Annotated in this window: 44 protein-coding genes and 6 pseudogenes; 15 read left to right on the top strand and 35 right to left on the bottom strand. The window is 64.9% G+C overall.

What is annotated here, in order from left to right; translation table 11 throughout:
- Positions 1 to 488: 488 nt before the first annotated feature.
- Entirely contained in the window at positions 489 to 2,069 is a 1,581-nt protein-coding gene (locus tag AWB79_RS21520) for an isocitrate lyase (RefSeq protein WP_061169467.1), read from the top strand.
- Positions 2,070 to 2,195: 126 nt separating this feature from the next.
- Here the strand turns inward: AWB79_RS21520 and AWB79_RS21515 are convergent, their stop codons facing one another.
- The 6 genes from AWB79_RS21515 to AWB79_RS21490 form a co-directional block, all read right to left on the bottom strand.
- Positions 2,196 to 3,470 carry a hypothetical protein gene (locus tag AWB79_RS21515; protein WP_061169466.1) on the bottom strand — a complete coding sequence of 425 codons (1,275 nt, stop codon included), beginning with the start codon at positions 3,468 to 3,470 and terminating at the stop codon, positions 2,196 to 2,198.
- Between the two features lie 159 nt (positions 3,471 to 3,629).
- A complete protein-coding gene (locus tag AWB79_RS21510) occupies positions 3,630 to 4,148 on the bottom strand; it encodes a hypothetical protein (protein ID WP_061169465.1) in 519 nt (172 codons plus the stop codon).
- A gap of 39 nt (positions 4,149 to 4,187) precedes the next feature.
- Entirely contained in the window at positions 4,188 to 5,108 is a 921-nt protein-coding gene (locus tag AWB79_RS21505) for a CsgG/HfaB family protein (protein WP_061169464.1), read from the bottom strand.
- A gap of 18 nt (positions 5,109 to 5,126) precedes the next feature.
- Positions 5,127 to 5,564 carry a curli assembly protein CsgF gene (locus tag AWB79_RS21500; protein WP_061169463.1) on the bottom strand — a complete coding sequence of 146 codons (438 nt, stop codon included), beginning with the start codon at positions 5,562 to 5,564 and terminating at the stop codon, positions 5,127 to 5,129.
- Between the two features lie 55 nt (positions 5,565 to 5,619).
- The gene (locus AWB79_RS38935; protein ID WP_198399068.1) at positions 5,620 to 6,210 is read right to left on the bottom strand and encodes a CsgE family curli-type amyloid fiber assembly protein; all 591 of its coding nucleotides are present in this window, start codon (positions 6,208 to 6,210) and stop codon (positions 5,620 to 5,622) included.
- Positions 6,211 to 6,659: 449 nt separating this feature from the next.
- A complete protein-coding gene (locus AWB79_RS21490; RefSeq protein ID WP_374728558.1) occupies positions 6,660 to 6,935 on the bottom strand; it encodes a hypothetical protein in 276 nt (91 codons plus the stop codon).
- 197 nt (positions 6,936 to 7,132) lie between these two features.
- Between AWB79_RS21490 and AWB79_RS21485 the strand changes: the two genes are divergently transcribed.
- The 4 genes and pseudogenes from AWB79_RS21485 to AWB79_RS40515 all read left to right on the top strand — a co-directional run.
- The gene (locus AWB79_RS21485; RefSeq protein WP_061169461.1) at positions 7,133 to 7,588 is read left to right on the top strand and encodes a YaiI/YqxD family protein; all 456 of its coding nucleotides are present in this window, start codon (positions 7,133 to 7,135) and stop codon (positions 7,586 to 7,588) included.
- Between the two features lie 192 nt (positions 7,589 to 7,780).
- A pseudogene (locus tag AWB79_RS21480) lies at positions 7,781 to 8,128 on the top strand (amino acid synthesis family protein); the annotation flags it as partial.
- Positions 8,129 to 8,228: 100 nt separating this feature from the next.
- The gene (locus AWB79_RS21475; RefSeq protein ID WP_232470958.1) at positions 8,229 to 8,930 is read left to right on the top strand and encodes an alpha/beta fold hydrolase; all 702 of its coding nucleotides are present in this window, start codon (positions 8,229 to 8,231) and stop codon (positions 8,928 to 8,930) included.
- Positions 8,815 to 9,861, top strand: a pseudogene (locus AWB79_RS40515) (cytosine permease); the annotation flags it as partial. The gene AWB79_RS21475 and the pseudogene AWB79_RS40515, both read left to right, overlap by 116 nt.
- A 391-nt stretch (positions 9,862 to 10,252) precedes the next feature.
- Here AWB79_RS40515 and AWB79_RS21465 read toward each other — a convergent pair.
- The 13 genes from AWB79_RS21465 to AWB79_RS21410 all read right to left on the bottom strand — a co-directional run bounded on the left by AWB79_RS21465 (position 10,253) and on the right by AWB79_RS21410 (position 22,726).
- Positions 10,253 to 11,407, bottom strand: coding sequence for a methyltransferase (locus tag AWB79_RS21465; RefSeq protein ID WP_082862421.1), 1,155 nt, complete (start codon positions 11,405 to 11,407; stop codon positions 10,253 to 10,255).
- Entirely contained in the window at positions 11,368 to 11,619 is a 252-nt protein-coding gene (locus AWB79_RS38390) for a hypothetical protein (protein ID WP_157695819.1), read from the bottom strand. The genes AWB79_RS21465 and AWB79_RS38390 overlap by 40 nt, the downstream gene beginning before the upstream one ends.
- 14 nt (positions 11,620 to 11,633) lie before the next feature.
- Entirely contained in the window at positions 11,634 to 12,386 is a 753-nt protein-coding gene (locus AWB79_RS21460) for a hypothetical protein (protein ID WP_157695818.1), read from the bottom strand.
- A gap of 25 nt (positions 12,387 to 12,411) precedes the next feature.
- Positions 12,412 to 13,365 carry a type VI immunity family protein gene (locus AWB79_RS21455; RefSeq protein ID WP_061169458.1) on the bottom strand — a complete coding sequence of 318 codons (954 nt, stop codon included), beginning with the start codon at positions 13,363 to 13,365 and terminating at the stop codon, positions 12,412 to 12,414.
- Positions 13,365 to 14,336, bottom strand: a complete 972-nt coding sequence (locus tag AWB79_RS21450; RefSeq protein ID WP_082862420.1) for a PAAR-like domain-containing protein — start codon at positions 14,334 to 14,336, stop codon at positions 13,365 to 13,367. Before AWB79_RS21450 ends, AWB79_RS21455 begins: the two co-directional genes overlap by 1 nt.
- A complete protein-coding gene (locus AWB79_RS21445) occupies positions 14,333 to 15,409 on the bottom strand; it encodes a beta-ketoacyl synthase N-terminal-like domain-containing protein (RefSeq protein ID WP_061169456.1) in 1,077 nt (358 codons plus the stop codon). Before AWB79_RS21445 ends, AWB79_RS21450 begins: the two co-directional genes overlap by 4 nt.
- Entirely contained in the window at positions 15,402 to 16,415 is a 1,014-nt protein-coding gene (locus AWB79_RS21440; protein WP_061169455.1) for a DUF2169 family type VI secretion system accessory protein, read from the bottom strand. Before AWB79_RS21440 ends, AWB79_RS21445 begins: the two co-directional genes overlap by 8 nt.
- Positions 16,416 to 16,496: 81 nt before the next feature.
- Positions 16,497 to 17,810: a TIGR02270 family protein gene (locus AWB79_RS21435; RefSeq protein WP_061169454.1), complete on the bottom strand. Its 1,314-nt coding sequence runs from the start codon at positions 17,808 to 17,810 to the stop codon at positions 16,497 to 16,499.
- Positions 17,811 to 17,821: 11 nt separating this feature from the next.
- Entirely contained in the window at positions 17,822 to 18,289 is a 468-nt protein-coding gene (locus AWB79_RS21430) for a DUF6484 domain-containing protein (protein ID WP_061169453.1), read from the bottom strand.
- 197 nt (positions 18,290 to 18,486) lie between these two features.
- Positions 18,487 to 19,872 (bottom strand): tripartite tricarboxylate transporter permease, encoded by a 1,386-nt coding sequence (locus tag AWB79_RS21425; RefSeq protein ID WP_061169452.1) that lies wholly within the window; start codon positions 19,870 to 19,872, stop codon positions 18,487 to 18,489.
- A complete protein-coding gene (locus AWB79_RS21420; RefSeq protein WP_061169451.1) occupies positions 19,872 to 20,354 on the bottom strand; it encodes a hypothetical protein in 483 nt (160 codons plus the stop codon). The genes AWB79_RS21425 and AWB79_RS21420 overlap by 1 nt, the downstream gene beginning before the upstream one ends.
- 22 nt (positions 20,355 to 20,376) lie before the next feature.
- Entirely contained in the window at positions 20,377 to 21,315 is a 939-nt protein-coding gene (locus AWB79_RS21415) for a hydroxymethylglutaryl-CoA lyase (RefSeq protein WP_061169450.1), read from the bottom strand.
- A complete protein-coding gene (locus AWB79_RS21410; RefSeq protein ID WP_269767986.1) occupies positions 21,308 to 22,726 on the bottom strand; it encodes a hydroxymethylglutaryl-CoA reductase, degradative in 1,419 nt (472 codons plus the stop codon). Before AWB79_RS21410 ends, AWB79_RS21415 begins: the two co-directional genes overlap by 8 nt.
- Positions 22,727 to 22,769: 43 nt before the next feature.
- On the opposite strand from AWB79_RS21410, the gene AWB79_RS21405 reads away from it, so the two are divergent.
- Positions 22,770 to 24,158 carry an aminotransferase-like domain-containing protein gene (locus tag AWB79_RS21405; protein ID WP_061169448.1) on the top strand — a complete coding sequence of 463 codons (1,389 nt, stop codon included), beginning with the start codon at positions 22,770 to 22,772 and terminating at the stop codon, positions 24,156 to 24,158.
- Between the two features lie 70 nt (positions 24,159 to 24,228).
- Here the strand turns inward: AWB79_RS21405 and AWB79_RS21400 are convergent.
- From AWB79_RS21400 to AWB79_RS21365, 9 genes and pseudogenes are all read right to left on the bottom strand, one after another.
- A pseudogene (locus AWB79_RS21400) lies at positions 24,229 to 24,916 on the bottom strand (aldehyde dehydrogenase family protein).
- 80 nt (positions 24,917 to 24,996) lie between these two features.
- Positions 24,997 to 25,206: pseudogene (locus AWB79_RS39140) on the bottom strand (ABC transporter ATP-binding protein); the annotation flags it as partial.
- 2 nt (positions 25,207 to 25,208) lie between these two features.
- Positions 25,209 to 25,346 (bottom strand): annotated as a pseudogene (locus tag AWB79_RS40960) (alpha/beta fold hydrolase); the annotation flags it as partial.
- A 59-nt stretch (positions 25,347 to 25,405) separates the two neighbouring features.
- Positions 25,406 to 25,750, bottom strand: a pseudogene (locus AWB79_RS21390) (amino acid synthesis family protein); the annotation flags it as partial.
- A gap of 104 nt (positions 25,751 to 25,854) precedes the next feature.
- Positions 25,855 to 26,532, bottom strand: a complete 678-nt coding sequence (locus tag AWB79_RS21385; RefSeq protein WP_061169552.1) for a GntR family transcriptional regulator — start codon at positions 26,530 to 26,532, stop codon at positions 25,855 to 25,857.
- A gap of 108 nt (positions 26,533 to 26,640) precedes the next feature.
- Positions 26,641 to 27,351 (bottom strand): hypothetical protein, encoded by a 711-nt coding sequence (locus AWB79_RS21380; RefSeq protein WP_157695817.1) that lies wholly within the window; start codon positions 27,349 to 27,351, stop codon positions 26,641 to 26,643.
- A 68-nt stretch (positions 27,352 to 27,419) separates the two neighbouring features.
- Positions 27,420 to 28,229: a DeoR/GlpR family DNA-binding transcription regulator gene (locus AWB79_RS21375; RefSeq protein WP_061169444.1), complete on the bottom strand. Its 810-nt coding sequence runs from the start codon at positions 28,227 to 28,229 to the stop codon at positions 27,420 to 27,422.
- Positions 28,230 to 28,275: 46 nt separating this feature from the next.
- Entirely contained in the window at positions 28,276 to 29,625 is a 1,350-nt protein-coding gene (locus AWB79_RS21370) for a GntT/GntP/DsdX family permease (RefSeq protein WP_061169443.1), read from the bottom strand.
- Between the two features lie 65 nt (positions 29,626 to 29,690).
- Positions 29,691 to 31,067 carry a hypothetical protein gene (locus tag AWB79_RS21365; protein WP_061169442.1) on the bottom strand — a complete coding sequence of 459 codons (1,377 nt, stop codon included), beginning with the start codon at positions 31,065 to 31,067 and terminating at the stop codon, positions 29,691 to 29,693.
- Positions 31,068 to 31,258: 191 nt separating this feature from the next.
- On the opposite strand from AWB79_RS21365, the gene otnK reads away from it, so the two are divergent.
- Complete coding sequence (gene otnK / locus AWB79_RS21360; RefSeq protein ID WP_061169441.1) at positions 31,259 to 32,563, top strand: 3-oxo-tetronate kinase; 1,305 nt, start codon at positions 31,259 to 31,261, stop codon at positions 32,561 to 32,563.
- A gap of 8 nt (positions 32,564 to 32,571) precedes the next feature.
- Positions 32,572 to 33,219, top strand: coding sequence for a 3-oxo-tetronate 4-phosphate decarboxylase (gene otnC / locus AWB79_RS21355; protein WP_061169551.1), 648 nt, complete (start codon positions 32,572 to 32,574; stop codon positions 33,217 to 33,219).
- Between the two features lie 48 nt (positions 33,220 to 33,267).
- Here the strand turns inward: otnC and AWB79_RS21350 are convergent, their stop codons facing one another.
- Both AWB79_RS21350 and AWB79_RS21345 read right to left on the bottom strand, forming a co-directional pair.
- Complete coding sequence (locus tag AWB79_RS21350; protein ID WP_061169440.1) at positions 33,268 to 35,649, bottom strand: type VI secretion system Vgr family protein; 2,382 nt, start codon at positions 35,647 to 35,649, stop codon at positions 33,268 to 33,270.
- A gap of 20 nt (positions 35,650 to 35,669) precedes the next feature.
- A complete protein-coding gene (locus tag AWB79_RS21345) occupies positions 35,670 to 36,152 on the bottom strand; it encodes an Hcp family type VI secretion system effector (protein ID WP_061169439.1) in 483 nt (160 codons plus the stop codon).
- Positions 36,153 to 36,304: 152 nt separating this feature from the next.
- Between AWB79_RS21345 and AWB79_RS21340 the strand changes: the two genes are divergently transcribed.
- From AWB79_RS21340 to AWB79_RS21310, 7 genes are all read left to right on the top strand, one after another.
- Positions 36,305 to 36,883, top strand: coding sequence for a type VI secretion system tube protein Hcp (locus AWB79_RS21340; RefSeq protein WP_061169438.1), 579 nt, complete (start codon positions 36,305 to 36,307; stop codon positions 36,881 to 36,883).
- A 12-nt stretch (positions 36,884 to 36,895) separates the two neighbouring features.
- Entirely contained in the window at positions 36,896 to 37,402 is a 507-nt protein-coding gene (gene tssE / locus AWB79_RS21335; RefSeq protein ID WP_061169437.1) for a type VI secretion system baseplate subunit TssE, read from the top strand.
- A gap of 21 nt (positions 37,403 to 37,423) precedes the next feature.
- Entirely contained in the window at positions 37,424 to 39,310 is a 1,887-nt protein-coding gene (gene tssF / locus AWB79_RS21330; protein ID WP_061169436.1) for a type VI secretion system baseplate subunit TssF, read from the top strand.
- Positions 39,286 to 40,401 carry a type VI secretion system baseplate subunit TssG gene (gene tssG / locus AWB79_RS21325; protein ID WP_082862417.1) on the top strand — a complete coding sequence of 372 codons (1,116 nt, stop codon included), beginning with the start codon at positions 39,286 to 39,288 and terminating at the stop codon, positions 40,399 to 40,401. The genes tssF and tssG overlap by 25 nt, the downstream gene beginning before the upstream one ends.
- Before the next feature lie 84 nt (positions 40,402 to 40,485).
- Positions 40,486 to 43,152 (top strand): type VI secretion system ATPase TssH, encoded by a 2,667-nt coding sequence (tssH, locus tag AWB79_RS21320; protein ID WP_061169435.1) that lies wholly within the window; start codon positions 40,486 to 40,488, stop codon positions 43,150 to 43,152.
- Between the two features lie 32 nt (positions 43,153 to 43,184).
- On the top strand, positions 43,185 to 44,540 hold the full coding sequence (gene tagH / locus AWB79_RS21315) for a type VI secretion system-associated FHA domain protein TagH (RefSeq protein WP_061169434.1): 1,356 nt from the start codon (positions 43,185 to 43,187) through the stop codon (positions 44,538 to 44,540).
- A gap of 19 nt (positions 44,541 to 44,559) precedes the next feature.
- Positions 44,560 to 45,483, top strand: coding sequence for a PP2C family protein-serine/threonine phosphatase (locus AWB79_RS21310; protein ID WP_082862416.1), 924 nt, complete (start codon positions 44,560 to 44,562; stop codon positions 45,481 to 45,483).
- Positions 45,484 to 46,251: 768 nt separating this feature from the next.
- Here AWB79_RS21310 and tssC read toward each other — a convergent pair.
- The 5 genes from tssC to AWB79_RS21285 all read right to left on the bottom strand — a co-directional run.
- On the bottom strand, positions 46,252 to 47,757 hold the full coding sequence (gene tssC, locus AWB79_RS21305) for a type VI secretion system contractile sheath large subunit (protein WP_061169433.1): 1,506 nt from the start codon (positions 47,755 to 47,757) through the stop codon (positions 46,252 to 46,254).
- A gap of 33 nt (positions 47,758 to 47,790) precedes the next feature.
- The gene (gene tssB / locus AWB79_RS21300; RefSeq protein ID WP_061169432.1) at positions 47,791 to 48,333 is read right to left on the bottom strand and encodes a type VI secretion system contractile sheath small subunit; all 543 of its coding nucleotides are present in this window, start codon (positions 48,331 to 48,333) and stop codon (positions 47,791 to 47,793) included.
- Between the two features lie 67 nt (positions 48,334 to 48,400).
- Positions 48,401 to 49,420 carry a type VI secretion system protein TssA gene (gene tssA, locus AWB79_RS21295; RefSeq protein ID WP_061169431.1) on the bottom strand — a complete coding sequence of 340 codons (1,020 nt, stop codon included), beginning with the start codon at positions 49,418 to 49,420 and terminating at the stop codon, positions 48,401 to 48,403.
- Positions 49,421 to 49,433: 13 nt separating this feature from the next.
- On the bottom strand, positions 49,434 to 56,054 hold the full coding sequence (locus AWB79_RS21290; protein ID WP_074169414.1) for a two-partner secretion domain-containing protein: 6,621 nt from the start codon (positions 56,052 to 56,054) through the stop codon (positions 49,434 to 49,436).
- Between the two features lie 55 nt (positions 56,055 to 56,109).
- Positions 56,110 to 57,671: ShlB/FhaC/HecB family hemolysin secretion/activation protein (locus AWB79_RS21285; RefSeq protein WP_061169429.1), on the bottom strand; the 1,562-nt coding region annotated here is incomplete at its 5' end.

The following is a 57,671-nucleotide window of genomic DNA, read 5'->3' as shown; positions in this document are numbered from 1 at the left end:
TCACTCGAGCATCTGTGCGACCTGCCCCGCTTCGAGCAGCAGGCGGTATTGCGCCCACATGCGCAAATCCTCGGGCTTGTGGAAGACTTGTGCGTCGGGCATCGCGGGCCAGTCGGACACCGTGAGCCACAGCCGCAGCAGATGGCGTCGTTCGTCAAGCGGCTCCGCGTCGACATAATGGTTTCGCCGGGGAAAAGGTGCGGCAGCGCCGTGCCTGCCGAATGCTCAATCAGAATGCCGAAAGCACGTTTCACATGGTGGAAGTATTCGCCCGAACTCCCGCGTCATCTGTTTTCACTGCCTGAAAACGTGTTCTGCATTGCAAAAATGACGTTCTATGTCTCTGATAAATAAGCACAAACTATGTCTTGTGTCTTATATAAGACTGAGCGAGATTGCGTTACTATTAAGTCATGCAGTTCGCGTCGACATACGCAGCGGCACGCCGAATCATCTATTGAAATGCGCTTGTTCCCAGGAGATTGCAAATGACCCAATATCAAGACGACATCAAGGCAGTGGCTGGTTTGAAGGAGCAACAAGGCAGCGCGTGGAATGCCATCAATCCCGAATATGCGGCACGCATGCGCGCCCAGAACAAGTTCAAAACGGGACTGGACATCGCCAGATATACCGCGAAGATCATGCGCGCCGACATGGCCGCCTACGACGCCGATCCCTCGAAGTACACCCAGTCGCTCGGCTGCTGGCACGGCTTCATCGGTCAGCAGAAGATGATCTCCATCAAGAAGCACTTCAACAGCACCGAGCGTCGCTACCTCTATCTGTCCGGCTGGATGGTGGCGGCACTGCGTTCCGAGTTCGGCCCGCTGCCGGACCAGTCGATGCACGAAAAGACCTCGGTCAGCGCGCTGATCCGCGAGCTGTACACGTTCCTGCGCCAGGCCGACGCGCGTGAACTGGGCGGCCTGTTCCGTCAACTGGACGCTGCGCAAGGCCCGGCCAAGGCCGCCATCCAGGAAAAAATCGACAACCACGTGACGCACGTCGTGCCGATCATCGCCGACATCGACGCGGGTTTCGGCAACGCCGAAGCAACCTACCTGCTCGCCAAGCAGTTCATCGAAGCGGGCGCGTGCTGCATTCAGATCGAAAACCAGGTGTCCGACGAGAAGCAATGCGGCCACCAGGACGGCAAGGTCACCGTGCCGCACGAGGACTTCCTGGCCAAAGTGCGCGCTATTCGCTATGCCTTCCTGGAACTGGGCGTGGACGACGGCATCATCGTGTGCCGTACCGACTCGCTGGGCGCGGGCCTGACCAAGCAGATCGCGGTGACCCACACGCCGGGCGACCTGGGCGACCAATACAACTCGTTCCTCGATTGCGAGGAGTTGTCGCCCGACGAACTCGGCAACGGTGACGTCATCATCAAGCGCGACGGCAAGCTGCTGCGTCCCAAGCGCCTGCCGAGCAACCTGTTCCAGTTCCGCGCCGGCACGGGCGAAGCGCGCTGCGTACTGGATTGCGTCACCGCGCTGCAAAACGGCGCCGACCTGCTGTGGATCGAAACCGAAAAACCGCATATCGCCCAGATCGGCGGCATGGTCAGCGAGATTCGCAAGGTCATCCCGAACGCCAAGCTGGTGTACAACAACAGCCCGTCGTTCAACTGGACCCTGAATTTCCGTCAGCAGGCGTATGACGCGATGAAGGCCGCGGGCAAGGATGTCTCCGCGTACGACCGCGCGCAGCTGATGAGCGTGGAATACGACCAGACCGAACTGGCGACGCTCGCCGACGAAAAGATCCGGACCTTCCAGGCCGACTCCTCGCGCGAAGCGGGCATCTTCCACCACCTTATTACGCTGCCGACCTACCACACCGCCGCGCTGTCGACCGACAATCTGGCCAAGGAATACTTCGGTGACCAAGGCATGCTGGGTTACGTGGCTGGCGTGCAGCGCAAGGAAATCCGTCAGGGCATCGCGTGCGTCAAGCACCAGAACATGTCGGGCTCGGACATCGGCGACGATCACAAGGAGTATTTCAGCGGTGAAGCAGCCCTGAAAGCGGCGGGCAAGGACAACACCATGAATCAGTTTTGATATCAGTAATCCCCAGGCAAAACGCCAACCCTAGCGGGTTGGCGTTTTTTCTTGGCCAAGAAAAACGGGCGGAGAGCAGCCTCGAAAAGCCGCTTTCCGCCCGCGATACTTCAAACGGCCGCCGTCTTACTTCTGAACGATATTGGCCTTGTTGAACGCGCCGCCCTGGGTGACAACCGTCGCATTGCCCACGCCGCTCTGCGCCGTCGTGGCCGCGTTGCCGAAGCCGACTTGCGTGATCATTGCCGTGTTGTACGAACCGGTCTGCGAAGCGTTCGCGGTGTTGAGGTCGCCGACCTGCGCGATCGTCAGCTCTTCCTTCGTGCCCGACTGCGATGCCGTGATGTTGTTGTAGCCGCCGAGCTGGCCTGCCAGCAGCGTGGATTCGAACGCGGCCTGCTGCGTCAGATCCATCTTGTTGTGGCCGCCGACTTGCGCCGCGACGACGGTATTGCCGCTGCCGTAGTTCTGACGAGCCGCTGCCTTGTTGGTGTCGCCGTCCTGGATCATGAACGCCGTGTCGTTCGACGAACGAATCTGGTCGACATAGCCTTCGTTGTATTGCGGGCCGGTCTGGATGATCGTCGTCTTGTCGTTGTTCGCGTAGCTCTGGTTGATTTGAGCGTAGTGCGGTGCGTTGGCGCCGCTCTGCACGATCGTGTTCGTGTTGTAGCCGCCGTTCTCCGAGTGGATCTGCGAACGAGCTGCATCGCTCTGCTTGATCGACGCAGTGTCGCCGACTTCAGCCCATTGCTCGATCTTGCCGTCCGTGCCGCCGCCCGTCTGCTCGATACGCGCGTGGTTGTAGCCGCCGTTACGCTGGTCGACCGTCGCGATGCCCGACTTGCTGCCTTGCAGGATGTCGACGGTGTTGGCAACCGTGTTGGTCTGCGTGACCGTCGCCTTGGCGCCGTCGGTCGAGCCCGAAGTGATGCCCGTGCCCTGATCGATGTTGACCTTGTTGTAGCTCGAGCCGCTGCGGGTGATGGTCGCCGACGCGTTCTTGCCGGCTTGATTGACCGTGTCGGTGTCGTACATCGACGACGTTTGCGAAATCGTCGCGCCGAGGTTGTTGCCGGTCTGCTTGATGGTGGTGTTCTCGGCGACAGCCTGGCTTTGCGTCAACGTCGCGCTCAGCTTCGACGCGCCTTTGACGTTGCCGTTTTGCTGAATGTCGGTCACGTTGTAGCCGCCTGCGTCCGACTGGACCGTGACGTTCGCGCCGTCGGCGTTTTGCCGCACGTTGACCTTGTCGTTGGTCGAGTTCGTTTGCGTCACATTCGCGGTGTTGCCGACGCCGAACTGGCCGACCGTTGCGCCTTCGAAGCTCGAATCAGCGAAAGCCGACGTCGATGCCAGTGCTGCCAGACCCATTGCGATGATGATTGCCTTGACTTTCATTTTTATGCCTCGTCGATTTGATGTTTTAGTTACAGCAGTTAGTTACCCTAACGGCTGACAACCCCCGCTGTCAGCCGAATCCACACTACCCACCACACCCGCACTGAAACGAACTTCCTGGTCTCCTCGCCCCGGCGTCGCGCCGGGAAGGATCGCTGCCTACTTCATGAGAACTGCCGCCCTCGCGCCGCCGGTCTGCGTGACCGACAGTCCGGAGCCATTCCGGTTCTGCAGAATGGAGATCTCGTTGTTGGCGCCCAACTGCGTCACCTGCGACGACATCGAGTTCCCAATCTGCGTGACCGTTGCTTCGTTACCGCTGCCGTTCTGCACGGCGATGGAACGGTTGTACTGGCCCGCCTGATAGCCGGCATACTGGTTGGCATAGCCGCTTTGCTGCAACACCGTCCAGTTGTCGTTGCCCGCCTGCGCCGTCGCAGCCGCATTGGCGACGCCCATCTGATTCGCCATCAGGCCGTTCTGCCCGGCCTGAACGGCGCTCAGCCGGTTTGCGGCGCCTTGCTGCGAGACGCGCGCCACCTGCGTCGCGCCGCCGAACCCCGGTTCGGGCGGGCCGAAGTCCGACACCGACGACAGATCCGCGGCATACACCGCGAGCGACACGGCCGCGCCGAGCGCCGCACACAGCGCGGCTTTCGAAGCGCGCAGTGATTTCATGCTGGTCTCCTCCTGTTCAAGTTGCGTTTAGCCGCCGGTCTAGCTGCCGATGGTCTTCGGCGGATCGATCCTCTCCGGGCTATACGGCGGATTCACGCTTTCCATGGTCTGCGCGTAGCCCTGGTTCTCCTGCAGGTAGCGCTGCATCGTCGGGTCGTACCAGTCCTTCATGTCCTTGAGCGCCCACGTCTGGTTCGCCACGCCTTGCACGATCAGATGCACCAGCGCCGACTCGATCGCCTCGTTCACGCAAAGCTGCTGCGGCTCGTTGCGCGTCATGCCGGCTTCGGCCTGCAACAGATCCTTGAAGCCAATGAAGCGGTACACGCCCGTATCGATCTGAATCGAATAAATTGTCTTGGTCGTCGAGACGCTGTTCAATATCGTGCCGTTGCGGATATCCACCGCGCGCAGGTTGACCGTCACCTGATCGACGCGATATTGCTGCGAGGCCGAAATCCCCAGATACGCCACACCCGCGCCGCCCGTGCGGATGTTCGTGTCATACCCGACGATGCCGCCTTCCAGCACGATGCTCGCGGGCGCCAGCGCGCCGATCTGCGGAATCGCGTTCTTCTTGTCATCGGGCGTTTCCAGCGCGCGCATGATCTTGCGCTCGGTCAGCAGGTCCTGAAGGTTTTCGCGCTCGACCGGCGTGAACCAACCGGAATCGCGCATCGCCTTGACAAGGAACGACGCGCCGCCCTGCGTCACCTGCGATGAAAACGAGCTGTCCGGCGACGGCTTGTACTGGCCGGTCAGATCGCGAAAGCCATACACGGCCGCGACAATTCTTCCTTTCGGCGACGGCAAATGCGTGAGATCACGCGTCACACGCGTGGGCGGGGTGAGCGTGGCATTGCCGGCTGAAGGCATCGGCGCGGTGACGCAACCCGTAAGCAGCGCCGATGCAATGACGACGGCGCCCATCGCGGCAGCCCTGAAAGCGTTCTTGCTCATTTCGTGTCTGCTCTCGAATTACTTGCCGTTGCCGACGATGAAAGTGGTGGATGCGCCCGTGGTCTTGTCGGTCGTGGTCACCTGCAGATTGCCGCCGGTGACTTGCGTGATCGCGATCGAGAAGTTGCCGGTGTTGATCGTGCCGGGGTGCAGCGTGCCGTCGGTGCCGACGATCGAACTCGAAATCGACGACGCGACGCGCGACAGAATCGCCTGCTGCAATTGCGTGTTGAACTGATCGAGCGTCGACTGGCTGCCCGTGCCGAGATTCTCGGTCGACGGGTCCTTGTACTTGTTCTGGGCATTCGCCTCGTTGAGCAGATTCGGTCCGTTCAGCGGATTGCCGCCGAAATTCGGATTGACCGGCTCGTACACGAGCGCGGTGGCGTTCGCGGCGAGCGGTATCGTCAGCGCGCACGCGAGCAGCGCGCTCTTCAGAAGCGCATTCGTTTTCATCGTGATTCCCCGTGTGTTTTTGGCCTTGCTGCGTCTTTTTTTTGACTGCTTTTATTTAAAGCTCGTCCGTGGCCATGTCGGCGTCGCGGAACAGCAGACGGGTCAGATCCGCCTGCATGACATTCTGAAAAGCGATCTGCGCCGCGCCCTCCGCAACCGGCTTCACATTCGAGCGGGCAATCGGCAGGAATGCCTGAAACACGCGGCGCTGGTTGTACTCGACCCACACGAGACTGCCGTAGCGTGCGGAGGGCCGCTCGTGCACCGAGACGTTGTAGCGCTCGGAAAGCGGAATCGTGCCCCACGCCTGCGCGAACCACGTGTAGAAGTCCTGGCCCGCGAGCGTCACCGTATCGGTCGTCACGACGCCGCCCAGTTCGTCGCCGAGGGGCTGCTTGCTCTCGACGTCGGCAGTGCGGGCGCGCGGCGTGCCGGAAAGCGTGGCGCTCTTGTCGAGCGAGGAGGCCGCGTTCACCGTGCCGCGCGGCGTGAGCGGCGCGCCATTCGCGGCCGGCTGCGCGGTGACATTGCCGGCCGGGCCGGGCGTCGGCGTGCTGGGCAGCGAGATGAGCGGCTGAGCCCGAGGCGAAACGTTGACGCCCACCGGCGGCTGCGTTTCCGCATCCTGCGCGACAGCGTTCGTCAAGACGAATGAAATCCCCATGCACACCGCAAAGACGCACCCTTTGAAGGCTTTGCTGCTCAACTCTCGCTGCATGACTTCCCCGTATGCCGTGGCCGCTATGATGCGGCCTTCCGGCTTTTTATTAAGCGTTTGCTTTTTATTTGTACGACGGGATGGATTGTCGGTAATAAGTTGTAACCGATACGTGGTCAACGCCACATTCGCGCGAAGAAAATTGCAAGAATTGAAACGCTGAACGAAAGCCGACCGCCAAGCAATGCTGATGGAAGTCAAGAGAACGTTTGCTATCGAGATAGCCAAGCAAAATCCCAGTGGACTCGCGAGGCCCGTGCTCGATCAAAGGAGTGAACACGTAGCGTGAGAGTCCTCCCGGTCGCGGCAGTGAGCGCTCATCCGCGTATCGACAGAGCCCGATCCAGCCGCGATACGAAGCTTGTTTCGCGAAAAGCCTACTGGCTGGCTCCCGCACCTACCCCCGCTTTCTTCTGCGCGTTCTGCAGGTCTTGAGGATAGTTGGGATCATTGGCTCGTCCGGGGCTATAGCCCGCATCCTCGAGCTTCTTCAACTCCGCGTTCTTCTTCGCGCGCGCCTGCTTTTTCGCGGCCTTTTTCTCTGCCTTCGTCATGGATGCGGCCGGCGCCGCACCACCTGTGGTCGCACCGGTATCCTGAGCATAGGAAAGCGGGACCGTGAAAGCTCCCACAGCGCCCACGAGGAATGACACAGCAATGCTTGTCAGCTTCGTTCTCAAGGTGATTCTCCGTTCGGGTGGAGGGCTTCGCGTTGCAGAGGCAGTATAGAGCGTTCAAATCAAGGCCGCGTGGCCGGTGTACGAATGCATTGTGCGATACTCGTCGCGCGCCCCTGCCCGCATCTCCCCCGCGTCTCTACGACGGAAACAGCAAATCCCGGAACCAACCGATGCAAATCATCGTCGATGCCGACGCCTGTCCGGCTGTCGTGAAAGACATCCTTTTTCGCGCGGCTCAGCGCATGAAGGTTCAGCTCACGCTGGTCGCGAATCAGTTCCTGCGCACGCCGCCGTCACCCTGGATTCGCGCCATACAGGTGCCAGCCGGTTTCGACGTGGCCGATGCCCGCATCGTCGAGATCGCGGAGGCCGGCGATCTCATCGTCACGGCGGATATTCCGCTCGCGGCCTCGGTGATAGCGAAAGGTGCGTTCGCGCTCGATCCGCGCGGCGAATGGATGAGCGCGGAGAACATCGAGGAACGTCTGTCGATCCGCGCCATGATGGATCAGTTGCGCGGCTCCGGAGTCCAGACGGGCGGCCCGCCGCCGTATGCTCCGCGCGACGGCAAGAATTTCGCTGCGCAACTCGATCGCTTTCTCGCGAAAAACATCGCCTCCCGATGATGCGGCCCTGAGCCCGCTCGCTGCCCCCTTCCTGTGATCTCGCGCCGCATGCCGGCGCCATCCCTGTCTCCGTTCCGGCGCGATCGCGCCTGCGTTCCCCTGCTGAATAACCCGCGACGCGCCCACGCAAGAGGCCGTCTGCCCGTGCTCGTCCCGGCAAAAATCCGCTCAACGGGTATACGGGAATGGCATGAGGCGGTCGAGGCGTTCGGCAAAAGCGCGATCGTCGGCGTGGACGGCGAACTGGAGCATGCGTCCGCGCTGATCCACACGCTGCACTTCGGCAACACGTACCGCAGCGCAGTCGGCGCCAGGTCGTATCTGGTGGCCTTCAACAACACGCGCGGCCCGGCGAATGCTCCCCTGCTGATTCCGATGATGGACAAGAACGACGAAGGCCGCCGCTCGCATTACCTCACGCTCCAGTTCTCGATTTCCGACGCGCCCGCGGCGGACGAACTGGTCGTCGCCATCGGCGGCGCAACGGGAGGCCGTCCGCATCACCGCATCGGCGATCGCTATAAAGACCTTGCAGAGCTCGGAAATGACGTCAAGAACCCTGCAGCTGTCAAATACGCGGGTCGCTCATTATCTGGAGCGGGGAACCGGCGAGCCGCTGGTTCTGATTCATGGCGTGAGCATGCAGGCGCACGCGTGGTATCCGCAAATCGACGATCTCGCGCGTGATCTCCGTGTGATCGCCGTCGATATGCCGGGTCACGGTCAAAGCGATGCGCTCGACGCCAGCGCCGGATTGCAGCAGTTCGTGCAATGGGCGATCGACTTTATCGTTGCGCTGGACATCGGCCCCGTGAATCTGGCCGGCCACTCGATGGGCTTGCTGATCGCATCGGGCGTCGCCGTGACGCGGCCCGATCTGGTCAAGCGCGTCGCGGTGCTGAACGGCGTGTATCGACGCACGGCCGAAGCGCGGCAAGCGGTTCTTCAGCGCGCGGCGGAACTGCGCTCCGGCACCATCGACGTGGATACGCCGCTGCGGCGCTGGTTCAACGATGAGGAAGCGCAGCGTGTGGCGGCGCGCAAGGTCGGGTCATGGCTGAAATCGGTCGACCTGCAAGGCTATGCCACGGCCTACACCGCCTTCGCAAAGGGCGACGAGAGCTATGCCGATGGCTGGCACGAGATTGCCTGCCCTGCCCTCGGTCGAGACCTTCGCGTTCACGTATTTCGGCACCTCGCTGGGAACGATCGTCGCGTTTATCTTCGGCGCGGTGGCGGTGACCACCGGCGCGGCGGATGCGATGCACGCGATTCAGACGCAGACCGGCGTGTTCGGCTACGTACTGATTCTGCTCTTTCTGATCAACATCATTGGCCATAACGGGATGAATCTGTATGGCGCGGTGCTCTCGTTCATCACGGCCGCGCAGACGTTCCGGCCGAAGTGGGTTCCCAGGCGCAATGTTCGCGTCGTCGTATCGGCGGTGCTGCTGGCCGCATCGACGGTGACGGCGTTGTGGGCGTCCAACAACTTCCTCGCCATCTTCCTGAACGCCATCTTCGCGATGCGCATCGTGCTGGCGCCGTGGATCGCGATCAACCTCGTCGATTTCTATCTGGTCAACGACCGGCATTACCAGGTTTCGGAGATCATCGGCAGCGCCGGCGGCGCGTACGGATCGTTCAATTTCAAGGCGATCGGCGTGTATGTTTTCGGCATCGCGATTCAGGTGCCGTTCATGGAAGAGCGCTTCTTTCATGGGCCCTGGGCGAGTCTGCTCGGCGGCGCGGATATCTCGTGGAGGGTTGGACTCGTGGCGACGGCGATCGTGTACTACGTAGCTGCATCGAAGAACGATTCGCGCTCGCGCCGGAATGCGCCGGCAGGAGCGCATGCTTCGAAGCAACGCCTCTGCTTGATGCAAAAGGCCTCTGCCGATCCGTGCACGACCGGCAGGGGCTTTCGCATGTCAATTGCGTATGGTGAGAGGTTCCGGATGGATTTGCGTGAGCTGATACGTCGTGTCCAACGCAAACACCTGGCCCCGCTCCAGCGATGCGGAGTAAGTCTTGCACACGTTCATGACCGGATTCGTGCGATACGACCACGCCTGAACCGTTGTGCTGTCGGCTTCACCTGCCACGTAGAGCACGACGTCGGCGCCTTGTCTCACGGCCACGGACGGTCTGGGTCCCAAGGTATATGGCGTCGGCCGTCCATTGTTGTATTCCAGCACCGGCGGTCCACTGCAGTCGGTGGACGGATATTCGATGTAGCTCGAAGTGGTCCATTGAAACTGTGTCGCGGATAGCTGTGTTCCAACGCTCGCGCGTTCTACCCCTACGAAAGTCACTGCGCCGCTGATAGTCAGGAAAACTCCATCCACGCCGTTGTTCGTGCCGAGCTGACCGACGTATTCGCCGCGCGCGTCATAGACCTTGGGCGGCCCGCCTCGCCCGTCGCCCGGCCTTCCGTTACGCTCGTCATGCGAGTCGCCGGCTTGGGCCGACGCGGCACAGAGAAGCATTGCCACCAGCAATAGACAGCGCATCGTTTCCTCCCGTGTTGAGAATCGGACGGCGAAAGAACGCGCGACAACCCGCTTCCCGGCATCGAAAGCGCACCTTCAAGCGGCCCGGACATAAAGTCAGGGACGTCGTAAGGAAAACCTGGGTTGAGAATAGTTGTGCCGGCGGGCGAATTCAAGAAGCCGTTGCGCGACCGTACAGCGACGTCTCCGCCAACCCGGCCGGAACGGCCTCGCGAGTGTGATATGCGGTCGTTATGTAGTTGCCTTGCTGTGCTTCCAGTCTATTTAAACGTTCCGCCATCCCGTGAGTTTCGCCCGCGTCCAGACAACGCAGCTCGATGAGACCGTTTTGATGCAGCAACCTGAGATCATCCATGACGGACTCGACGTCGCGGAACAAGTCGCCTATCCGCATCCCGTTTGGCCACAGCGTCCGAAGTCGCGTGAGCGCGGCTTGCATTCCGCTGTCCCTGGTTTCGACCTCATAGCCCGAAGGATGGCGAAATATGTTCGAGCCTTCGCCTTCGGTCGCACAGGCGCTGAGCGCGGATGCGATCGTGAGCTCGGAGAACTCCGCAAGCGAGTGCGGACGGCGGGCCAACGGGGCGAGACACAGAATCGGCGAATGAAGCTGCCGATAACAGAGAAGGTCCATCGCGTCGTCGTCGACCTCAAGACCGGATGGGCTCTGTTCCAGGCATTGCGGGATCGCACCCGCTGTCACGCGGCCAGTCGGATAACTGAAGTCTGCGTCAGCCACGTATTCAAAGCCGTGTTCAGCGACCAATCGTAAGAACTCGCTGCGCCAGTACGCGTGATTGTCGGCAGCCAGATACTCATGAGCGATATAGGAGAAGTGATGCTCCGACACGAAGTCGAGCTCCCTCACAAGAAGCTGAGTGAAGGGATGATCGCCAGCGCGAATCGATTGGGCGAGCTGCGCCGCGATTTCCTGAGCGAGCAACGCCCGCTCGCGCAAGCTCGATCCCGTTCGAGTCCTCGATAAGAGGAGCCGCCGTATCAGCCCGCGCACGTGCCATCCGGGATAGGTGTTGTAGTTGAGATAGAACAGGCCGTCGTGCCGCAGATGCCGCGCGCAGAACTCGAGCATGGCATCTCGCGTTGCGTCGGGAATCCATGAAAAAACACCATGCGCGATGATGAAGTCGAACTTTCCGGAAACATGTTCGTGTGCGGCGCAAAGGTCCGCCGTCACGAACTCGACATTTTCGAGGCCAAGCGCCTCCTTTTTTCGATTGGCCAGCGCAATCTGACTTCGAGCTCCGTCTATCCCCACGAAAGTGGCATTCGGACGGAATGAGGCCATCGGCTGAGATTGGCTCCGTCAGCGCATCCGAGCTCCAGCACCCGATAGCCATTCAGCCGCGCACGCGGTCCGCCATGCAGAAGGGCGGCGAGCGCAAGGCGCTCCGGCGCGGTCCACTCGATGGGCATCGATTTGTACGGCAACTCGTCGTACTCGGTTTGCTCGTCGGTTTGCTCGTCGGTTTGCTCGTCGGTTTGCTCGTCGGTTCGCATGGTGCGGTCGGGATTCACTCTATCGTGACTTCGGCGATCGGGGTGAGCCGATGATGCAGGGTTTGCAGCATGTTGATGAGGCAAGCGAAGCCTGCGTCGTCGATCGCTACATCGTCAAGCGCAGCACCGATGCCGTCGCTGAGCACTTGCAAATCGTCTTCGATATGAATCGAATTATCTTCCGGTGGATAGCTCGCGCTGCAGAACCCGCCGTGCGCCGCAACTCCGTACCAGCCCTCCCAGCCCTCGCGAAACGGCTCCGCTGCGGTTGACGCCTGTCGAGCCGCGAAGTCAACGTCAACCGTCACGGTGCCGGTCTCTCTTCCGTCCTGGACCACGAATGGATAGGGCTCGTAGTCCCAGGGAAGGTCTTCCTGAACCGGCGCACCGTCGCGCACCAATGGGCTGCGAATCACCAACGATAAAACCGGCGCGACAAAGAGATGGAGATTGTGGACGATGTTCTGTATCACGAACGCCGTACCCCGATCTACATTCATCGTGTTGAAGTCCCAGCGAACAGCGAAAGGGCCCACCTTCATGCCATCGGTCATCAGGACCATTGTCGAGGTCTGAGGCGGGAACGTCTCGCCGGCCATGCCGCCCCATTGCCCCATGTCTGCCAGCGCCTGAAACGGACGCCGGAGACGGTCGAGGAGCTCCTCGGTCAGTTGCTTCACCGGTTCGAAACTCACAGTCACCTGGAGGTTGTCGCCGCCTGGATCCGGGGCTGAATGGCAGGTGGTGATAAATGGTCTTGATAACATGGTTCACCAGGCGTGGAAGTGGGCCTCAAGGCTCCTGACCGTTGTCGGAGTTGTCCCAGGGTCGTGTGTATAGGTCGTCCATACGTTCGATCCAATGGACGGCGTCGAAGTCCTCCTGCCCCAAAAACGTTGTCGAGATATCGACCCGCGTGGGCTTGAGAATTCGCGCGACCTCAGGAAGCCAGCCCAAATCCGGCGCTTTACGATTGATATCGCCTATGGGCGGCAATTTGGCCCCTCGGATCAGCACGCCTTTGGGCAGTTTGCGAACCTCACAGTCGGGCAGTGCGCGGACGATCGTCTCCTCCCCGCCAGCCATTGCGGCAAGTGCGTCATTCACATAGTTGAGCCAGTGCGCCGTCAGAGTATGTCCGCCCATGTGGTCGCGCAGACTGAAATCGCAAGGGCTGAAGCCGAAATAACGCGGGAGCATCTTGAGGATCTCCGGCTTCGCGGTGCTTTGAGAGCCCGGAGTGGTCTTGAAGCTCAGCCCCACCTGGCCCGACTGAACATGTGCGATCTGACATACATCCGAGACGAATTCGATTACGTCCTCGACCTCATGCTCATCGAGCCACTGAGGCGGCAAGTCGAAGCGCATGAGACCGGCCTGGTTCGGGAAAAGGTCGTTGTAGACGTCTGTCGAGATATGGACGCCGAATCCTCCTGGCTGCCCCCCTTCACCAGCATCGTATCGAATGTGATCCGCAATATGATCTTTGGGAAAGTCACGCAGATGCCTGAGATCCTTGTCCAACTGGCGTTTGCTCATGGGCTTCCAAACACCGCTCCTGGACGCGTAGCTCTTCAGCGAATCGAGCCCGACAAATTCGATGTAGCGTTCAACGCCACGCGCGAGCTCTCCGGCGATTTCATGGACATAACCATCCATATAAAAGAAACAGCAGAGGGCAGGCACTGCCGCGTGGTGCCCCCGCAGGGTGGTGATTTCGAACTTGTTCCAATTGAGTGTCTTCATTATGGACAATTCTCCGTAGTCATACACTCTGGCTCTTTCGTGACGCCGTTCATCGCCCCAACATCCTTGTACTTTTGTAATTGGCTCCCTCCCCCCTTATATATGGTCCAGGTGGGAAACAGACCAGGTGTGGGCCCCGTCATGAAATAGCTTACGCCGCCTTTCTTCTTCTTTCTCACCGGTGTATTAGGGGGGCACCGGAATTTGAAATCGACAAACCTCTTCTTGTTATCCGAGCCTGTGATCGTGGCATCGGGCCAACAGGTGCCCCGCAGGGCTTTTCCGCCTCCCTCATGAAACATTTGGCTCCGGGTCTTCGTCAAGGGTGGGTGGCCGTCTTTTTTCGTGCCGAAGCCTTGTTCACCTTCGATGCCTTCTTTTTTCGGTGGCGCCTTAATCGCGTCATCGCAGCACTTGTGCTTCTCCGTGCCGAGCTGACTGCACGTCTTTTGCGGCTGGCCAGCTGGTGCTTGCTTAACCTTCTTGTCGCAGTCGCAGACGATCTTCTTGAGAGCATCTCCCTGTGGGCTGTCAAACGTGTCGAACCCCGCCATCGTCGCGCCGGTGTTCGGCGGGCTCCCGCTCGGCCCGCAGTTGTTGAGCATCGGTTCCCCGAGCAACTGCACCCCCTTCCCCTCCATCTGCACGTCCATGGAACCGGGCGTGATGAACTTCGTCGGCCCCTGGGTGTTGGAGGAGATCAAGCCGCCGCCCGTCCCCTTGCTGGCGATATCGCCAATGCTCTCGAACGTGGCGCCCCGGATCGCCACCGTCTGCCCCTCTAGCTCGACCGTGGTGGTATATCCCTTCGGGGAGAGATTGGACTTGCCGATGTTGGGCAGTGGCGTGGGAACAAACGGCGCCGGTGGCCCAGGCATCTTGCAGACATTCGGAATCGTGCATTTGGCCATGCCACGGGCTTCGGTCGTGCAGGGCGTTTTCGGCGGATTGATGCCGACAGTCCGACTCATCGCGAGTACCCCTTAGGCTTTGGCGCGGCCTCCGTTTCAAGCACCGCCGCGGCGCGCAAACCCTTTTCCGAACTCACCCAGAGCATCGTGCGCGGCCCTTTCGCATAACCCCGCGCGGTGGCCTGGCAGGCAAGCATCATGAATAACGGCGCCGATGCCGCACCCACATCACCCCAAAGGTTGGCGGGCGAGACGTAGTCGAGGGGATCGTCGAAATAGTTCGAGTGCCGCAAACAAACGAATCCCCATTCCTCTCCGCGATAGCGCTCTCCGTTTATGTCGCAATAGATATCGGTGATCCGTTCACCGGACAGGACCACGCCGTCCAACGCGTTGCGTACCGTCGCGGATAGTCCTTCCCCGAGGCATATGTCCTGTGTCTTGATCAGCTTCGCTTCTTTGCCGATTGCACATGCCTGCACCGCCGCCAGACTGTTCAACCCGAGTCGCCGCCGGCATTGATCGGTCATGACCAGGCAAAAGCCCGCTGCTTCCCCCGGAATAAATCCGGAGCGGGAAACGGTTCCGGCGAGTTGCCGGTTTTCATCGAGCCATTCCATGGTGTCCGCATTGAGATAACTTTCCACGCCACCGACGAGGCACATCTCGAATGAGCCCTGGTTCAATTGGCGGACGGCCGCCGTCAGAGCCGACAGGCCGGAAGCATGCCCTTCGATGAATGCAGTGACTGCCGAAAGCCTGATCGGCAGCCCTTCGAACCGCGCCACTCCCGATCGGATCGCGAGCGCATCCTGCTCCGGGAAGCCGGGGCGGATTTCCGGCAAGCCCAGGAACAGAGGTATCGCGAGTTGTTGCCGCCTGACGTCCTCGAGCGGCTCGCACGCTTCGCGCAACGCCCCTTCCGCCAACAAAATAAAACGCTCGGACCCGACGATTTCAGGATCGATTTGCGCATCGGGGGCGCACGGCATCGGTGCGCCCGTGCAATCGACCATGTAGGGATGCTCGATGAGGCCCGCAATTCCCGCCCGAACAGCCGCCGCCGCGGACGCTGCCTGCAAGCCCACGGGTGTCCTCGCGCCGACGCCGGCGATGTGAATCGGGTTAGCCATCGAATGCCTGGCTGCCGCGGTATTGCTTCTCGGTGACGGTCGTTTCGTCCAGGTAATCGACTTCGTTGCGCACCGCCAGCACCGACTGCCAAACCAGGATGACGCGCGGATAATCCGGCTCGATGATCACCGTCACCAGCCTGCCGCTGTGCCGCTCCAGGCGATTGTCTATGATCGTTCGGAACCCGAAGTACATCTTGGGGAGCCGGAAGCTCAGTTTGCCGTCCGGCGTCAGGTTCTCCAGTTCCACCAGTTCGCCGCCGCGCAAGTGTTGCGCAGGGCGCTGGTCGGCTGGAGCGCACAGCAATGATCGTGGATCCCAATCCGCTGGCAGCAGCGGGAAGCGGCCCTTCTTCCAGACGTCGTCGTAGGTGCCCTGCCACTCCCGCCGGGGCGACCAGTAACTCGCCAGCGGGCCAAAGCCGGCCGGACCGGCCTTTTCCATGCTTGCGGCCGGATACTCGAAATTGGGCACCGGCGAACCCTCGCGGGTAATCAGGCCGCAGCCGACCGGATTGCGCGTATCGAGGCGCTGCCTGATCGGGTCGGGATCCGATTGATCGAAGCCTCCGTACGCGCGCTCGTACGCGATGGGCACTCGGACAACCGGCGCCGCCCCCGACGGTCCGTTGCCAAGCAGGCCGCGCTTCCAGGTTCGATCGCCAACGACCTTGATTTGCTTGTACACATCCGCGACGCGCAGCGAAACGAGAAACTCCGTTGCGGGTCTGCCTTTCGGCGCATAGGCGGTGCCGTTCAGCAATATGTCGGTAGTCGGTTTGGGACCGACCAGATCCGCTTCGTATCGAAGGCTGGACTTTCCGTCCTCTCCGTTGGACTCGGCCACGAGCAGCGGCTCCACCTGTTTCTCCGCCCGCACCAGTTTGCCGTCTGACAGAATGTCGAACGTGCCCTTGACGACTACGATCCACTCGTGAACGCCTTCCTTGTCGCGGCCCCAGACTCGCCCGCCCGCGTACTTCGTATCGTTCGTCAGTCGCCACATGTCCTGGATTCCTGTCAGGCCGTCGACAGTGCCGAAATCACCGTCGCCGTCCGATGCACAAACGTCCGATTCGAAAGACCGTCACGCCATGGCCTGCAATACGCGCCTCTGACGCCACGCAGGCGCGGCGCAATTGAACAGCACGCCGCGCGGATCGGCGAGGCGCAACTGAATTGCCGCCGCTGCTCGTTGCCGCTGCGTGCCGTGCCTCAAAACCTCGATGCATTGTGCTTTCGATGGCAACGCGCCCATGAGATGGCGCACGTTGCAGGGCATGCGCGCCTTGTTTGCGTCCCACCACTTGCCCGTCTTGTCGGGGTCGGGCCACGGCGCACCATCGTCTTCCTCCCGGGCCGCGTCGTCGAGATCGTTCTCATCGTCGGTGGTGGCCGCCGGCGGCACCGGGCGCACGAGCTGAAGCGCAACGAGGTCCGCGCCCGTGATCAGGCTGAAGCTCTCGCCCGCGAGCCGGGCGAGGCGGTCGTCGCGCATATGGCCGATCAGCCATTGCACATAACGCGGATCGCCGGTGAAGCCGATCGCGCGAATCAGCCTGCGCGCATCCTCCGGATGTGCCGCGATCGGCTCCAGCCAGCGATGGGCCTCGGCAGCCGGAAGCACACTCACCGCGAGCGCGAGCGCGGCATCGCCGAAGGTCGAAGTCGTGAGCGAGATGTCGCGAATGACATCGAGCGCCACCTCGCGATCGCCGAGCAGCAGCGCGGACCGGGCGGCATGGAATCGGCACGACGAGTCCGGGTCATCGAAACAGGACTGACATGCCTCGAGCCGATCGACGCGGCCGATCTCGCCGGCGCAACGCAGCGCCCGGGCTCGCAATACGGGGTCTTCGGAGACGAGCGCGGTGTCGAGATGCCGCTTCGGATTCACGCGATGCTGCAGGCATCCTTCGAGTCCGGCGAGCCGCGTGGCCGGATCGTCGTCCGCCAGCAGCGTCGAGACGACGCCGGCGAGACGGCGGGCGCTCACCCAGCCGAACGCCGAATGAAGTCCGGGCCGGGCATCGGGCACGGCCTGGCCGAGCGCGATCAGCCGCAGAATCGCCGGGTTCGACTGCCACTCGATGCATCCGATGGCAGCGGTGAAAAGCTCTCCCTTACCCGCGCGTTCGAGCGCCTGAATGCTCATGCGTACGCCTTCCCGGCCCGCTACGGCAATGCCGTCGAGGTGCGCCGCGATGCGCTCGTCGAATCGAGCCAGATCAGGAAGTCTTACGTGCGGCGCGCGCACGATGCGCGAGCGGATCTTGCGCAGTGCGGCCGCGTCTTCGACATGTTGCTCCAGCACGTTGAACAAGGCGCCACTCGCCGTATGCGCGACTGGCTCGGCCAGCGGTCGCGACCGTCTGAGCGTGCCCGCTTCGATCGGTTCCATGGCCGGGCGCATCAGTTGATCTGCACAGATCCGCCAATGATGCGGTTCGTGCCGGACGCACTGCTCAGGACACTTCTACCGCGTATGCGGACCTGTCCGTCGGACATGAGCGTGATGCTCGCCTTGCCGCAGCGCAGCACCATTTCCTCTTTCGTCGTCAGGACAAGCCGTCTGCCGTCGACGTCGACCTCAACCTGCGCGGGCGCTTCGTCGAACGGCCAGGCCTGGGACCCAAAGAGACAGCCGATGATGATCGGACGGCTCGGATCGCCCGCTTCGAACATCAGCGCCACTTGTCGACCGAGATGCATGCCGCGCAGGTCTACGATCGTTCGCGCGACGAGCGCCGTGCCCGCGGGCTGATCGGGATAGACGACGAGCGGCGACGCGCCGTCGCCGCTGAATCCGATCAACTCTCCGATCCGCAACCCGTCGATGGCCGGAAGGGGCCTCTGCTCAAAGAAATCGCGTCCGCTCATCGCACTCTCCGGTCGGTGTCACTAGAAGACGAACGACAGGGCGCGGATTGCAAAGCCGCACGATCGCGGCAGCGTGGCGGAAGTGAATATGCTGACGGCGGGCGGAGAAGGGACGCTCGCAAGATCACCCCGACATCGTTGCCGGAGCGCTCTCAACATGCGGCGCGCTCTCCGAGAGACGCGCGCCGCTTTTGCCGTTATGCGCCAAACGCCTTCGTCAACGCGGGCACGCTCAACACCGCCGTGTAATAGCCCATGAACTGCACGCCGGTGTTGAAGCCGAAATTGCGCGACAACAACCCGCCGAGCAAGCCGACGCTCAGAATCACGAGCAGGCCGAGCAACTGCCCTTCCCACACGCTGATCACGACGATCAGGCCGACGAACGTCGCGATGATCGCTTCGTGACTCAGTTTCCTCGCGACGAACGAAGCCGCGCGATGCGCGTAATTCATCGACAGCGGATACGCGACGAGCGCCGCCAGCACGACCGCGAGCAGGCCGAAACCGAGGAACTGCCACGTCGTCATCATCGTGTGCAGGTTGTTGATGTGGCCCGTGGCCGTATCGACAAAAAAGCGCGGCGGTGCGTTGAAAAGCGGCGCGGCGGGCCCGGCCGCGACCGGGCTCAACGGCAGGCCGAACGCGATCAGTGGAATCAGCGCCTCGGCGATGTACGTCGCTTCAGTCACGCCGTTGCGTGCCGAGATCACCGTCGTCAGCCGGTGATACGCATGCTTCACGCGCGAGCCGACGAGTTCGCCGAGCACGACCGTCATCGCGACCGGGCTGAACACGAACGTCGCGCTCGATACCGCCGCGGTCGCCGCCACCCAGCCGCGTTGCTGGCCGTCGAGTACTTTCAGCGGGTTGGGGAAGTAGCCGCTCCAGCCCTTCACGTCCGGCGCGAGCGAGAACGTACGCACGCGTTCGCGACGCATGCGGGCGCGATCCGCGGGCGAGAGAATCGAGAACAGATCGGCGATGAGCGGCCCGATCGCGATGCCGAGGAAGTAGCTCACGGACAGCTTCACGCCGTACTTGCCCGTCAGCGCCTGCAATCCGACGATCACCAGCACGAACGGCACGAGCAGGAACACCGAAGCCCAGCGGCCCGAAGAGAAATACGCAATGAAGATCGATGCCGCGAGAAACACCCAGGGCGCCGCCTTCGTGATGACCGGCCCGAACGGCGCGAGCAGCACGGCGAAAAGCACCGCGAGCGGCACGGCCACGAACGCCGCGACGATCGCGCCCGAGATCATCTTGCGCAACGCAATGTGCGGCACGCCGAGATTGCGCAGCATCGTCGCCTGTTGCAGCAGGGGCGTCGCGAGCGTATCGCCGGGGATGCCAAGCAGCGCCGTGGGAATGGCGTGCGTCATGTGCTTCGACACCGCGCCCGCCATGAAGAACGAGAACACGCCGACAGGCGGCACGCCGAGCAGCACGACGAGCAAGGTGAGCGGCGCGAGCGTCGTGGTTTCATCCGTGCCGGAAATCAGGCCGATGCCCGAGAACACGATCGCGCCGATGAGTCCCATGCCGAGCGCGACGAGCAGTTGAGTGACGAACGGTTCCATCAGCGTGCTCCTTCGCGTTTTTCGTCGCGTTTTTCATACTCGGCGAATAGCTCGTAAAGACCGAGCTCCTTCATCTCCGATACGACCGCCGGCGGCAGGTCCGCGACGCGTCCGAGCCCGCCCGCCTCGCTCGCGAGCTGTTTCAGCACTTCTTCGCGGCCCGCCGCGCCGTGCGCCTGTTCGATCACTTCGCGCTTCGGCCTGAAGAGCTTCGCGCAGACCGCGCCCGCGATCAGACAGCCGCCGAGACCGACGAGCATCGCGTAGGCGCGGGCCATCGCGGCATCGGGCACATACGCGACGAGCACGCGATTCGCGAGCGCGAACGCGCCATAGCTGATCGCGATGCCGAGCACGACCGACCATGCGAGATGCCGCGTGTCGACGGTGTCGCCCCATATTTCGACAAGCTTGTAGTCCATTGTCTCGGCGCTTAGCGAGTGCGCCTGACCGCGCTCGTGCGCGGCGAGTTGCTGTTCCATGTCTCCTCCTTGGATGGAGTTGTTAGATACGCTGCTTTTCTTGCCGGCGGCGTCGTGCTTCGAGCGCGCGCGCTACACGCGATGACGTCTCCCGCTTTAATGCCGTCGAAATGTACGCGCCGGCTTGCGCGAGCGTCTCCAGGTCGATGCCCGTTTCGATGCCCATGCCCTCGCACAGATAGACGATGTCCTCCGTCGCGACATTGCCCGTCGCGCCCGGCGAATACGGACATCCGCCGATGCCGGACACCGAAGCGTCGAACACGGCGACGCCGCGTTGCAATGCCGCGAGCACGTTCGCGGCGGCCATGCCCCACGTGTCGTGAAAGTGCCCGGCCAGCGCGGCGACGGGAATATGCTCGATGCACGCATCGAGCATCGCCTGCGTCTTCGATGGCGTGCCCGCGCCGATGGTATCGCCGAGACTGATCTCGTAACAGCCCGAATCGAAGAGCTTTTTCGCGACGCGCGCAACCGCTTGCGGCGCGATCTCGCCTTCGAACGGACAGCCGAGCACGCACGACACGTAGCCGCGAACGCGCACGTTCGCCTCGCGCGCGGCCGCGATCACCGGCTCGAAGCGCGCGATGCTTTCATCGATCGAGCAGTTGATGTTCTTCCGCGAGAACGATTCCGACGCCGCCGCGAAGACCGCGATTTCATCGACCCTCGATGCGAGCGCGGCTTCGAGTCCCCTGATGTTCGGCACGAGCGCGGCGAGCGTCGTGCCGGTTGCGCGCGCTTTCGCCGATACGCGTTCGAGCACCTGCGCGCCATCGGCCATTTGCGGCACCCACTTCGGCGACACGAACGACGCGGCTTCGACATAACGCACGCCTGCATCGATCAGGCGCTCGATGAGCGCCGCCTTCACCTCGGCCGACACATGCGACGGCTCGTTCTGCAAGCCGTCGCGCGGCCCGACCTCGACGATACGCACGCGCTTCGGCATGTCATTCATCGCGCGGTCCTTGCAGAAGGCTCATACCGTAATCGACGCTCACGTTGCGCGCGGCGACCATCTTCTTCACGACCCAGTCGATATCCGCGCCGCTCGCGCCCGCCGCCAGCGCGATATTGCGTGCGTGCAGCGCCATGTGGCCGCGCTGGATGCCTTCCGTCGATAGCGCGCGCAACGCGCCCATGTTCTGCGCGAGCCCGACCGCGACGGCGATCTCGCCGAGTTCCTGCGCCGAGCTCACGTTCATGATCTTCAGCGCGAGCCGCGCGAGCGGGTGCGTCTTGGTTGCGCCGCCGACGAGACCGACCGGCATTGGCATTTCGATCGTGCCGACGAGGTCGCCGTTGTTCGCCACTTCCCACGTCGTCAACGACGTATAGCGCCCGCCGCGGCTAGCGTAGGCATGCGCGCCCGCTTCGACCGCGCGCCAGTCGTTGCCGGTCGCGACGATCACCGGATCGATGCCGTTCATGATGCCCTTGTTGTGCGTCGCGGCGCGGTACGGATCGATGGCGGCGAAGAGGTAGGCATCGACGACGCCGGCGATCACGTCCTCGCCCGCGTATTCCTTCGTTTGCAGCGTCGCGGCGCTGTAGCGCACTTGCGCGCGCGCAAGGCGCAGATCGGCGAGATTCGAAAGAATGCGCAATCGCACCTTGCCGCCCGTGATCTCCTCGATGCGGCCCGCGACCGTTTCCGCCATTGTGTTGACGGTGTTCGCGCCCATCGCGTCGCGCACGTCGACGATCAGATGCGCGACGACCATCGCGCCGCGCGGCGTGTCCGGGAATACATGCACTTCGATATCGCGGCAGCCGCCGCCCAGACCGATCAGCACCTTGTCGCGCGCGTTGGCCATCTCGATCAGTTCGTCGCGATGCTTGAGGATCGCGAGCCGCGCGCCATACGGATCCGACACGCCGACGATCTGCACCTGCGCGCGCATCAGCGGCCCGGTGCTCGACGTGCGGAAGCCGCCCGCGTCGCGCGCGAGCTTCGCCATGAACGACGCCGCCGCGACGATCGACGGCTCTTCCACGGCCATTGGCACCAGCACGTCGCGACCGTTGATCTGGAAGTAGCCGGCGACCGCCATCGGCAATTCGAACGTGCCGACGACGTTCTCGATCATGCCGTTCGCGGTGTCGAGCGGCAGCGCGCCGGGCCTGGCGAGCAACGCGTGTTCGGCGTCGTCGAGGTCCGCCGCCTGCGCGATATGGGAGAGGCGCTGCGCGGGCGACATCGCGCGGAAATTCGGCAACTTCGAATCGATCATGTGTCTTCCTCTGCTGTCTGGATGTGTGTGCTTCGACTGTCTTTTTGCGCCGCTTGCAGCGACGCACCGGATGGGCGAATAATAGGCTGACTGTACCCATTGGAAAGGTACAATTTCGACAAACAGCGAACACACTGTACCCAGTACGGTCGTGGGACTTTCAGAACAGGCCAATACGATGCGACATGAGAAGTCGAGCCTGTCGGCGACACTCGCGGACAATCTCGCCAGACAGATCACCGAAGGTGTCTTGCGTGCGGGAGACAAACTCCCGTCGATCAGGGAATACGCCGAGGCGAACGGCTGCGCGAAGAATACCGTCATCAGCGCATTCGACATGCTGACGGCAAACGGGCTCATCGAGCCTCGTCGCGGCGCGGGCTTTTACGTCGCGAGCGTGGCGAAGCCGCAGCAGCCGGTCGAAGATGCGCCGACGCTCGATCGCGCGATGGATTCCGTCTGGCTCATGCGCGAACAGTTGCAGAGCAAGCCGGATTTTCTCAATCTCGGCGAGGGATTTCCGCCGGTCGCCTGGCTCGAAGAAACGCGGCTCGATCACTTTCATCAGCGCGTGGTGCGTACCGGCGTCGCATCGCTCTTTCGCTATGGCAGCCGCTTCGGCTATCTGCCTTTGCGTCAGCATTTGCAGCAGAAGCTCGCCGGCTACGAGATCGAGGCTGCGCCGCAACAGATCGTCCTCACGCACGGCGCGAATCAGGCAATGGACATGGTCGTGCGCTACTTCGTGCGCGCGGGTGACACCGTGCTCGTGGACGATCCCGGCTATTACGCGCTCTTCGGCAAGCTCAAGCTGTCGGGCGCGAATATCGTCGGCGTGCCGCGCGGCGTCGACGGACCCGATATCGCGGCGCTCGAAGAGCGACTGAAGACGCATCGGCCGCGGCTCTTCTTCACACAGTCGGTCGGGCACAATCCGACCGCGACGGATATCAGCGCGGCGAAGGCGCATCGCATTTTGCAACTGGCGGAGGCGCACGATCTGATCGTCGTGGAGAACGACGCGCTGGCGGATCTGAAGCCACGGTCGGCCACGCGCATCAGCGCACTCGACCAACTGCGCCGGACGATTTACATCGGCAGCTTTTCCAAGTCGGTCTCGGCGGCGCTGCGCGTGGGCTTTCTTGCCTGCGATGCCAGTCTCGCCAGCGATCTCGCCGACGTGAAGATGCTCACGCACGTGAGCAGCAGCGAATACTGCGAACGCACGCTCGACGCGATCGTGAGCGACGGGCACTTTCTGCGTCATACGAACCGCTTGCAGGACCGGCTCAAGCGCGCGACGGCGGCGGGCGTCGAGGCGCTGACGCGTTTGAACGCGACCATCTTCAAGGTGAGCGATCAGAGCCTTTATCTATGGGCCCGCCTGCCGGGCCGCGACGATTCGATTGCCTTCGCCAGAACGATGCTGGAGAAGCACGTGATCCTGGCGCCCGGAACGATCTTCTCCGCGCATGCCATCAATGCGTCGCCGTGGTTTCGCTTCAACGTCGCGTATCTGAGCGATCCTCGATTCGCGAAGGCTTTGGCGACGCGCACCGCGAGCTAGCGCGCATGGCGGTCGCCCGGCGCCAGGCGGAGATGCGGCGTCCCGGGCTGCGTCGATGCGGGCCCGGAAGTCATCGCTGAAGAAGTCTCGGATCAATGCTCAGACGGCAATGCACAGATACTTCGCGTCCCAGTCCCGACTGCTTGACCCCGCCGAACGGCGCGACCTCGTTCGAGATGGCCCCGGTGTTGATGCCGACCATGACGTGCTCCAGTTGCTCGGCCACGCGCCAGATGCGTCCGATGTCGCGGCTGTAGAAATACGCGGCGAGTCCGAACTCGGCGCACGACTTCCTCGTCGCTCGAAAAGCGGAACAGCGGCGCAAGCGGCCCGAAGGTCTCTTCCTTCGCCACGCACATGTCGACGGTCGCGTTCGTTCTTCCGCGAACCATTCGATAAACGACGCCGCATACGCGATCTCGCCCTTCGCTTCCGCGAGCGGCTTGCCTTGCTCCGACGTCAGGATCAGCGCGAGATCGTCCGCATGCTCGAGCATCAGCTCGAACCAGCGGCGCAGCACGACGGCGCGCTCCTCCGCCGTCTTCGCGCGCCACTGCGCGCCATCGATGCGGCCAATGCCGCATGGCCCGCGTTTCTGCTTCGCCCATCATCGGCACGTGGCCCAGTGAGCCGCCCCTCGCCGGATCGAACACCTCGAAGCTCGCGCCAGAATCCGCCGCGCACCATTGCCCGCCGATGAACGCGTCATGACGCAGAAGCGCTGCGTCCTTCAGCATGGATTTCAGTTGCACAGTCATTCCTATACCCGAAAAAAGAAGCGTCGCGATTCGCGACGCGCATGGAGAATCAGAACAGGTGGAAGATGCCGACCCGTCCCGCCGCTCGACTGTTCCGCGCTGCTCGCCGTCACGCGCACCGGCAGGAAGTTCGAGTTGCCGATGAAGTTCGCAACGAATTTCGACGCCGGGTTCGCATAGAGTTCCTCGCCGGTGCCGCATTGCTCGATGCGCCCCTTGTTGAACACCGCGATGCGATCCGACAGGCGCAACGCTTCTTCCTGATCGTGCGTGACGTAAAGCACCGTGACGCGCCGGTCAGGAACAGCGCCGGCATGCGCAGCTCGGCAAGACGTCCGACATGCGCTGCGTCCGAGTTCGCGAACAATCGGTAAGTGCGCGCGTAGCCCGCCGGATTCACCGTCAGCAGCAGCGTGCGCAAATCCCGCGCGACGCATACAGGCTGTAGCGCATGCCGGCCGCCGTGCCGCCCGCGGCTCGCCTCCGGCTTCATGCGCCCAGCTCCTTCATGTCCTGATAACGATCGCCGACGCGGTGATGCGGACGCTCGCCGATCGACGCGCCCAGCGCGATCACGAGTTCGTCGGGCGCGGGGGCATCGACGAGGGAGAACTGCAGCGTCAGATAGTGCGAACGCATGCCTTCGTCGTGCTTGTGCATCAGCGGAATGGTGAGCGGGCAGTTCGGTCCGCCGCGCAGATTGGTGAAGCTCAGATAGCTTTTCGCGCCGACCGCGTTGCGGAAGTGATTACCGAAGCGCAGCGTGTGGATCATCGCGGAAGCGTGCTCGATTTCGCCCGAGGTGCCGACGATCGCGGCTTTGCCATAGGCCTCGCTTCAGAGGCCGCGCCGCCGCCTTCTCACCCTCGGAGTCGCTGAAAAATCCAGGCGAAAAAAAACCGCCCATTGGGCGGTTTGCGGGAAGACGAAAAGGCGACTTAGCTGGACTCGGAAAGCCGGCTGAGCGCCTGTTGGGCAAGTTCCGACACGCGCCGGATGTGTGCCGCGGAGGCATCGAAGGCGGCGGCGCCGTCGCCCCGTTCGATGGCTGCGAGCAGCGTATTCATTTCCTGATTCGACTCGGCCCCGCGCCCCGTCGATGCGATGGTCAGTGCGCGCAGCCGGTTGATCCGCGTGTTCAGCGAGCGCACGACCGACAGGGAAACCGACTTCTGCGCGCCTTCGAACAGCGCGTCGTAGAAGGCTTCGGTCTCGCTCAGGACTTCGGCGAATTCGTCGTTCGCGAAGGCGTTTTCGATCTTGCGCCGGATGGCGCGCAGCTTTTCGATCATCTCCGGCGTCACCTTTTCGGCGCAGGCGCGCGCGGCGTTGGCTTCCAGCAGGCCGCGCAGCTCGTAGATTTCCGCGACCTGCGTGGAATCGAGGCGCGCGACGATCGGCCCCTGACGCGCGACGATCTCGACCAGACCTTCGGTCTCCAGATGCCGCAAGACTTCGCGCACGACCGTGCGGCTCACGCCCAGTTCATCGCACAATGTGCGTTCGACCAGGCGCGCACCGGGACGGAAGTAGCCTTGGACGATAGCTTCGCGGAGCTTTTCGAGCGTCAGCTCGCGCAACGTTTTCGCATTGCGGTCAACTTTCAGGTCGGACATGGAATGACTCATCGACTAGGGGAACGCACGCCAGTGCATTGGAATCCCATATTATTACCGATTGCAAGATGAGCGTGTAGGAGTCAGTGAGAGACGCTGGCGAACCTGTCAGGCCTTGACCAGCCGCACCGCGACGAGCGCTTCGGCCACGGCGGCCCGCATCGGCCAGCGCCAGTGCGCGTCTTCTTCCTCGTTCAGCGCCCGGCCGATATCGACGGCGTCCGGGTCGGCGATCGAAAACGTATAGACCAGAGACTGATCTGCCCGACGCGGCAGCTCAACCGGATGCTGCTCATGGATCAGCTTGCCGAGCGCGCCATATTGCACGTTGGCTCCGCGATAGTCGGTGTAGCCCGCAGCCTTGGCCAATTGCGTCGCGGTGATCGTGCGATCAGGCGCTCGGTAGTGTGCGACGAGCATCTTGCGCTGACCTTCGCTGATCGGCGCAATCGCGTTCAACGCATGAATGTAGGCCGCGACTGCAACGTCACCCGCGCCTTGTGCCGGGCCCAGAGCGGCATCGATCGCGTCACGCGCCTGGCGTTCCGCCTGTTCGAGTGTCGGCGCTGTCTCCTTGAATGGCGCCTTTCCGTCCTTCCATGCCCAGCATTGCGCTGAACCGTTGGCCGCTTTCGCGACCAATACGTGCCCACGGTATGTCGCCGTCGATTGACTCATTGTTTTCCCGGAATCGGTATCAGACTTGTTTTTGATGGCGTGTTTCCACGCGCATCGGCTCGACCTTTGCGCGCGATCTTTCTGATTCGGGATGTGATGGTAGGGGACGTAAAGAGGGTTTGCAACCCGCGCCGGATTCATCGGGCTGCTTCATCGAACGGTCGAAAGTCGAGCCGTCATTCACTCGCAAAAGGCTCCGAGGCCGCGAATTACTCGACCGCCGCAAGCGCCAGATCGATACCCGACTGACGAATGCCGTTCGCGGCCGCCGGAGCGAGACCGTCGTCGGTGATCACCTGATCGAAGCTTTCGAGGCTCGCGACCTTGTAGAGCCCGACCGTGCCGTATTTCGAGCTCGCGACCGTGAGCACGGTGCGCGACGCCGATTCCATCGCGGCGAGCTTCACTTCCACCTTGGGCGCCGACGGCGTGGTGACGCCGCGCCGCAGATCCCACGAACTCGCGGAAATGAACGCGACATCGAGCACGACCTGCCGCAGCGTCGCCGCCGCGAGCGTGCCGACGCTCGACAGGTTCTTGTGATCGAGCTGCCCGCCGATATGGATGACGTTCACATGCGTGGCGCTCGCGAGTTCGCGCACGATCTGAAAGTCGTTGGTCACGACCGTCATGTCCGACAGCTCGACGATATGCGGCACGAACGACAGCATGGTCGTACCCGCATCGAGATAGATCGACATGCCGGAGCGCAAGCCCTCGGTGGCGCGTCGCGCGATGGCCTGCTTCTGCGGCTGCTCGACCACGGCCTTCGACTGATGGCTCGGCTCGCTGTTCAGATGACTGGCGATGCGCACGCCGCCCGGCACCGTGTAGACGAAGCCCGCTTCCTCCAGCGCGGCGATATCGCGCCGCACCGTCATGTGCGAACAGTTGAACGACTCCATCAACTGATGCACGGAGAGCACCTTGTCCCGGCGCAACTGGCGCAGCATGGCCTCGCGCCGCTGATCGGGAATCAGCGGGACATCGGATGCATCGGTTTTGGCCTGGCTCGACATGGGAAACCTTCTATAAGCGACCCACACGCGCGGCGGGTCGCCTATCTTAGCCGATGAACATATTGATCAGCAGCACGCCCGCCAGCCCCACCAGCGACTGCACGCACAGCATCAGCGTCCACGTGCGCAAGGTCTGCGCGACCGTCAGCTGGAAGTATTCCTTGAAGAGCCAGAAGCCGGAATCGTTGACGTGCGAGAGCATCACCGCGCCCGAGGCCGTGGCGAGCACCATCAGTTCCGGCGAGACGCCCGGATGCGACATCAGCAGCGGCGCGACGATGCCCGAAGCCGCCACGGTCGCGACCGTCGCCGAGCCCACGCACACGCGCAGCAGCGCCGCGATCACCCAGGCGAGCACGAGCGGGCTCACGGACCAGCTCGCCGTGTGCGAGACGATGATCGCGTCCAGATGAATCGACGTGAGCATCTGCTTGAAGCCGCCGCCCGCGCCGAGAATCAGCAGGATCGCGGAAAGCGGCGCAATGCCCTTGCTGATCATCTTCTGCATGTCGTCGAGCGGGTGACGGCCTTTGATGCCGAGCGCGAAGAACGCGAAGATCACCGCCCCGAGCAGCGACAGGATCGGATCGTTGAGCGACTGGAAGAACACATACGTGGCCGTGCCCTTCACGCTGTAGTCCATGCCGATGGTGCCCGCGAGCATCAGCCCCGGCGGAATCAGCAGGCACAGCACGGACAGCGCGAGCGAGACATCGTTGGCGGTTTCGGCGTCGGTGCGCGTGCCGCCCGGGCCCTTCGACAGATCGGGCGCGGGGCCGAAGCTGCGTCGCGCGAACGCGGTGAAGAGCGGCCCGGTGATGACGGCGGCCGGAATCGCGATGATCAGGCCATAGAGCAGCGTGAGGCCGGTATTGGCGTGATACGCGGACACGGCGAGCGTCGGCGCCGGATGCGGCGGCAGCAGACCGTGCGACACATACAGACCCGCCGCGAGCGGCAGACCGATATACAGCAGATGGCTGCCGGTGCGGCGCGCGATCGTATAGACGAGCGGCGCGAGCATGATGAAGCTCACGTCGAACAGATGCGGCATGCCGATCAAAAGGGCCGCCGCGCACACCGTCCACGGCGCGAGCCACAAGGGCCGCTTGCCGACGAACGCATTCGCGATGCGGTCCGCGCCGCCCGTGCCGATCATGATGCCGCCCAGCACCGCGCCCAGACCGACCACCGGGCCGGTGCGCGCGAGCGCGCCGCCGAAGCCCTTGGTGAAGCTGTCGATCGCATGTTCCGGCGTCACGCCCGCCGCGAGCCCGAGTCCGAGCGCGGTCAGCGTCAGCGCGATGAACGGACTCAGCCGCCAGCGCGCGATCAATACGATCAGCACGACAATGGCGATCGCGGCCATCGCGATCGTCCCGAATTCTCCCCGCATGGTGTCCCCTCTTCCTGATTCAGTGTTCGAGTAATGTGGTCTTTGTCGTCGGCGGTCCGGCGCGCTTACGCGCAACCGGCCTGCCATGCGCCGAGCAGCGCTTCGTCGGCGTTCCGCAGATCGGCGATGGTGATGAGCTCGCCCGCCTTCACGTCGCGCGCGAGCGTGGCGTGGGCCGCGAGATACAGCGGCGCGACATCGGCCGGCGCGCCTTTTCGATCCAGCAGAACGGCCTGCACGCCCGTCACGTCGTGATGATGGCCGCCCATGTGCAGCACCGTTCCCGCCGCGATATCGACATTCGCGCGGCCCGCCAGCACCACGCATTGAGCAGGCTTCGCCGCGCCCGACGGCCTGCCGTTGAGCACGGCGTCGAACAGCGTGATCGGCGTCTCGACGCCCATGAAGTGATACGGCAGATACATGCACGCGTAGCGGCCGTTGCGGCTCACGACGTGGCCCTTCTGCGCGAGCAGCTCCCACGTGGGCGCATCGAAAGTACGCACGACGACGAACACGCCGCCTGCGAAGCTCGCCTCGTCGGGACGGCGCAGCATGTTGAAGACATCGATCACGCCCGCGCGCGACAGCACGCCGCCGTCCTCGCGCAACGCATAGATATCGGCGAGTTCGGTCGTGCGCGCGACCGGGTAATGCAGCAGTTCGACGTCGGACACGAGGTTCGTGTTGGTCGCGACCACGCTCATCTCGCAGTAGTCGGCGGTGGCCGACGTCTTGCGGCCGCGCAGCGCTTCGCGGCGCGCCGCGAGCGTCGCGGGAATGTCGTCGCCGAGCGTCATCAGATCGGCGAGTTCCGGCGCGGCGAAGGTCTGATCGAGTTGCGTGACGTTGCCGGTCGCGGCGTCGAAGACGAGGTCGTATTCGCTCGACTTGCCCGCCGCGACGATTTCGAGACCCAGCACGCGCGCCCACGTCACCCAGCCGATCAGGTTCGAAGGCTGGTCGCCGTCCGCCGTCGTATACACGACGCCCTGACGTTCCGCGAGCCGCGCGAGCGCGATGCCCGCGACGGAATCCACTTCCTTGCTGACCATCGCGACATGGCGCTTCGCTTCGAGCGCTTCCACCGCGACGCGATAACCCACCGAAGGATTGCCGGTCGCTTCCACCAGGATGTCGTAGCTCGACGCGGCGAGCAGCGCGACATCGGCTACGAGCGCGATCTGGCCCGGCGCGAGCGCCGCCACGCTCGCGGCGTCCGCGCATTCGACGAGCGACGCGGCGTCGAAGCCCAGTTCGATGCACATCGCGCGCAGGCCCGCGACGTCGAGATCGCACAGCGCCGCCGGCACGAGCCGCTCGATCAGGCGCGTCTGCGCGAGCAGCGTGCGGGCGAAGCCGCCCTTCGCGCCGGTGAGCGCGTAGCGCACGGTCCGGCCCGCCTGCGCCGAGGGCGCGGAAAACAGAAGTTCGAAGTTCATCTTGGCATTCGCGCAAAAAGGTCGCCGGGCCGAACTGCGCCGGCGAACGAGGTGAGTGGGTAACGCGCCGCAGACGTGTCTGCGTCGAACAAGTCAGACGTTAACGCTCTTTATCATTACAGTCAATTTTTTTAACACGGATTAACATTAACCGTTCACGGCGGCATACAATCGCCGGCCGGAGGAACACCATGCACACAGCCAAATCTCGTCCCGTGTTGGGATGCATCGCCGATGACTTCACCGGCGCCACCGATCTCGCCAGCACGCTCGTGCGCGGCGGGATGCGCACGATTCAGACCATCGGCGTGCCCGTTGGGGTCGATGAAGCCGACGAAGTGGACGCCCTCGTCGTCGCGCTGAAGTCGCGCACCATCGCTGCGGAAGACGCGATCGCGCAGTCGCTCGCCGCGCTCGACTGGCTGCGCGCCCAGGGTTGCCGCCAGTTTTTCTTCAAGTACTGCTCGACCTTCGATTCGACCGATGCGGGCAATATCGGCCCGGTCGCCGAAGCCTTGCTCGATGCGCTCGCCGCCAGCAGCGAAGGCGACTTCGCGATCGCCTGCCCGGCGTTTCCGGAGAACGGGCGCACGGTGTATCGCGGACATCTGTTCGTCGGCGATGCGCTGCTCAGCGAATCCGGCATGGAGAACCATCCGCTCACTCCGATGCGCGATCCCAATCTGGTGCGCGTGCTGCAGCGTCAGTCGAAATCGAAAGTCGGCCTGATCGCGAGCGCGACGGTCGCGGCGGGCGTGGACGCGGTGCGTGAGGCGATTGCGCGGCTGCGCGCGGACGGCGTGCGCCTGGCCATCGCCGATGCGCTCACCGACGCCGATCTGCGCACGCTGGGCGAAGCCTGCGCCGATCTCCCGCTGATTACCGGCGGCTCGGGCGTCGCGATTGGCTTGCCGGAGAATTTCCGGCGCGCGGGGCTGATCGAGCCGAACGACCGGGCGGCGGATTTGCCCGCCGTCGATGGCGCGGCGCTCGTGCTGGCGGGCAGCGCGTCGAAGGCGACCAACGCGCAGGTGGCCGAATGGATCGGCACGCGTCCGGCGTATCGCGTCGATCCGCGCGCGCTCGCGCATGGCGAGGACGTGGTCGGCGAGGCGCTTGCGTTCATCGAAAAACAAGCGCCGCAGCCGGTTCTGATCTACGCGACCGCCGCACCTGGCGAAGTCGCGGCGGTGCAGCGCGAGTTCGGCGTGGCGGCGGCGGGCAAGCTCGTCGAGGATGCGCTCGCCGCCATTGCGCGCGAGGCGAAGGCGCGCGGCGTGCGCAAGTTCGTCGTGGCGGGCGGCGAGACGTCGGGCGCGGTGGTGCAGGCGCTCGGCGTCGACCGCCTGCTGATCGGGCCGACCATCGATCCGGGCGTGCCCGTGACCGTCGCGCTGGGCGAGACGCCGCTCGCGCTCGCGCTCAAGTCGGGCAACTTCGGCGCGCGCGATTTCTTCGCGAAGGCGCTGCGTTACCTCGATGGAGCACGCGCGTGAACGAGCCCATGATCAGCGCTGGCAGCGACGCGAAGCTGCGCGAGGAAATCTGCACGATCGGCGCGAGTCTCTACGCGCGCGGCTATACCGTGGGCAGCGCGGGCAACATCAGCGCGCGCTGCGACGACGGCTGGCTCATCACGCCCACGGATGCGTGTCTCGGCCGGCTCGATCCCGCGGAGATCGCGAAGGTCGACGCACAGGGACGGCATGTGTCGGGCGCGCGGCCATCGAAGACGCTGGAGCTGCATCGGCTGATTTATGCGGGCAATGCTCAGACGCGCGGCATCGTGCATACGCATTCGACCTCGCTCGTCGCGCTGACGCTCGCGGGCGTGTGGAGCGATGAGGACGTGCTGCCGCCCATCACCCCGTATTACGTGATGAAGGTCGGACACGTGCCGCTCGTGCGTTACCGGCGTCCGGGCGATCCGCAGGCGGCGGCGGAGATCGCGGCGCGCGCGGCTTCGGTGCGGGCGGTGCTGCTGGAGCGACTCGGGCCGGTCGTGTGGGAGCGCAGCGTGTCGCATGCGTCGTATGCGCTGGAAGAGCTGGAGGAGACCGCGCGGTTGTGGCTCATGAGCGAGCCCAAACCGGCGCCGCTTGCGCCGTCGGCGATCGAGGAGTTGTGTGGGACGTTCGGGGTGCGGTGGTGAAGTGAATGCGCGCCCGGCGTGCGTGGTTCCGCGCGCCGCCGGCATTGCTCAATTCTGCAGGATTTTCGACCCTTTCATCGTGATGTTCCCATCCGCCTTCACGTTGATCTTCCCGCTGCCGATCACGGAAATATCCTTCCCCTTGATCTGAATCGTTCCGTCCTTCTTCATGGTGATGCTCGCGTCGCCGGTCTTGATCACCACGGACTCCGCCGCTTCGATGACGAGGTTCTTGCCGACCTTGAGCGCATCGTCCTCGCCTACCGATGTGCTTCGCCCCTTTCCCACCGTGCTTGACTGCGCGCCGTCGATCGACTCGCTCGCGTCCTTGGCGACCGACACCGTCTGCCCCCCGCTCACGCTCAAGGACTGATCGCCGCTCACGCTGGTCGACTGATTGCCGCCGACATCGACCGTCTGATCCGAACCCACCGTCACGCTTTGACTGGACCCGACACTCACCGTCTGACTCGCCCCGATGGTTTCAGTGTGATAGGCCCCCACCGTCACCGCCTGATAAGCGCCAACAGTCACCGCCTGAAATGCGCCGATGGTCACCTCCTGCGCCGCGCCGACGGTGATCGTCTCGTTGATGCCCACGCTGTGCGTGCGTTGCAGCATCACCGTCGCGGTCTCGCTCGCCTTCACCGTCTTGGTCCGGTTCGAGCCGATCGTGATGCTCTCGTTGACGCCCACCGTTTCCGTGCGGTTCATCGTCACGTCGATCTTCTCGTTGTTCCCGACGCTCTCCGTGCGATCGTGCTTCACGACGGTCGTTTCGTCGTGGTCGATGTTCTTCTTGCGGTCGTTGCCGACCCGATGCGTCTCGTCCTTCTCGACTTCGATGTCCTGATTGCGCTCCGCATGCAGCAGCACCTGCTCCGCGCCCTTCTTGTCCTCGAAGCGCAGCTCGTTGCAGTTCGCGGCGCTGCCCCCCTTGCTCGAACGGCTCTTGATGCCGCTCTGCGTCATGTTGCCCGGCAGCTCATAAGGCGGCATCTGCTCGGCGTTATAAACGCGCCCCGTGATGATCGGCCGGTCCGGATCGCCTTCCAGAAAATCGACGATCACTTCCTGTCCCATGCGCGGTATCGCGACCGCGCCGTAACCCTTGCCCGCCCATGGCTGCGACACGCGAATCCAGCACGAGCTGTTTTCGTCGCGCTTGCCCTGACGATCCCAGAAGAACTGCACCTTCACGCGCCCGTACTGATCCGTATGGATTTCGTCGCCGCCGGGTCCGACGACCACCGCCGTCTGCGGCCCCTGCACGAAGGGCCTGCGCGTCACGCGCGCGGGCGTGAAGTGCTGCTTCGCGTCGATGGCGGAGAACCAGCATTCGCAACGGTTCGACTGCGCGCCGTCGAAAGCTTCGTAGTCGGCGAGATCGATCTCGTAGTGCGTGCGCGTGACGAGATACTGCGCGTTCTGGTCGGCGCGCGGGTGCCGCGTGAGCTTCAGCAGCGTGCCGGCGCGCACGCTCTTGCAGTTGCTGCGCGCATCGGCCTGATGCCAGTTGATGGGCGGATCATCGGGGACACTCGCCTCGATCAGCCCTTCGTCCGCGCGTGACTTCGCGCGGCTCTCGCCGTGATCCGCCTCGACATAGCCGCCGGGATAATCGAAGTGTTCGAGCCCGGAAAACGCGTCGAAGCCCGGCATCTGCTTGACGGCCTGCTTCTGCAAGGGCCGCGACGGATGCTTGAAATCGTAATCGGTGAGCACCCAGTTGCGCGTCTCGATCATGTGATTCACGCGCCACTCGCTCACGTATTCCATGCCGGGCGCGGCGCCCAGCACCGCGCCATACGGCAACGACTCGCAGCCGGCGACGCTTTCGTGCGTGGCGAGCGTGTCGGTGAGAATCAGCGACTCCTTGCCGTCCTTGTCCTGAAACCAGTAGTAGATGCCTTCGTCCTCCAGCAGCCGGCTCACGAAGTTGAAGTCCGACTCGCGATACTGCACGCAATACTCACGCGGCTTGTGCGCGCGCGAGTTGGCCTTCCACTTGATCTCGCCCAGTTCGAGCTGCTTGTAGACCGGATCGGCGAAGATCGCCTTGACGATCTCCTCGACCGTCTTGTTCTGGAAGATGCGGCAGTTGCTGCGCCGTGTGAGCAGCCATAGCCACGGCCGCACCGCTGCTTCATATGCGTAGAGACGCCCGCGCATGCCGGTCTGCCGGAAGCTCACCACGTAGCCGCCGAACACGCGCGGCTTCGCGCCGTCCACGCGCAGCGAGACCTTCACGTGCTTGCCGAGAATCTTGCTGAAGTCGATATCCGCGCGCTTCGACACGAGCGTGAGCTCGCAGCGCGGCATGCGCCCGAGCTCGGCGCTCGCCTTGAGGGAAAGAAAGCGCAGATCGTCGGCGAGCGGCGTATCGACGCTTGCGAGCGGCTGCGCCGTGGCGGCATCGGTGGTGGACATCGGCGCACCCGCTTGGTTGATCAGCGCACTTCGGTGGTGTACGCGTCCCAGCCGAACTTGACGGCGCCGCCCAGGCCGCCCTTGTCGTCCTGCGGCTTGTACTCGAATTCGATATCCGCGTAGAGCAGGCTCACGTTCTCGTGCAACTCGCCACCCATGCCGCCGCCCATGCCGACGTGCGTCACGGTCACCTGCTTCATCGTCACGGTGAGGAATTCCTTCTGCCCTTCGCCCGACTTGCTGACGGTGAGCTTCGCGTTCGCGAGATGCTTGCCGCTCACGCAGTCCTTCGCGAGCGTGGGCGACGCCTTGTCGTAGAAATGCGAGAACGTGAAGAGCCCCGGCTTCGCCTTGCCCTGACCGCTGCCGCCGCCGACAGTCGCGCTGCCGGAGTTGGTCACGTCCCAGTCGAACGACTGCACCTCGATCTGGCCTTCCGCACCCTTGTGCTTGGATTCACCCTCGATTCCGTCAATTTTCAGATAGCAGTCGATCGTAGCCATGTGGTCCTCCGTTGTGGTCCGGCTTCGCGTCGCGCGAGTTCGCGCTTGCAGGTAGGACGAACATCGGACGGAGATTTTCAATATCGATCGCGTTCAAAATCGCACGGCGGCGGCCGTCTTATCTTCGATCACCGTTCTTCCGGACCAATGCGATGCCAACACCGCACGACAGCCTTTCGCTCGACACCATTCGCCAGTTCGACCTGATCGCGCAGCCGGAATCCGACGACATGCTGCTGCAGATCGTGCCCAAGCGCAGCAACACGCCCGTGAAAGGCGAAGCCGCCAAGCGCGCCGACTGGGACACGCCGATGCAGATTCACGGCTGGCGCTGGGCGCAGGGCTACGACGCCGTGCAGCACGCCGCCGCGCTCAACGCGAGCGACATGCGCGTGAGCGCGCTCGGCGTGATCCGCACGGTGGATTCGGCCTCGCCCGTCATAGCAAAACTGTGCGCGCAGGCCGAACTGCTCGCGCTCGCGCATATCCGCTGCTTCAAGTCGGCGGGCACCGATCACGGCGTGCAGATCGAATTCCTCGCGATGAAGCTCGAACAGGCCTATCTGCGCAACTATCAGATTTTCACGAGCCCGCGCTTCGGCCGGCCGTGCGAGATCTTTGAAATCTCGGCCCAGCAACTGACGATGACCTGCGCGCCGCAAACCGAAAAGGGCGCGCGCGGCGCGGACGTCACCTTCGCGCTCGACGTCTCCACGCGACGCATCGGTTGAAGGCTCACGCCGATGAACGCTCCCAGCGCCGCCGACCGCCTCCAGCCCACGCTGCTCGATCGCCTGATCGACGACGATCCCGCCTCGCGCACCGACGCCCCCGGCGAGCGCTTCCTCACGCATCGCGGCCTGCGCGCGGCGGTGCTGCGCGACGTCTCGTGGCTCTTCAACACGACGAATCTCGGCGGCGAGATCGTCGAGGAAGCGTTCGCGCACGCGTTCGCCTCGGTGCTCAACTACGGCTTGCCGTGCCTGTCGGGGCGCTTCGCCTCGACGGTCGACACCGTGGTGCTCGAACAGGCGATCCGCACGGCGATCGAGCGCTTCGAGCCGCGCATCGATCCCGCGACGCTGGAGATCGAACCCGTGCTCGACCGCTCCGTGCTCGACATGCACAACCAGATCGCGCTCGTGATTCGCGGCTTCCTGTGGGCGCAGCCGGTGCCGCTCGAATTCGCGCTGCGCACGCAGATCGATCTGGAAGAAGGCGGCATCACGGTGATGGAACTGCCGCGCTGACGCCCACGCAAAAGGAACTTCATGGACCCGCGCCTGCTGCGTCACTACAACACCGAACTCGCGCATCTGCGCGAGATGGGCGCGGAGTTCGCGCAGCAGTTTCCGAAGATCGCGGCGCGGCTCGGCATGAGCGGCATCGACGTCGCCGATCCGTATGTCGAGCGGCTGCTCGAAGGCACGGCGTTTCTCGCGGCGCGCGTCCAGTTGAAACTCGAAGAAGAGTTCCCGCGCTTCACGCAGCAGCTCACGCACGTCGTGCTGCCGCAAGCCGCGTGCCCCACGCCCGCGATGCTGATCGCGCGTCTCGCGCCCGATCTCGCCAATCCGAATCTCGCCGATGGCTTCACCGTGCCGCGTCACACCGCGCTCCATTCGTTGCGCGCGCCCGCGCAGACGACGCCTTGCGAGTTCCGCACCAGCGCCGCGCTCACCCTCTGGCCCATCGAGCTTGCCGACGTGCGCTATCTCGCTCAGACGCCGGATTTGCCGCTCGCGACTCTGCCCGCCACGCGCGGGCTTGCGCAGCATATAAAAGGCGCGCTGCGCATCCGGCTCGCGACGCCGGAGGGCCTTTCCTTCGATGCCCTGCGTCTCGATGCATTGAGCCTCTACTTCGCGGGCGGCGACGAGATCGCGTTCAAGCTTCACGAACTCGTGCTGGGCGGCACGCTCGCGATCGTCGTGTCGACGCCCGAACGCCCGGGCAAAACGCTCGCCGTGCTGCCGGGCGAAGCGGTCTCGCCCGTGGGCTTCGCCGACGACGAAGCGCTCTTGCCCGTCACGCCGAACGCGTTTCAGGGTTATCGGCTGCTGCATGAATATTTCGCGCTGCCGCAGTGCTTTCGCTTCGCGCGCATGGAAGGGCTCGCGGACGTGTTGCCAAAGTTCGACGCCGCGCGCGAGATCGAACTCACCTTTCTGCTCGGCGCGGGCGATGCATCGCTCGAACGCATCGTCACGAAGGAGAACGTGCTGCTCGACTGCGTGCCCGCCATCAATCTGTTTGCGCGACACGCGGATCGCGCGCTCGTCACGGATTCGAGTGCGCGCTTTCATGTGGTGCCCGACCGCACGCATCCGCTGGATTTCGAAGTGCATTCGGTCACGGGCGTCGCGGGCTATGGCGCGCACGACGACAGCGAGCAGATCTTTCATCCGTTCTACGCGGACTATCTCGCCGATCGCCCCGGCGACGCCGCCTACTTCACGACCGAGCGCGAGCCGCGACTCGTGCCCGCCGCGCGGCGCAAGAGCGGCGCGCGCACGGATTACGTCGGCAGCGAGACGTATGTATCGATCGTCGATCCGCGCGCCGCGCCTTATCGCGGCTCGCTGCGGCAACTGTCGTTCGACACGCTCTGCAGCAACCGCGACCTGCCGCTGATGATGGCGCCAGGCGGTGCGGGCAGCGACTTCTCGCTCGACATCGCCGCGCCCGTCGCCGCCGTGAAATGCGTGAACGGCCCGTCGCGACCCGCGCCCGCGCCGCTCGACGCCGCCCAGACCTGGCGTCTGATCGATCAGTTGTCGCTGCACTATCTGTCGCTGTGCAACGGTCCGCGCGAAGCCGCGGCGGCGCTGCGCGCCCTCCTGATGCTGCACGTCGCGCCCGCGGATCACACCGGCCGCAATCAGGTCGCGGGCGTGGTCGCGATGGATGCGAAGCCCGTCGTGCGCCGCCTGCCGATGCCCGGCCCGATCGCCTTCGGGCGCGGCCTTTCGATCGACGTCACGGTCGACGATCTCGCGTTTCAGGGCGGCAGCGCGTGGCTCTTCGGCTGCGTGCTCGACCGCTTTTTCGCGCGCTATGTGTCGATCAATTCGTTCGTGCAGACGGTGTTGCGCACCGGCGCGCGCGGCGAAATCCTGAGCCTGCCCGCGCGATGCGGCACGCGAGCGATCTTCTAGCCGCGGCGCGGCCAGCGCCCGCCGCGACTTGCGCCGAAGCGCCCGCGCACACGCGCGCGCTTCTGGAACTATTCGATGGCGTCGCCGCCGAGCCGCATCGCCACGACTTTTATCAGCTAATGCGGCGCATCGAGGCGCTCACGCCGGACCTGCCGCGTCTCGGCGCGGGCGCGCGTCCCGCCGACGAACCGTTGCGGCTCGCGCAGGATGTCTCCCTCGCCTTCGCGCCCGCGCCGCTCGCGGCGCTCGCCCGCGATGACGGCGGGCAAGCGCCGCGCCTCGCGCAGCGCTTCTTCGGCTTTCTCGGGCCGAACGGGCCACTGCCGCTGCATCTCACCGACTTCGCCCGCGAGCGCGCGCTGCATCACGGCGACACGGCCTTCGCGCGGCTGCTCGATACCCTGCTGCATCGCTTTTTGCTGCTGTTCTATCGCGCGTGGGCGCAAGGGCGGCCGGTCAACGGGCTGGATCGTCCGGCGCAGGACCGGTTCGCGTTCTATACCGGCGCGCTGATCGGCCATGCCGATCCGGCGACGCTCGCGCGCGACGCCGTCTCCGATCACGCAAAGCTGCATTTCGCGGGCCTCTGGAACATGCAGACACGTCCCGCCGACGTGCTCGAAGGCATCGCGTCGGCGCTGTTGCGCGTGCCGGTGCGCATCGAGCCGTATCGCGGGCACTGGATGACGCTGCCGCGCGACGAGCGCACCGCGCTGCGATCGCGCGCGGCGCGCTATTCGTCGCATTCGCATTCGGCGGGTTTCGCGCAGCTCGGCCACGGCGCGGTGCTCGGCGCGCGCGTGTGGGACCGCCAGCATGCCTTCCGGATCGTGCTGGGGCCGCTCACGCTCGCGCAGTACGAATCGTTCCTGCCGGGCGGCGGCGCGCTGCCGACGCTCGTCGCGCTGGTTCGCCGGCATCTGAACGGCGAGCTTGCGTGGGATGCGCAGCTCGTGCTGGTCGCGAAAGAAGTTCCGACCGCGCAGCCGGGACGCTACGGCCGTCTGGGTTATTCGGCGTGGCTCGGCACGAAAACACGCACGGCCGATCGCGCCGATCTCGCGCTCGAGGCCGATGCGCACATCGAATGATTTGAAAAAACACGGCGTAAGCGCCGTCTTATCGGATGAAGCCGCGCCTCCGGTCGGCGCGCGCCCGTTGAAAGGAGTCGGACGATGGCGGAAATCAGTCGTGTAGCGCTGTTCGGCAAGCTGGACAGGCTCGGCTACAAGACCGTCGAGAGCGCGACGGTGTACTGCAAGATGCGCGGCAATCCCTACGTGGAGCTCGCGCACTGGCTCATGCAAATGCTGGAGACGCCGCGCTCCGACATGCAGCGGATCATCGCGCACTACGACGTGGACGCGGCCGCGCTCGCGCGCGAGCTGACCGCCGCGCTCGATCGTCTGCCGCGCGGCGCGACGTCCATCTCCGACATCTCCGAGCACATCACCGACGCGATCGAGCGCGGCTGGGTGTACGGCACGCTGCTGTACGGCGCGTCGAAGGTACGCACGGGCCATCTGCTCGTGGGCATGCTCAAGACGCAGCGTTTGCGCAGCGTGCTCGTCGGCATTTCGCGGCAGTTCGAGCGCATCCGGCCGGAGGATCTGTCGGATAACTTCGCGCGCATCGTCGCGGATTCCGTCGAAGAGAGCGCGGATGAGCCGCACGCGGAAGCGTCCGCGCAGGAGGGCGACACCGCGCCCGCGAGCATGGGCAAGCAGGAAGCCTTGCACAAGTACGCCACCGACCTGACAGAGAAGGCGCGCAAGGGCGCGCTCGATCCCGTCACCGGCCGCGACGAGGAAATTCGCCAGCTCGTCGACATCCTGATGCGCCGGCGTCAGAACAATCCGCTTCTGACCGGCGAGGCAGGGGTGGGCAAGACCGCCGTCGTCGAAGGCTTCGCGCAGCGTCTCGTGCGCGGCGACGTGCCGCCGCCCTTGCGCGAAGTCGCGCTCTGGTCGCTCGATCTCGGCCTGCTGCAGGCTGGCGCGAGCATGAAGGGCGAGTTCGAGCAGCGCTTGCGGCAGGTCGTCGAGGACGTGCAGGCGAGCCCGAAGCCGGTGATCCTGTTCATCGACGAAGTGCATGCGATCGTCGGCGCGGGCGGCGCGGCTGGCACCGGCGACGCGGCCAACCTGCTCAAGCCGGCGCTCGCGCGCGGCGATTTGCGCACCATCGGAGCGACGACGTGGGCGGAGTACAAGAAGCACATCGAAAAGGACCCGGCGCTCACGCGGCGCTTTCAGGTCGTGCAGGTCCACGAACCCGATGAAGCGAAAGCGGTGCGCATGCTGCGCGGCGTGGCGGCGGTGCTGGAAGGCCATCATCGCGTGCAGTTGCTCGACGAGGCGATCGAGGCGGCCGTGCGGCTGTCGCATCGCTACATTCCGGCGCGGCAGTTGCCCGACAAGGCCGTATCGCTGCTCGACACCGCGTGCGCGCGCGTCGCGGTGAGCCAGCACGCGACGCCGCCGCAAGTCGACGATTGCCGCCGCCGCATCGAGTCGCTGGAAACGGAGGCGCAGATCATCGCGCGCGAGGCGAGTGTGGGCGTCGATACCGGCACGCGCGCGGCGGATGTCGAAGCGGCGCTCGCCCGCGAACGCGACGCGCTCGGCACGCTTGAGGCGCGCTGGAACGACGAGAAGCAGGTCGTCGACGAACTGCTCGCGCTGCGGGCCTCGTTGCGCGAACAAGGCGAAGCGGTGGACACTCCCGCTGACAACGACACGCCCAAGCCGTCACGCGACGAACGACTCGCGCGCCTTGCCGAACTCAAGGCGCGGCTCGTCGGGCTGCAGGGCGACGCGCCGCTGATCCTGCCGAGCGTCGATGCGGGCGTCGTCGCGGGCGTGGTCGCGGACTGGACCGGCATTCCCGTCGGCAGGATGCTCAAGAACGAGCTGGCCGCCGTGCTCAGTCTCGCGGATGCGCTCGATCGCCGCGTGATCGGCCAGCGCCACGCGCTGGAGATGATCGCGAAGCGCATCCAGACTTCGCGCGCGCGTCTCGACAATCCCGACAAGCCGGTCGGCGTGTTCCTGCTCGCCGGCACCTCTGGCGTCGGCAAGACCGAAACCGCGCTCGCGCTGGCCGAAACGCTCTACGGCGGCGAGCAGAACGTCATCACCATCAACATGAGCGAGTTTCAGGAAGCGCACACGGTTTCCACGCTCAAGGGCGCGCCGCCCGGGTATGTCGGTTACGGCGAAGGCGGCATCCTCACCGAAGCGGTGCGCCGCCGTCCGTACAGCGTCGTGCTGCTCGACGAAGTGGAGAAGGCGCACCCGGACGTGCACGAAATCTTCTTCCAGGTCTTCGACAAGGGCTGGATGGAAGACGGCGAGGGACGATATATCGACTTCAAGAACACGATCATCCTGCTGACCTCGAACGTCGGCTCGGAGCTGATCATGTCGATGTGCCGCGACCCCGCCAACGCACCCGCGCCCGACGCGCTCGCCGCCGCCTTGCGCCGTCCGCTGCTCGACGTGTTTCCCGCCGCGCTGCTGGGGCGCCTCGTCACGGTGCCCTACTATCCGCTCTCCGACGCCATGATGGCCGACATCGTGCGGCTGCAACTGGAGCGCATCAGGAAGCGCGTCGCCAACAATCACGGCATTCCGTTCGACTACGACGACGACGCCGTGCGGCTGATCGTGTCGCGCTGCACGGAGGCCGAATCGGGCGGACGCGTGATCGACGCGCTGCTCACCAACACCGTGCTGCCGCGCATCTCGACCGAGTATCTGACGCGGCTCACCGAAGGCGGGGCGCTCGGGCGCATCCGGCTGTCGGCAAGCGCGAACGACTTCGTCTACGCGTTCGACTGAGCGCGCGCGAGCCCAACCGGAGGCCTCAGCCGATGCTCACACTCACGGTGACCCGTCACAACGGCCAGCCGCCGCGCACGCCGCTCGCGGCGAGCTTCAACGCCGATGGCGGCACCATCGGCCGCGCGGTGACGAACCGGCTCGTGCTCGACGACGCCGAGCGCACCGTGTCGCGCATGCACGCGCAGATCGCGTGGCGCGACGGCGTGTACCGGCTGACCGATCGCGGCAGCAATCCCGCGCTCGTCAACGGCGTGCCGCTCGACCCCGGTCAGGAAGTCCCGCTCGCAAATGGCGACGAAGTGCAGATCGGCGGCTATCAGTTGCGAGCGGAAGTGAGCGGCGAAGATCGCACGGTGACTGCGCAGGAGACGCCGCATGCGGCGGCCGCTGCGCCATCATCGGACGCGCCATCGGACGATCCCTTCGCGGGCTTGTTCGATGCACCCGCCGCCGCCGAACCGCTGGCGTCGCCCGACACGGATGCGCCGCGCGACAACTTCGATTTCGAGTTCGACGATCCGGCTTCGAAGCGCTCCATCGACGAGCTGTTCGGTCTTGCGCCGGGCGCTGCATCGCTCGTCGAGCCGCTCATCGAGCCGATCTCGCAACCCAACACCGCTCACGACGACGATCCGCTCGCGAGTCTGACCGGCGCGGCGCGGCCTCTCGCGCCGCCCGCCACGCTGTCCGACGCCGGTTCGGAGTTGCACAGCGCGTTCACTCCGCCCCGGCAGCGCGCCGCGCCCATGCCTTCTCCCGCGCCAGCGCCTGCCGCACAGAGCGACGACCGCGCCCTCATCGACGCCTTGCTTCGAGGTCTGGACGCCCCAGGCGTCCGGATCGAAGCGCTCACGCCCGCGCTGATGCAACTCATCGGCATGTTGCTGCGTGAAGCGACGCAAGGCACGCTCGACCTGCTCGCCGCGCGGGCCGCGTTCAAGCGCGAGATGCGCACGGAGGCGACCATCATCGCGGCGGCGGACAACAATCCGCTCAAGTTTTCGCCGAACGTGGATGCCGCGCTCGCGCATCTGCTCAGCGGGCCTGTGCGCGGTTTCATGCCGCCCGCCGCCGCGCTCGCCGATGCCTGCGCGGACCTGCGCGCGCATCAGGTGGGCATGGTCGCGGGCATGCGCGCGGCGCTCGACGGCGTGTTCGAGCGCTTCGAGCCGCAGCGCATCGAGGCGCGACTGCCGGGACGCTCGAGGTTCGACGAATTCATGTCCGGCAATAAGCGCCGCGCGCGCTGCTGGGATCTGTTCACCGAGCTTTACGGCCAATTGTCGAGCGAGGCGACCGAGGATTTCCACCTGCTGTTCGGCCGCGCGTTCGTCGCCGCCTACGAAGCGCAGATCAGCGATCTGAAACGCCGCGGCCGCCCGTGACGCGCGAAGGAGTTCCGACATGCAATTGCAAACCGCAAGCGTGAGCGATGTGGGCGGACGCTCGCGCAACGAGGACGCTTATGGGCAATGGCAGGAGGGCGCGCGGTTCGCGAGCGTGGTCGCGGACGGCGCGGGCGGTCACGGCGGCGGCGACACGGCCTCGCGCATCGCGGTCGATACGGTGCTGGCCGAACTGGAGCGCGTCGCGCAGGCGGGCGTCGCGCTCACCGGGCCGAACCTCTTGCGCGTGCTGCTGCGCGCGAACGACGCGATCATCGATGCGCAGGAGCATGACGGCGACCTGGCGCAGATGCGCTCGACGGCGGTGCTGCTGGGCATCGACCAGGCGGCGGGGCTCGCGTCGTGGGCGCATTGCGGCGACACGCGGCTTTACTGCTTCCGGCGCGGCGCGACGGTCGTGCAGACGCAGGATCATAGTCTCGTGCAAAGCATGATCGATGCGAACCTGCTCGAAGCGCGCGACGTGCGCAGTTATCCGCGCCGCAACGTGCTGTTCTCGGCGCTCGGCACGGCGGACGATCTGGACATCGCGGCGTCGGCGGAGCCGTTTCCCATCGCGGATGGCGACGCGTTTCTGCTGTGCACGGATGGGTTCTGGGAGTATCTCGACGAAGCGGTGATGATCGAGGCGCTCGGACAGGCGTCATCGCCTGATGAGTGGCTTGATCTGATGGTGACGCAATTGCGCGGGAGCGCGCGGCCGAAGCATGACAATTTCACGGCGAGCGCGGTATGGGTTGGGGCGGCTGATGAGCTCGAAAGCGCTTCTTCAACTCGCGAGTGCTTAATCCACATACCGACGTCACCATCTCGATGCGCGCTCCTTGAGATTCCATCGACCCGGCACGAACGATATCCCCGTTGCGCCTTTAAAGGCCTAGACGATGCAAAATCGTCCGCCCGTCAAGGCAATGCGTATTGAGAAGCCTGTGCGGCATCTCGATATTTCCACACGGCATTCATTGCCATAGATAGGGGAGGAAAGCATGCCGCAGAGATGTCTGGCGCCGCATAGTAAAGGACGATCGATCCATCCTTCTTCGGAGAGAACGTGAATGGAAGACTTGTCAAATCAACATCCCAATCCGCTCGGGCTAAGCATGCGCGATTATTTTCGTTCGCTTGTCTGTAGCTAATTTTGGCCGCGTCAAGCATTTCGGGGCGAAGGAACAGACGCCCATCCCGCCGAATCGCAATCTCATACGCTCGATTTAAGTCTATCCGCCGCCCTGTGTCCTTCTCCAACTGTATTCCCCAACAGAGTCCATACCTTTAGCGTTTTCCAAGCAATCTCGCGCATCCGTCTGGACACGCCTCCTCTTTTGAAGAATGTCCTTGACTTGATCGGATCAGCAGATAAGTTTCCGCTTTGGTTCCGACTGATCTTGACGCTGCAGCGCCTCCCGCCGAACGCCTTGAGGTTCCAGACATTCATCGTCTCGCTGCGTCGCCGAAGTCGGGGATGCCCCGGGTAGGACGGACCCTTCAGGGGATCCGAGTTACCAATCCGTCACTCATACTTTTGCTTTTCATTTGGAGCACAGGGACATTCGCTCTGCCGTAGTCGACACTTGAACGCAAGTGCCACTCGCCGATGTCTTGGATCCTGAGTTTCAAGACCCGCATTTCATTCCTGGTTGAGCGTCGGTTGCCAGCGTCGCTCACCGCGCTCAACCAGACGACATCACCCTCACCCCGCCTGCTTCTGCGAAGGCAACCGCGACACCAGCCTCAACGACACCGTCAGCCCTTCCAGCTGATAATGCGGCCTGAGATAAAACTGCGACGTGTAATAACCCGGCGCGCCCGGCACTTCCTGCACCTTCACCTCCGCAGCGGCGAGCGGCTTTTGCGCCTTGGTGTATTCGGAAGAATTGGCCGGATCGCCGTCCACGTATTGCGTGATCCACTTGTTGAGCCAGACTTCCATGTCCTCGCGTTCCTTGAAGCTGCCCACCTTGTCGCGCACGATGCACTTCAGGTAATGCGCAAAGCGGTTGCACGCGAACAGATACGGCAGGCGCGCGGAGAGCGCGGCGTTCGCGGTGGCGTCCGGGTCTTCGTATTCGAACGGCTTCTGCAACGACTGCGCGCCGATGAACGCCGCGAAATCGGAATTCTTGCGATGGATCAGCGGCATGAAACCGTTCTTCGCCAGTTCCGCCTCGCGCCGGTCCGAGATGGCGATTTCCGTCGGGCACTTCATGTCGACGCCGCCGTCGTCCGTCGGAAAACTGTGCACGGGCAGGCCTTCCACCGCGCCGCCCGACTCCACGCCGCGAATGCGCGAGCACCAGCTATACAGCTTGAACGAGCGCGTGATGTTCACGCCCATCGCATAAGCCGAGTTGGCCCACGTGTACTTGGAGTGATCGGCGGAGCCCGTTTCTTCCTCGAAGTCGAATTCATCGACGGGCTCGGTCTTCGCGCCGTACGGCACGCGCGCCAGAAAACGCGGCATCGCAAGCCCGATATAACGCGAATCCTCCGACGTGCGCAACGAGCGCCAGCTCGCATATTCCGGCGTGCCGAAGATCTTCGTGAGATCGCGCGGATTGGCGAGCTCCTGCCACGAATCCATCTGCAGGAGACTCGGATCGGCCGCGGCGATGAACGGCGAATGCGCCGCCGCCGCGATCTTCGACATCTCGCCCAGCAGCTCCACATCGGGCGGCGTCTGATTGAAGTAGTAATCGCCGATGAACGCGCCGAACGGCTCGCCGCCGAGCTGACCGTACTCGTGCTCGTAGATCTGCTTGAACAGCGGGCTCTGGTCCCACGCGACGCCCTTGAAGCGCTTGAGCGTCTTGCTCAAGTCCTTCTTCGAGATGTTCATCACGCGAATCTTGAGCATCTCGTCCGTTTCGGTGTTGTTGATGAGGTAGTACAGTCCGCGCCACGAGCCTTCCAGCTTCTGGAAGTCGGCATGATGCATCACCTCGTTGACCTGCTCGGTGAGCTTCTGGTCGATCTCGGCGATCATCGCCTGGATCGAGCGGATGGCGTCGCCGGAGATGATCTGCGTCTGCGACAGCGCCTGCTGCGCGAGCGTCTGCACCGCCGTCTGCACCGCGCTCTTCGCCTCGTCGCTCTTCGGGCGGAACTCGCGGTTCAGCAGCGAAGCGAGATCACTGCCTTCGAGCGTCGCGCCCTGCAATTCGGGTGCGGCTTCCGCCGCTTGAGGAATGTCGGACATGGTCGTTTCCTGTTCAGGCTCGTTCGTGATGGCTTACTCGGCGGCGGGCGCGGCGGCCGGCGTTGCGGAGTCGGAGGCGGCCGCCTTGTCGGGCGTCGTCGCGGCGAGCGTCTTGAGCAGCGCGGGATCGTCGAGCACGCGCGCGATCAGCTCCTCGGCGCCGTTCTTGCCATCCATGAAGATGACGAGATTGGCGAGCTGCGTGCGCGCCTCCAGCAGCTTCGCGAGCGAGTCGACCTTGCGCGCGACGGCGGCGGGCGAAAAATCGTCGAGCGTATCGAAGGTGATATCGACGCTCAGATTGCCTTCGCCCGTCAGCCTGTTGGGCACCTGGAACGCGACGCGCGGCTGCATCGCCTTCATGCGGCTGTCGAAGTTGTCGATGTCGATTTCCTGGAACTTGCGCTGTTCGACCGGCGGCAGCGCCTCCGCGGGCTTGCCGGAGAGGTCGGCCATGACGCCCATCACGAACGGCAGCTGAATCTTCTTCTCGCTGCCGTAAGTCTCGACGTCGTATTCGATCTGCACGCGCGGCGCGCGATTGCGAGCGATGAATTTTTGACTGCTGGTTGCCATGAGGCCTCCTGTGCGTGAGCATGAGCCACGCTTGGAAGACGATTCACGCGTGGCTTGTTTGAAAGCGTCACTGTCGCTTCGTGCCGGCGATCAGATGGATTTGCGTGAGGCTGTCGGGCGCGAGGTCCTGCATCACGGAGAGAAAGTCCTTGCCCAGCCAGCCGCGCGCGCGGCGTATCAGAAGCGGCGCGGGATGGGCCGGCTCGGTGCGTTCGAGAAACGCGCAGACCGCGTCGAGCAGCGCGATGGCGTCCTCGCGCGTCGCGAGCTCGCCGGGACGCGCCGCCATGCGGGGAGCGCTGGCTGGCGTCGCGGTCAGTGCGGAGGCCGGCGACGTTGCAGCGGCCGGTTGCGCCGCCGCGCGAAGCTGCGTGGCCACGCAGCGCGCCGTGTCCATCATCTTGTCGATGAGCGGCGAGCGCGCCGCGCCCAGCCGCTCGGTCATGGCGGCGGCGAGCGCCTGCACCGCGCGCGGCAGGTCGATGCCCGCGGCGAAGATATCGCGATCGTGCGCGAGCGCATCGGCCAGCATGCCTTCGACCCGCGCGGGCGTCGCGGCGCTCGCGCCCTCGGCCGCCGCGAGCCTGCCCTGCGCGATCAGGATGTCGCGCACCGTCAGCCGCTCGCCGCGCGCGCGGCACACTTCGGTTTCGCGCAGATCGTGCAGCAGCGTTTCGGCTTCCGCGAAAGGCGTGTACGCATCGGCGAGCGGCGCGAGCGCGTTGACGCGCGACACGGGATCGTTGTCGTCGTCGGCATCGAGCGGCGGATAGAGCGTGTCCCAGTAGCGCTCGAACAGACCCGTCAGCAGGCTCAGGCCCGCATGGAAACCCGCGAGGCCGTGCACGCGCGCCGCCGCGCGCACGTACACCACGGCAATGCGCAGATCCTTCGACTTCGCGAGCAGCGCCTGCGATTCCTCGAGCACGTCTGGCCACGCGGTCGGCTCGGCGAGCGCTTCGAACTGACGCTCGGGATTGCCGCGCGCGAGCGCCTCGAAGGCGAGGAACGCCGGGTCGTATTCAAGATCGACGCCGGCGGGCGGCATCGATTCGGTGGGCGCGAGCAGCGGTTCTATGTCGATCATCGCGGCTCCAGCGTCAGAATTCGCTGCAACCGTGCTGGCCGTTCACGACCAGACAGTTGTTCAGGTTCGGGCGCGAGCGCACGCGCTTCCATTCGGAAGCGAGCGTGTCAGCCGGTCCTTCGGACTGCTGCAGGGCGAGGACCGGCTCGTTCGTGCCTACGCAGACGTTGACGCCGCCGAGATTGCTCTCGTAGACGAAGCTCTGCTCCTGCGCGGTGAAGAGCGGTTGCAGGCCGGTGCGGTTGAAGACTGCGCCCTGAAGCGGCGTCGGTGGCGCATTAACCGTCAGCGTGCCGGGAACGACGGTCACCTCATAACCCACGGGCGACGAGAACGTGCCGTTGATCGCATACGTTCCGGGCGGTGAATTGCGGTCCGCCGGCGAACTCATCGAGCCGGTGAGCACATTGTTCTGCGGGTCGCCGTTCACGAACCCGTTCGGCGTAAAGCTGAAACCACGGTTGTCCTGTCCGGCGTCGCGCTGCTGATTGCCTATATCCACCGTGATCGTCGGCCGGTCCGTGTACACGAAATGATTGCCGCCGTCGCGTGACACGACGTCCATCGACTGCAGGCCGTTCCATTCGCATACGCCACCGTAGGCGCAACCATAGAAGTTCGGCGGCGCGTTACCCGGATCGATGCGGTTGCGGTTCTCCCCTTGCCACGTCTTTGCCCACACGCGCCACGCATTGCCCGCGCCCAGCGTGCTTCCGTACGGATTGTTGAACACCGCGTTCTCCATCACGAGGTCGATGCTGCCGCCTGCCTGCAAATGAAGTGGCGCGTTCTGAGTGCCGAGCGTGACCTGGCCGTTGTCGGAGATCGCGACGAGATCGCCGGTTACCGAGCCTTGCTGACCGCCGATCGGCGTAGCGCGGCCGTTCGCATCGACGCCGTTCGCGCTGCCCGCGCCGATCGTGAAGCTGCCCGCGTTGCGGAATCGCACCGTGCCCGCGCCTGCGATGACGAGCGTATCGACGACATTCGGATCGAGCAGATTGAAGACGCCGCCACCCGCGAGCAGCAGCGTGCTGGCCTGAATGCCGCCCGGATCGGTGACCGTGCCGGTCGTGTCGAGCGCGAGCGTGGCATTCGCCGGCAACGCGATGCCCGAAGGCAGATCGATGCCCTGACTGCCCGCGCCGGTGTTCTCCAGCGTGAGGTTCGTCGCGACGTCGGGACGCGTGGCGCACCCTGCGCCGCCCGCGCACGGACCTTGGACCGTGATGCGCCCGGTTTGCGTCGGGGACCCGAGCACGAGGGTTTGCAGGTTGGTGGAGAAGGTCTGATATGTGGCGTTGTCGATGGAAAGTCCCGGCGACGCGTTCGTGCCGAAGAGCGTGATCGGCACGCCGTTTTGCGCCGTGACGTTGAAGCTCGACGGATCGACCGATGCCGCCGAGATCGCGAGCGTGCCGCCTTGCGGATCGATGGAACCCGCGCCGCTCCGGCCCAGCAGACTCGTGGCCGTGCCGTTGTTGGCCGCACGCAGCGAGATCACGCCGCCCTGGCCCGTGCTGATCGAGAACGGCCCGGCGACGAGCGCCGGATTGCCGGGCAGCGGCACGGCGCCGTAGGCGATCCCTGCATCGGCGGTGGGTGTCGAACCGGCGATCGAGACCGTGCCGGACGGTGCGCTCGCGTTAATCGAGCCGCTCAGCAGCAGCACGCCATACGTGGGCGATGGCGCTCCGGCGCCAACGCCCGCGATGCTCCCGCGTATGTCGATCGGGCCGCCCGCGCTCACGATCGACGAGCCGTTCGCCACCGTCACGCCGGCGTACCCCGCGCCGCTGCCCGTGCCGTAGATGTAGATCGCGCCCGTGCCCGTGGTGATGCGCGCGGGGCCGCTCGGCGCGGCGTCGAATTGTGAGGTATTGCCCAGCACCACGCCACCGCCGGGATTGACCGCCGGATTCAGGCTTTGCCCGACGAGCGCGACGTTGCCGCTTCCGGTGGTGATCGTCGCGTTGTTGACGTCGATGGCGGCGAGCGTGCCGGCGAACGATCCCTCGGCGTCGCGCGGCGCGGGCATCGTGCCATGAACCGTCACCGTGCCGCCCGTCGACGACGGCGCGCCGCTCGCCGCGCCCACGCGCGTGTCGATATCGGCCAGATTCAGCACGACGGCCGCGCCAGTGCTGCCGGTCGGGCCATCGGACGTGATGACGGTCTTGCCTTCGCCGGTCAGCGTCACGTTGCCGCCGTTGGTCTGGATGGCGACGCGCGAAGCCGTGCCGTCGCCGCTCGAAAACCCGCCGACGAACACCTCGTTCACCGCATCGGCGACGAGATTGAGCGCGCCCAGCGTCGACGTGATGTTCGAGCCGATGGTGAGAAAGTCGGCGCTGTGCAGATTCAGCGTGATGTCGTGGCCGGATACGTTCTGCAACGGCGTTTCGATGTCGAGATCACCGTCCGTCGTGTTGAGCGTGAGATTGCCCGCGAGCGTCGAGCGCGCGGTGCCGTCGAGCGTTCTGAAGCCGTTCGTGCCCGCGTCGAAGACCGTGCCGCTTCCGCCCGTGACCGTCATGCTCGTGCTGGCGAGCGACGTATTGCCCGTGCCGACGAGCGTGACCGCGCCGAGGTAGTTGCCGGCGCTGGTCAGCGTGAACTGGCCCGGCCCGGCGAGCAGCAGCCTGTCCACGCCGATCCGCCCGGTCTGCGTGACGGGTCCGGCGGAATACAGCGTGAGCTGATCGCCCAGATCGCCGAGATCGATGTCCGACGCAAGCGTGATGCCCTGGCTGCCTTGACCGGCATTGGCGACGGAGAGCTTGCCGAAAGTCGGCAGGCCCGCGCACGGCGGCGCGACGCAAGTCGCCCCGACCGTGATATGCCCGATGTGCGACGCCGAGCCGATATAGACGTTATCGACGCTCGTCGTGAAGCGCGTGCCCAGGCTGCTGTCGATGGTGAAGCCGCGCCCGGTCGCGCCCACGACGCCTATGCTCATCGGCGCGGCGTCGTCCGCGGCGATCTCGAACGTGCTCGCCGAGACGCTGCCCGGCGCGAGCACGAGCGTGCCGTGAGGCGCGGCGAGCGTCGAGCGCGCATCGAGCGAAGTCGAACCGGCATCGAACGTAATGGACGACGTGTTCGCGCTGTTGTTCGATGCGCGCAGCGTGAGCGTCTTCGTGGCCGTCGAGCCGACGCTGGAATCGATGATCTGCAGCCCCGCCTGCTCCACCGTGCCGCCGCCCGAGATGGAGCCCGCCAGTGTGATGTCCGAGCCGTCGAGGCTCGCGTTGGCGAGTCTCACGCCGGAGTGATAGCCCGCATCCGCGCCCGACGCCGTGACGATCGCGCCGTTGGTCACGCCGCGAATGTCGATCGGGCCGCCCGTGCCCTCGCCGTCGGACGCGACGAAGAAGACGCGCCGGCCGCTGTCCACGCCGTCCATCGCCACCGTCGACACGCCTTCGTAGCCGTTGCCGCTGCCGTAGACGCGGATGCCGGGCAGACCCGAGCTAAGCGTGACCGTACCCTCGCCCGCCGCCGTGATGGTCACGCCGCCGCCCTGCGGGCCGTTCAGCGCGGCCTGGCCGCGAATCGTGATGCCGCCGGTCGTGGTGATCGGCATGGCGAACAGGGAGACGCCATCCGCGCGTCCGCCAGCGCCGGAGGCGAGCGCGATGCCGTCGATGGTGACGTCGCCGGAACCGGGCTGAATGCTGCCGCCGTTCGCCTCGACGCCGCCCGCGCCGCCCTGGCCCGTCACCGTGTACGCACCGCTGCGCGAGGTCAGCGTGGACTGATACAGTTCGACGCCCAGGCCTTGCGCCGATACGCCTGTGATCGAAACATTGCCCGTCACCGTGCTGACGTCGGTATCCGAGAGCGCGACGCCGCCCGTCTGGCCGTTACCCGTCACGGAGATCGCGCCGCCGCTCGCGGAGAGCGTCGAATTGGTGGCCGTGATGCCGGGGCCCGCCGTCGAGCTGCCGGTGACGGTGAGCGCGCCGTTCGTGGACCTGAGTGCGCCGCCCGTCATCAGCACGCCATCCACCGGACCCGAGCCGGATACCGAGATTGCGCCGCCGCCGGTTGCATCGACGGTCGCCGCGCCGACAAAGACCCCGCCGCCCGTCGCGGACGCGCCGGCGATCGTGACGTTGCCCGTCGGCGACGTGATGCCGCCCGAAAGCAGGCCCACGCCGAGCGTCGCGCCGCTGCCCGTCAGCGAGATCGCGCCGCCGCCCGTCGAGCCGATCGTCCCGCCGCCGAGCTGCACGCCGTCGCCCACCGACGCCGTGCCGCTGAGGCTGATGTTGGCGGCCGCCGATGTGATGCTGGCGCCTGCATCGAGGTTCACGCCAGCCGAGAGGCCGTCGCCCGTCAGAGAGATCGCGCCCGTTGCGCCGGCTGCGCCGTTTGTGCCCGTCGAGCCGATTGTGCCGCCGTCGACGCTCACGCCTACTCCTGTCGTCGAACTGCCGTTGAGCACGATGTTGCCGGTCGTAGTGGAGAGGCCGCCTCCGGGAAGGCCGACGCCCGCGAGCCCGCCCGTACCCGTCAGCCGGATATCGCCCGAGGACGAAGTGACGGTGCTCGTGCCCGTGCCGCCGCCGATGTTCACGCCGGTGATCGCGCCGTCGCCGGACAGCGTGATGCCGCCGGACGTCGTTTGCAGCGTGGAGCCGTCCAGCACGTTCACGCCGTAGCCCGCGTTCGTGGTCTCGCCGACCGCGACGACCGGCCCGTGTCCGTTGATCGAGATCGCGCCGCTGGGGTCGGTCGCGCTCATGGTGTAAGTGGAATCCGCGACCGGCCGGTTGGGGCCCGTGCGCGTGCGCGTGTCCATGTTCACGTCGTCGAGCACGACGCGCGGCGCGACGCCGCCCGCTGGCCCGCCGATGGTGATGTTGCCGCCGTTGGTCAGGAACTGGAGCGTCGAATTGCCCGGCGACCCGGCCAGCAGGACTCCGGCCGAGCCGTCCGTGGAGCCGGCGGTGTTCGCCGTGAGCACCACCGAAAGCGGGCTCGCGCTCGCGCCTGCTTCCTGCGACGCAACGATCGACGCCCCCGCGCCGCTCTGCATGATGATCGAGTGGGCCGCGCTCAGCGTGAGCGTCGCCGGCGCGCCGCCCGCCTTGTCGATCTGCCCCTGCAGCGTGATGTCGCCGAGCGCGCGGCCGCCCGAACCGGGCGCGCCGGTATCGACGGTGACCGACGTGCCGTCGCTCAGAAACGTGTTGATCGTGCCGACATAGATCAATGATCTGTCCGACCCCGTGAAGCTCGGCCCGCCGCCCGAGTCGAGCGAAGACGACGTGATCGTCACGTCGTACGGGTCCAGCAGCCACGTCCCGCCGACGCCATGCAGCGCCGATGCGTCGATATTCACGCCCGCCGCGTCCAGAAACCGCGCGGACGTCTCGATCAGGCCGCCATTGCCCGCCGTGTTCCCGCCACGCGCCGTGAGCGTTCCATGCACGCGCGCCGCGTTCGTGCCGTAGACCACGACATTGCCGCCGTTGCCGTTATCGAGCGCATCGGCGTGGATTTGCGCGCTTGGGCCCATCCACACGGCGTCGGCGTTATGGATGTCGGTCGCCTGCCCCGCCGAACCGCCGCCCACGCGCACGCGTCCGCCGCCCGCGCCGCCGCTCGCGTCGATGCGCGCGCCGTCGTTCAGCGCGACGTGATAGCCCGTGATGTCGATGTTGCCGCCCGTCAATCCCGCGCCGCCGGTCGCATCGACGTTGCCTGCCACTTCGGTCAGCCCCGCCGCGCCGCCGTCGAGCACGATGCGCCCGTTGCGCTCGGCCACGCTCTGCGCCCGCACCGCGCCCGTCTGGTTCAGCACGGTCGAGGCGAGCGCGTCGGCGGTCTGCACCGACATCAGCACCTGACCGCCGTCCGCCTGCAACACGCCCGAGTTGCTCGCGAGCGCCTGCGCCGCGGGACCGTCGATCTTGAGCATGGTGAGGCCGTCGCCCGCGAAGTCGAGCGTGATGTCGCTGCCCGCGCCCATCGCGACCGTGCCGAGCTTCGCGCTCACCGTGCCGCTGTTGTCCACCTGCGCGCCGAGCAGCGCGACCGTGCCGTGCTCGGCCGCCGTGATCGTGCCTTCGTTGCGCACTACGCCGCCCGCGTTCTGCGCGCTCGTGAAGTGATACTTGCCCGCCAGAAAATCGCGGTCCGAAATGCCGAGCGTCGACGCGACGATCGAGCCCACGTTCACCGACGCCCCGCGCGCGAACAGTACGCCCGCCGGATTGACGAGAAACACCTGGCCGTTGGCGTTGAGCTGCCCGGCGATCACGCTCGCGTTATTGCCCGTGACGCGATTGAGCAGCACCGCCTGCGGCGAGGGCTGCGAGATGTTCACCGTCTCGCTCCCGCCGATCGAAAACGAATTCCAGTTGACGATGCCTTTCTGCGAGCCCTGCGTGATCGCCATGGTGTTCGGATTGGGCGTGCTGATGCTCACGTTGCCGTTGACCACTTGCCCGCCCACGGGCAGTGCGAAGGCGCCGGGCGCGGCCACCAGCGCGATCAGCGGCAACAGCGCGGCGGGCGTCAGGTCGATGCCCGCATGGCGCGCGGCGCGCCGGGCGAGTCGTCTGATCGCACGCTGCCACTCCCGGCGATGCCTGCGGGTCCGAAGGCTGGTTGTGTCGTTCATTTCGAACTCCTCCATGACTGCGCCGAAAGATGGCGTTGATGTGACGTCGGTGCATCTAGAACGATTTGGAAACCTGCACGTACACGCGCGGCACCTTGTCGTCGCCGGTGCTGTCGGCGCGCGTGGTGCGCCACGCCATGCTGGCGTTCACGGTGATGCCGTAAGGCGCGTTCCAGAACAGGCCCACGCCCGCGCCGCTGCGCGTGACGGTGTTGGCGCCCTGCCCCGGCACCGAGCGCGCGTTGTAGCGCCCGACGCCGATGTCGAAGAAAGCCGAGAGCGTGAGGGTCGGAATCACGGCGTAGCGCAGCGACGCCGTCGCGACCATGCCTTCGTCGACGATCGCCTCCGAGGGCGAATAGGCGCGCACCGCATTCGGCCCGCCGAGCGCGAAGCGCGACGAACTGTCGAGGTTCTGGTTGGCCCACTGCCCCGACACGCCGACGAAGAAGCTCGTCTTCGGCGTGATCGCATTGAGGCGGTTGGCCTGCATGATCGCGCGCACGCTGTTGCCGGCGGTGTTGCGCCCGCCCGGCCCCTGATCGATGGCCTGCCCGGCCGCCGAATCGATATTCAGGTGAGCGAAGGCCAGTTGCAGGTCGGCGCTGTTGAAGCCGCCGCCGAGAAAGTTGTCGCGGCTCTCGTACGACAGCCCGACGCTCGCGACATACAGCTTCTGCGGATTGTCGAAGCCGACGGTATCGATCTTGTCCGTGAGCGAGCGATACTCCAAAGCCCCGCGAAACAGCAGGTTCTGGCCGCGCGAGCGGATCAGCGGATGCGTGACCGACGCCGTGACCACATCCGCATTGCCGTGCGCCTGCAGCGACGAGAAGTCCTGCCCGAGGTAGTAATACAGATGCGAATACGCGATCCCGAGACGCGTGCCGTTGGCGTCGATGGGCGCGTCATAGCCGACGCGCCCGTAGAGCGTATCGGCGCGCTCGGCGGCGAGCAGGTTCACGTCGAGGTTGTCGCCTATGCCGAACGGCGACGCCAGCCGGCCGACCGCGCCCAGACGCCACTGTCCGGCGGGCGCGGAGCCGTAGTTGTCGCCGGATATCGCGAAGTCGTAGCGGCGCGCGGCCTCCACGGTCACGTTCAGATCGACGGTGCCGGGCGCGCTGCCCGACTCCAGCGCCGAACTCACCTTGATGCCGGGCACATCCGATAGCAGCAGCATGGTGCGTTCGAGCTCGCCCTGTTTGAGCGGCTTGCCCGGCTCGATGGCGGCGAGCCGCGCGCGCACCAGCGACTCCTTGATCGGCACGCCCGGCGCCATGATCAGCCGCACGCGCCCGATCTTGCCTTCGAGCACGGTGAAGGTGACATCGCCTTCGGTCACGTCCTGCGGCGGAATCACGACCTGCGCGAGCGGATAGCCGCGATCGCGATACACCTGCGCGACGCGCGCTGCCATCGCGTTGAGATCGTTGATCGATACCTCCTGGCCGATCTTGTCGGCGACGGGCGCGAGCAATGTGTCGGCGGGCAAGGTCTCGTTGCCCGCGAGGCGGATGCTTTTCAGCACGAACTTCTTGCCCTCGGGCACGGGCGCGGGCGGCGCGATCGGCGCGGGCAGCGCGTTCGCCCCGCCGCCGGGCGGAGGGGCGAACG

Origin of the sequence: Caballeronia hypogeia (assembly GCF_001544875.2) — a bacterium.
GTDB classification, from domain to species: domain Bacteria; phylum Pseudomonadota; class Gammaproteobacteria; order Burkholderiales; family Burkholderiaceae; genus Caballeronia; species Caballeronia hypogeia.
The sequence above is the reverse complement of the archived record's forward strand: the minus strand, read 5'-3'. Positions and strand labels throughout refer to the sequence as shown.

What these genes read in the sequence shown, in the direction of transcription:
- AWB79_RS21510 (WP_061169465.1), bottom strand. Translation starts at nt 4,148, where the DNA reads ATGAAATCACTGCGCGCTTCGAAAGCCGCGCTGTGTGCGGCGCTCGGC.
- AWB79_RS21435 (WP_061169454.1), bottom strand. Translation starts at nt 17,810, where the DNA reads ATGGAACCGATCGAAGCGGGCACGCTCAGACGGTCGCGACCGCTGGCC.
- AWB79_RS21500 (WP_061169463.1), bottom strand. Translation starts at nt 5,564, where the DNA reads ATGAAAACGAATGCGCTTCTGAAGAGCGCGCTGCTCGCGTGCGCGCTG.
- AWB79_RS21455 (WP_061169458.1), bottom strand. Translation starts at nt 13,365, where the DNA reads ATGAAGACACTCAATTGGAACAAGTTCGAAATCACCACCCTGCGGGGG.
- tssH (WP_061169435.1), top strand. Translation starts at nt 40,486, where the DNA reads ATGGCGGAAATCAGTCGTGTAGCGCTGTTCGGCAAGCTGGACAGGCTC.
- tssF (WP_061169436.1), top strand. Translation starts at nt 37,424, where the DNA reads ATGGACCCGCGCCTGCTGCGTCACTACAACACCGAACTCGCGCATCTG.
- AWB79_RS21465 (WP_082862421.1), bottom strand. Translation starts at nt 11,407, where the DNA reads ATGGCCTCATTCCGTCCGAATGCCACTTTCGTGGGGATAGACGGAGCT.
- AWB79_RS21485 (WP_061169461.1), top strand. Translation starts at nt 7,133, where the DNA reads ATGCAAATCATCGTCGATGCCGACGCCTGTCCGGCTGTCGTGAAAGAC.
- AWB79_RS21450 (WP_082862420.1), bottom strand. Translation starts at nt 14,336, where the DNA reads ATGAGTCGGACTGTCGGCATCAATCCGCCGAAAACGCCCTGCACGACC.
- AWB79_RS21385 (WP_061169552.1), bottom strand. Translation starts at nt 26,532, where the DNA reads ATGTCCGACCTGAAAGTTGACCGCAATGCGAAAACGTTGCGCGAGCTG.
- AWB79_RS21515 (WP_061169466.1), bottom strand. Translation starts at nt 3,470, where the DNA reads ATGAAAGTCAAGGCAATCATCATCGCAATGGGTCTGGCAGCACTGGCA.
- AWB79_RS21425 (WP_061169452.1), bottom strand. Translation starts at nt 19,872, where the DNA reads ATGGAACCGTTCGTCACTCAACTGCTCGTCGCGCTCGGCATGGGACTC.
- AWB79_RS21460 (WP_157695818.1), bottom strand. Translation starts at nt 12,386, where the DNA reads ATGTTATCAAGACCATTTATCACCACCTGCCATTCAGCCCCGGATCCA.
- tagH (WP_061169434.1), top strand. Translation starts at nt 43,185, where the DNA reads ATGCTCACACTCACGGTGACCCGTCACAACGGCCAGCCGCCGCGCACG.
- AWB79_RS21365 (WP_061169442.1), bottom strand. Translation starts at nt 31,067, where the DNA reads ATGAACTTCGAACTTCTGTTTTCCGCGCCCTCGGCGCAGGCGGGCCGG.
- tssA (WP_061169431.1), bottom strand. Translation starts at nt 49,420, where the DNA reads ATGATCGACATAGAACCGCTGCTCGCGCCCACCGAATCGATGCCGCCC.
- tssE (WP_061169437.1), top strand. Translation starts at nt 36,896, where the DNA reads ATGAACGCTCCCAGCGCCGCCGACCGCCTCCAGCCCACGCTGCTCGAT.
- AWB79_RS21340 (WP_061169438.1), top strand. Translation starts at nt 36,305, where the DNA reads ATGCCAACACCGCACGACAGCCTTTCGCTCGACACCATTCGCCAGTTC.
- AWB79_RS21310 (WP_082862416.1), top strand. Translation starts at nt 44,560, where the DNA reads ATGCAATTGCAAACCGCAAGCGTGAGCGATGTGGGCGGACGCTCGCGC.
- AWB79_RS21420 (WP_061169451.1), bottom strand. Translation starts at nt 20,354, where the DNA reads ATGGAACAGCAACTCGCCGCGCACGAGCGCGGTCAGGCGCACTCGCTA.
- AWB79_RS21405 (WP_061169448.1), top strand. Translation starts at nt 22,770, where the DNA reads ATGCGACATGAGAAGTCGAGCCTGTCGGCGACACTCGCGGACAATCTC.
- AWB79_RS21430 (WP_061169453.1), bottom strand. Translation starts at nt 18,289, where the DNA reads ATGAGCGGACGCGATTTCTTTGAGCAGAGGCCCCTTCCGGCCATCGAC.
- AWB79_RS21345 (WP_061169439.1), bottom strand. Translation starts at nt 36,152, where the DNA reads ATGGCTACGATCGACTGCTATCTGAAAATTGACGGAATCGAGGGTGAA.
- tssC (WP_061169433.1), bottom strand. Translation starts at nt 47,757, where the DNA reads ATGTCCGACATTCCTCAAGCGGCGGAAGCCGCACCCGAATTGCAGGGC.
- AWB79_RS21350 (WP_061169440.1), bottom strand. Translation starts at nt 35,649, where the DNA reads ATGTCCACCACCGATGCCGCCACGGCGCAGCCGCTCGCAAGCGTCGAT.
- AWB79_RS38390 (WP_157695819.1), bottom strand. Translation starts at nt 11,619, where the DNA reads ATGCGAACCGACGAGCAAACCGACGAGCAAACCGACGAGCAAACCGAC.
- AWB79_RS21440 (WP_061169455.1), bottom strand. Translation starts at nt 16,415, where the DNA reads ATGTGGCGACTGACGAACGATACGAAGTACGCGGGCGGGCGAGTCTGG.
- AWB79_RS21520 (WP_061169467.1), top strand. Translation starts at nt 489, where the DNA reads ATGACCCAATATCAAGACGACATCAAGGCAGTGGCTGGTTTGAAGGAG.
- AWB79_RS21505 (WP_061169464.1), bottom strand. Translation starts at nt 5,108, where the DNA reads ATGAGCAAGAACGCTTTCAGGGCTGCCGCGATGGGCGCCGTCGTCATT.
- tssB (WP_061169432.1), bottom strand. Translation starts at nt 48,333, where the DNA reads ATGGCAACCAGCAGTCAAAAATTCATCGCTCGCAATCGCGCGCCGCGC.
- AWB79_RS21370 (WP_061169443.1), bottom strand. Translation starts at nt 29,625, where the DNA reads ATGCGGGGAGAATTCGGGACGATCGCGATGGCCGCGATCGCCATTGTC.
- AWB79_RS21380 (WP_157695817.1), bottom strand. Translation starts at nt 27,351, where the DNA reads ATGAATCCGGCGCGGGTTGCAAACCCTCTTTACGTCCCCTACCATCAC.
- tssG (WP_082862417.1), top strand. Translation starts at nt 39,286, where the DNA reads ATGCGGCACGCGAGCGATCTTCTAGCCGCGGCGCGGCCAGCGCCCGCC.
- AWB79_RS21445 (WP_061169456.1), bottom strand. Translation starts at nt 15,409, where the DNA reads ATGGCTAACCCGATTCACATCGCCGGCGTCGGCGCGAGGACACCCGTG.
- otnK (WP_061169441.1), top strand. Translation starts at nt 31,259, where the DNA reads ATGCACACAGCCAAATCTCGTCCCGTGTTGGGATGCATCGCCGATGAC.
- AWB79_RS21415 (WP_061169450.1), bottom strand. Translation starts at nt 21,315, where the DNA reads ATGAATGACATGCCGAAGCGCGTGCGTATCGTCGAGGTCGGGCCGCGC.
- AWB79_RS21290 (WP_074169414.1), bottom strand. Translation starts at nt 56,054, where the DNA reads ATGAACGACACAACCAGCCTTCGGACCCGCAGGCATCGCCGGGAGTGG.
- otnC (WP_061169551.1), top strand. Translation starts at nt 32,572, where the DNA reads ATGATCAGCGCTGGCAGCGACGCGAAGCTGCGCGAGGAAATCTGCACG.
- AWB79_RS21375 (WP_061169444.1), bottom strand. Translation starts at nt 28,229, where the DNA reads ATGTCGAGCCAGGCCAAAACCGATGCATCCGATGTCCCGCTGATTCCC.
- AWB79_RS21475 (WP_232470958.1), top strand. Translation starts at nt 8,229, where the DNA reads ATGCAGGCGCACGCGTGGTATCCGCAAATCGACGATCTCGCGCGTGAT.